The 57,671-nt window shown below is 44.2% G+C and carries 53 protein-coding genes and 2 other annotated features (2 of these 55 cut by a window edge); of the genes, 7 read left to right on the plus strand and 46 right to left on the minus strand.

The window, feature by feature from the left end; genetic code table 11:
- The 37 genes from pyrE to bshC all read right to left on the minus strand — a co-directional run.
- Positions 1-210, minus strand: partial view of an orotate phosphoribosyltransferase gene (pyrE, locus tag HNR44_RS06475; RefSeq protein WP_184403250.1) — the beginning only. It extends 441 nt beyond the left edge of the window; 210 of the gene's 651 nt are visible here — the first part of the coding sequence; its start codon is at positions 208-210; the stop codon falls past the left edge of the window.
- A gap of 13 nt (positions 211-223) precedes the next feature.
- Positions 224-937 carry an orotidine-5'-phosphate decarboxylase gene (pyrF, locus tag HNR44_RS06480; RefSeq protein WP_184403251.1) on the minus strand — a complete coding sequence of 238 codons (714 nt, stop codon included), beginning with the start codon at positions 935-937 and terminating at the stop codon, positions 224-226.
- Entirely contained in the window at positions 934-1,854 is a 921-nt protein-coding gene (locus HNR44_RS06485; protein ID WP_184403252.1) for a dihydroorotate dehydrogenase, read from the minus strand. The genes pyrF and HNR44_RS06485 overlap by 4 nt, the downstream gene beginning before the upstream one ends.
- Positions 1,851-2,630 (minus strand): dihydroorotate dehydrogenase electron transfer subunit, encoded by a 780-nt coding sequence (locus HNR44_RS06490; protein WP_184403253.1) that lies wholly within the window; start codon positions 2,628-2,630, stop codon positions 1,851-1,853. Before HNR44_RS06490 ends, HNR44_RS06485 begins: the two co-directional genes overlap by 4 nt.
- Positions 2,627-5,845, minus strand: coding sequence for a carbamoyl-phosphate synthase large subunit (gene carB, locus HNR44_RS06495; protein WP_184403254.1), 3,219 nt, complete (start codon positions 5,843-5,845; stop codon positions 2,627-2,629). Before carB ends, HNR44_RS06490 begins: the two co-directional genes overlap by 4 nt.
- Complete coding sequence (gene carA / locus HNR44_RS06500; protein ID WP_184403255.1) at positions 5,846-6,931, minus strand: glutamine-hydrolyzing carbamoyl-phosphate synthase small subunit; 1,086 nt, start codon at positions 6,929-6,931, stop codon at positions 5,846-5,848. It abuts the gene before it with no gap.
- Complete coding sequence (locus tag HNR44_RS06505; RefSeq protein ID WP_184403256.1) at positions 6,928-7,866, minus strand: aspartate carbamoyltransferase catalytic subunit; 939 nt, start codon at positions 7,864-7,866, stop codon at positions 6,928-6,930. Before HNR44_RS06505 ends, carA begins: the two co-directional genes overlap by 4 nt.
- Positions 7,832-9,202, minus strand: a complete 1,371-nt coding sequence (locus HNR44_RS06510; RefSeq protein ID WP_184403257.1) for a uracil-xanthine permease family protein — start codon at positions 9,200-9,202, stop codon at positions 7,832-7,834. The genes HNR44_RS06505 and HNR44_RS06510 overlap by 35 nt, the downstream gene beginning before the upstream one ends.
- Positions 9,203-9,352: 150 nt before the next feature.
- Positions 9,353-9,886, minus strand: coding sequence for a bifunctional pyr operon transcriptional regulator/uracil phosphoribosyltransferase PyrR (gene pyrR / locus HNR44_RS06515; protein ID WP_184403258.1), 534 nt, complete (start codon positions 9,884-9,886; stop codon positions 9,353-9,355).
- Positions 9,887-10,080: 194 nt separating this feature from the next.
- Positions 10,081-10,992, minus strand: coding sequence for an RluA family pseudouridine synthase (locus HNR44_RS06520; RefSeq protein WP_184403259.1), 912 nt, complete (start codon positions 10,990-10,992; stop codon positions 10,081-10,083).
- Positions 10,982-11,461: a signal peptidase II gene (gene lspA, locus HNR44_RS06525; protein ID WP_184403593.1), complete on the minus strand. Its 480-nt coding sequence runs from the start codon at positions 11,459-11,461 to the stop codon at positions 10,982-10,984. Before lspA ends, HNR44_RS06520 begins: the two co-directional genes overlap by 11 nt.
- 67 nt (positions 11,462-11,528) lie before the next feature.
- Positions 11,529-12,170 (minus strand): TraR/DksA C4-type zinc finger protein, encoded by a 642-nt coding sequence (locus HNR44_RS06530; protein WP_184403260.1) that lies wholly within the window; start codon positions 12,168-12,170, stop codon positions 11,529-11,531.
- Between the two features lie 78 nt (positions 12,171-12,248).
- Positions 12,249-15,014, minus strand: a complete 2,766-nt coding sequence (gene ileS, locus HNR44_RS06535) for an isoleucine--tRNA ligase (protein ID WP_184403594.1) — start codon at positions 15,012-15,014, stop codon at positions 12,249-12,251.
- A gap of 150 nt (positions 15,015-15,164) precedes the next feature.
- Positions 15,165-15,391, minus strand: a binding site (T-box leader).
- Positions 15,392-15,431: 40 nt separating this feature from the next.
- Positions 15,432-15,953, minus strand: coding sequence for a DivIVA domain-containing protein (locus tag HNR44_RS06540; RefSeq protein WP_184403261.1), 522 nt, complete (start codon positions 15,951-15,953; stop codon positions 15,432-15,434).
- A 305-nt stretch (positions 15,954-16,258) separates the two neighbouring features.
- Complete coding sequence (locus HNR44_RS06545; protein WP_184403262.1) at positions 16,259-17,035, minus strand: YlmH family RNA-binding protein; 777 nt, start codon at positions 17,033-17,035, stop codon at positions 16,259-16,261.
- Positions 17,036-17,040: 5 nt separating this feature from the next.
- Positions 17,041-17,301, minus strand: coding sequence for a YggT family protein (locus HNR44_RS06550; protein WP_184403595.1), 261 nt, complete (start codon positions 17,299-17,301; stop codon positions 17,041-17,043).
- Between the two features lie 52 nt (positions 17,302-17,353).
- Positions 17,354-17,770: a cell division protein SepF gene (locus HNR44_RS06555; protein ID WP_184403263.1), complete on the minus strand. Its 417-nt coding sequence runs from the start codon at positions 17,768-17,770 to the stop codon at positions 17,354-17,356.
- 15 nt (positions 17,771-17,785) lie between these two features.
- Entirely contained in the window at positions 17,786-18,475 is a 690-nt protein-coding gene (locus HNR44_RS06560; RefSeq protein ID WP_184403264.1) for a YggS family pyridoxal phosphate-dependent enzyme, read from the minus strand.
- Positions 18,453-19,316: a peptidoglycan editing factor PgeF gene (gene pgeF / locus HNR44_RS06565; protein ID WP_184403265.1), complete on the minus strand. Its 864-nt coding sequence runs from the start codon at positions 19,314-19,316 to the stop codon at positions 18,453-18,455. The genes HNR44_RS06560 and pgeF overlap by 23 nt, the downstream gene beginning before the upstream one ends.
- Positions 19,317-19,385: 69 nt before the next feature.
- On the minus strand, positions 19,386-19,646 hold the full coding sequence (locus HNR44_RS06570) for a YlmC/YmxH family sporulation protein (RefSeq protein ID WP_184403266.1): 261 nt from the start codon (positions 19,644-19,646) through the stop codon (positions 19,386-19,388).
- Positions 19,647-20,169: 523 nt separating this feature from the next.
- Entirely contained in the window at positions 20,170-20,952 is a 783-nt protein-coding gene (gene sigG / locus HNR44_RS06575) for an RNA polymerase sporulation sigma factor SigG (RefSeq protein ID WP_184403267.1), read from the minus strand.
- A gap of 160 nt (positions 20,953-21,112) precedes the next feature.
- Complete coding sequence (gene sigE, locus HNR44_RS06580) at positions 21,113-21,835, minus strand: RNA polymerase sporulation sigma factor SigE (protein ID WP_246407005.1); 723 nt, start codon at positions 21,833-21,835, stop codon at positions 21,113-21,115.
- A gap of 33 nt (positions 21,836-21,868) precedes the next feature.
- Entirely contained in the window at positions 21,869-22,795 is a 927-nt protein-coding gene (locus HNR44_RS06585; RefSeq protein WP_184403269.1) for a sigma-E processing peptidase SpoIIGA, read from the minus strand.
- 365 nt (positions 22,796-23,160) lie between these two features.
- Positions 23,161-24,318 carry a cell division protein FtsZ gene (gene ftsZ, locus HNR44_RS06590; RefSeq protein WP_184403270.1) on the minus strand — a complete coding sequence of 386 codons (1,158 nt, stop codon included), beginning with the start codon at positions 24,316-24,318 and terminating at the stop codon, positions 23,161-23,163.
- A 71-nt stretch (positions 24,319-24,389) separates the two neighbouring features.
- A complete protein-coding gene (ftsA, locus tag HNR44_RS06595) occupies positions 24,390-25,670 on the minus strand; it encodes a cell division protein FtsA (protein WP_184403271.1) in 1,281 nt (426 codons plus the stop codon).
- Positions 25,671-26,329: 659 nt separating this feature from the next.
- Complete coding sequence (locus HNR44_RS06600) at positions 26,330-27,121, minus strand: cell division protein FtsQ/DivIB (protein WP_184403272.1); 792 nt, start codon at positions 27,119-27,121, stop codon at positions 26,330-26,332.
- Between the two features lie 55 nt (positions 27,122-27,176).
- A complete protein-coding gene (gene murG, locus HNR44_RS06605; protein WP_184403273.1) occupies positions 27,177-28,271 on the minus strand; it encodes an undecaprenyldiphospho-muramoylpentapeptide beta-N-acetylglucosaminyltransferase in 1,095 nt (364 codons plus the stop codon).
- Between the two features lie 56 nt (positions 28,272-28,327).
- Entirely contained in the window at positions 28,328-29,431 is a 1,104-nt protein-coding gene (gene spoVE / locus HNR44_RS06610; RefSeq protein WP_184403274.1) for a stage V sporulation protein E, read from the minus strand.
- Between the two features lie 93 nt (positions 29,432-29,524).
- Positions 29,525-30,883 carry a UDP-N-acetylmuramoyl-L-alanine--D-glutamate ligase gene (gene murD / locus HNR44_RS06615; protein WP_184403275.1) on the minus strand — a complete coding sequence of 453 codons (1,359 nt, stop codon included), beginning with the start codon at positions 30,881-30,883 and terminating at the stop codon, positions 29,525-29,527.
- A complete protein-coding gene (gene mraY / locus HNR44_RS06620; protein ID WP_184403276.1) occupies positions 30,880-31,863 on the minus strand; it encodes a phospho-N-acetylmuramoyl-pentapeptide-transferase in 984 nt (327 codons plus the stop codon). The genes murD and mraY overlap by 4 nt, the downstream gene beginning before the upstream one ends.
- 51 nt (positions 31,864-31,914) lie before the next feature.
- Positions 31,915-33,387, minus strand: coding sequence for a UDP-N-acetylmuramoyl-L-alanyl-D-glutamate--2,6-diaminopimelate ligase (locus tag HNR44_RS06625; RefSeq protein ID WP_184403277.1), 1,473 nt, complete (start codon positions 33,385-33,387; stop codon positions 31,915-31,917).
- A gap of 110 nt (positions 33,388-33,497) precedes the next feature.
- The gene (locus HNR44_RS06630) at positions 33,498-35,435 is read right to left on the minus strand and encodes a stage V sporulation protein D (RefSeq protein ID WP_184403278.1); all 1,938 of its coding nucleotides are present in this window, start codon (positions 35,433-35,435) and stop codon (positions 33,498-33,500) included.
- Positions 35,436-35,511: 76 nt separating this feature from the next.
- Entirely contained in the window at positions 35,512-37,677 is a 2,166-nt protein-coding gene (locus HNR44_RS06635; RefSeq protein WP_184403279.1) for a penicillin-binding protein, read from the minus strand.
- Between the two features lie 49 nt (positions 37,678-37,726).
- A complete protein-coding gene (gene ftsL, locus HNR44_RS06640) occupies positions 37,727-38,074 on the minus strand; it encodes a cell division protein FtsL (protein ID WP_184403280.1) in 348 nt (115 codons plus the stop codon).
- Positions 38,067-39,026: a 16S rRNA (cytosine(1402)-N(4))-methyltransferase RsmH gene (gene rsmH, locus HNR44_RS06645; RefSeq protein WP_184403596.1), complete on the minus strand. Its 960-nt coding sequence runs from the start codon at positions 39,024-39,026 to the stop codon at positions 38,067-38,069. Before rsmH ends, ftsL begins: the two co-directional genes overlap by 8 nt.
- Positions 39,027-39,053: 27 nt before the next feature.
- Positions 39,054-39,485, minus strand: a complete 432-nt coding sequence (gene mraZ, locus HNR44_RS06650; RefSeq protein ID WP_184403281.1) for a division/cell wall cluster transcriptional repressor MraZ — start codon at positions 39,483-39,485, stop codon at positions 39,054-39,056.
- A 552-nt stretch (positions 39,486-40,037) separates the two neighbouring features.
- On the minus strand, positions 40,038-41,660 hold the full coding sequence (gene bshC / locus HNR44_RS06655) for a bacillithiol biosynthesis cysteine-adding enzyme BshC (protein ID WP_184403282.1): 1,623 nt from the start codon (positions 41,658-41,660) through the stop codon (positions 40,038-40,040).
- A gap of 357 nt (positions 41,661-42,017) precedes the next feature.
- Between bshC and HNR44_RS06660 the strand changes: the two genes are divergently transcribed.
- Positions 42,018-42,488: an N-acetyltransferase gene (locus HNR44_RS06660; protein ID WP_184403283.1), complete on the plus strand. Its 471-nt coding sequence runs from the start codon at positions 42,018-42,020 to the stop codon at positions 42,486-42,488.
- A 190-nt stretch (positions 42,489-42,678) separates the two neighbouring features.
- On the opposite strand, the gene HNR44_RS06665 is transcribed toward HNR44_RS06660, so the two are convergent.
- From HNR44_RS06665 to HNR44_RS06675, 3 genes are all read right to left on the minus strand, one after another.
- Positions 42,679-43,209 carry an RsfA family transcriptional regulator gene (locus tag HNR44_RS06665; protein ID WP_184403284.1) on the minus strand — a complete coding sequence of 177 codons (531 nt, stop codon included), beginning with the start codon at positions 43,207-43,209 and terminating at the stop codon, positions 42,679-42,681.
- Positions 43,210-43,449: 240 nt separating this feature from the next.
- Positions 43,450-43,626 (minus strand): 50S ribosomal protein L32, encoded by a 177-nt coding sequence (rpmF, locus tag HNR44_RS06670; RefSeq protein WP_184403285.1) that lies wholly within the window; start codon positions 43,624-43,626, stop codon positions 43,450-43,452.
- A gap of 29 nt (positions 43,627-43,655) precedes the next feature.
- Positions 43,656-44,189, minus strand: a complete 534-nt coding sequence (locus tag HNR44_RS06675; protein ID WP_184403286.1) for a YceD family protein — start codon at positions 44,187-44,189, stop codon at positions 43,656-43,658.
- Positions 44,190-44,361: 172 nt separating this feature from the next.
- Between HNR44_RS06675 and HNR44_RS06680 the strand changes: the two genes are divergently transcribed.
- Positions 44,362-45,612 (plus strand): nucleotidyltransferase, encoded by a 1,251-nt coding sequence (locus HNR44_RS06680; RefSeq protein WP_184403287.1) that lies wholly within the window; start codon positions 44,362-44,364, stop codon positions 45,610-45,612.
- A 221-nt stretch (positions 45,613-45,833) separates the two neighbouring features.
- On the opposite strand, the gene HNR44_RS06685 is transcribed toward HNR44_RS06680, so the two are convergent.
- Both HNR44_RS06685 and HNR44_RS06690 read right to left on the minus strand, forming a co-directional pair.
- Complete coding sequence (locus HNR44_RS06685) at positions 45,834-46,898, minus strand: YlbL family protein (protein WP_184403288.1); 1,065 nt, start codon at positions 46,896-46,898, stop codon at positions 45,834-45,836.
- The gene (locus HNR44_RS06690) at positions 46,891-47,688 is read right to left on the minus strand and encodes a patatin-like phospholipase family protein (RefSeq protein ID WP_246407008.1); all 798 of its coding nucleotides are present in this window, start codon (positions 47,686-47,688) and stop codon (positions 46,891-46,893) included. Before HNR44_RS06690 ends, HNR44_RS06685 begins: the two co-directional genes overlap by 8 nt.
- Before the next feature lie 179 nt (positions 47,689-47,867).
- Between HNR44_RS06690 and ylbJ the strand changes: the two genes are divergently transcribed.
- A complete protein-coding gene (ylbJ, locus tag HNR44_RS06695; protein ID WP_184403289.1) occupies positions 47,868-49,073 on the plus strand; it encodes a sporulation integral membrane protein YlbJ in 1,206 nt (401 codons plus the stop codon).
- On the opposite strand, the gene coaD is transcribed toward ylbJ, so the two are convergent.
- From coaD to HNR44_RS06710, 3 genes are all read right to left on the minus strand, one after another.
- On the minus strand, positions 49,066-49,554 hold the full coding sequence (gene coaD, locus HNR44_RS06700) for a pantetheine-phosphate adenylyltransferase (RefSeq protein ID WP_184403290.1): 489 nt from the start codon (positions 49,552-49,554) through the stop codon (positions 49,066-49,068). The genes ylbJ and coaD overlap by 8 nt on opposite strands.
- The gene (gene rsmD / locus HNR44_RS06705) at positions 49,551-50,159 is read right to left on the minus strand and encodes a 16S rRNA (guanine(966)-N(2))-methyltransferase RsmD (protein ID WP_184403291.1); all 609 of its coding nucleotides are present in this window, start codon (positions 50,157-50,159) and stop codon (positions 49,551-49,553) included. Before rsmD ends, coaD begins: the two co-directional genes overlap by 4 nt.
- A 306-nt stretch (positions 50,160-50,465) precedes the next feature.
- Positions 50,466-50,753, minus strand: a complete 288-nt coding sequence (locus tag HNR44_RS06710) for a YlbG family protein (RefSeq protein ID WP_184403292.1) — start codon at positions 50,751-50,753, stop codon at positions 50,466-50,468.
- Between the two features lie 469 nt (positions 50,754-51,222).
- Positions 51,223-51,439: a binding site (T-box leader), on the plus strand.
- Between the two features lie 219 nt (positions 51,440-51,658).
- On the opposite strand from HNR44_RS06710, the gene proB reads away from it, so the two are divergent.
- The 4 genes from proB to HNR44_RS06730 all read left to right on the plus strand — a co-directional run bounded on the left by proB (position 51,659) and on the right by HNR44_RS06730 (position 56,372).
- Positions 51,659-52,762, plus strand: a complete 1,104-nt coding sequence (proB, locus tag HNR44_RS06715; protein WP_184403293.1) for a glutamate 5-kinase — start codon at positions 51,659-51,661, stop codon at positions 52,760-52,762.
- Positions 52,755-54,011: a glutamate-5-semialdehyde dehydrogenase gene (locus HNR44_RS06720; RefSeq protein ID WP_184403294.1), complete on the plus strand. Its 1,257-nt coding sequence runs from the start codon at positions 52,755-52,757 to the stop codon at positions 54,009-54,011. Before proB ends, HNR44_RS06720 begins: the two co-directional genes overlap by 8 nt.
- Complete coding sequence (proC, locus tag HNR44_RS06725; RefSeq protein WP_184403295.1) at positions 54,012-54,842, plus strand: pyrroline-5-carboxylate reductase; 831 nt, start codon at positions 54,012-54,014, stop codon at positions 54,840-54,842. It abuts the gene before it with no gap.
- 714 nt (positions 54,843-55,556) lie between these two features.
- Positions 55,557-56,372: an ion transporter gene (locus HNR44_RS06730; RefSeq protein WP_184403296.1), complete on the plus strand. Its 816-nt coding sequence runs from the start codon at positions 55,557-55,559 to the stop codon at positions 56,370-56,372.
- A 41-nt stretch (positions 56,373-56,413) separates the two neighbouring features.
- Here HNR44_RS06730 and HNR44_RS06735 read toward each other — a convergent pair whose 3' ends face one another.
- On the minus strand, positions 56,414-57,671 hold the 3' portion of the coding sequence (locus HNR44_RS06735) for an aspartate kinase (protein WP_184403297.1). 107 nt of this gene lie beyond the right edge of the window; the window shows 1,258 of its 1,365 coding nt (coding positions 108-1,365); the start codon falls outside the window, past its right edge; its stop codon occupies positions 56,414-56,416.

Genomic DNA, 57,671 nt, shown 5'->3' on the forward strand with positions numbered 1-57,671 from the left:
AACCATGTCCGCCTGGGGGAACGTGGTACGTATTCTTTCGCTAAACGCTGCAGCGATCTTCGTTCGCAGCGCGGGGAATGAAAGCGTTAAGCGATTATCACAATAGATCGGCGCTTTCATTCCCGATGACCATGTAAACGGATCATTTGGTTTTAATGATACCGCTCCTATATTTAGAAGCTCTGCTGCAATATCTAATTTACACTTCATATCTAGTACCCCCTTATATTCCGGCACCCACCCATTCTTGATGAATCCTTTCATAAGCCTTAAGCGGGTCATTACTTGTTGTAATTGCGCGTCCAACAACGATCGCGTCGACACCAGCAGCACGCGCCTTTGCAGGTGTTGCTGCGCGTTTTTGATCATGATGGGAAGTACCTCTCGGCCGGATCCCTGGTGTAACAGTAAAAACATCTTCCTTAAATTCTTTTCGTAACTGTTCAACTTCTTGCACAGAGCAGACAACGCCGTCCAACCCTGACCGCAAGGACATGTCTGTAAAATGAAACACAGTATTTTCAAGCGGCCGTTCAATAAGCATTTCTTTCCCCAATTGTGCCTGTGTCGTGCTCGTTAACACTGTTACTGCCACACATTTCGGTGGAATGCTTCCGAGGGGGGTGCCTTTGTCCAACCCAGCTTTGGCCGCTTCCATCATTGTTTTTCCACCAGCAGCATGAAGGGTTACGAGGTCAACGTCAAAACTAGCAAGTTTGTGCATCGTCCGCTCCACCGTTTTTGGGATATCGTGACATTTAAGATCGAGAAATACGTCATGTCCCCTCGCTTTTAACTGCTGAATGATCGCAGGGCCAGACGAATAAAATAATTCCATCCCTACCTTTACAGATGGCCGGCGTTCGTTAAAACGGTTGAGAAATGCAAGGGCTTCTTCTTTGGTTTCCATATCTAGAGCGATAAATAGAGACTTCATACAGTTTCCCCTTGCTGGCGTATGTCACCAATGTGTTCAATATCTAAACGCTCCAACCATTTTGAAAGCTCCTGGATAATGCTTGGACAAGCAAAAGGATTGGAAAAATTGGCCGTTCCGACCGCAATCGCGTCAGCACCAGCAATCATGAACTCGATCACATCTTCAGCTGTTTGAATTCCCCCCATGCCAATGATCGGAAGGCGCGTTACTTGTCTGACATCATAAATCATGCGTAGAGCAACAGGCTTCACCGCAGGACCGGAGAGACCTCCCTTTTCATTCGCCAGTACGGGTTTTCCTGTTTGCCAATCCATGCGCATACCAAGAAGTGTATTAATTAAAGATAAACCGTCTGCCCCGGCTGATTCGACCGCGAGGGCGATTGCTGTAACATCCGTTACATTGGGAGACAATTTCACATATACCGGTTTTGACGTAATCCGCTTCACAGCAGCCGTCAATTCAGCAGCTGCCTCCGGGTCGGTCCCAAATTGAATGCCTCCTTCCTTAACGTTCGGACAAGAGATGTTTAGTTCAAAAGCACCGACGTTTTCCACATCTGTCAAGGTTCGTATGACTTCCTCGTATTCTTCAGGCGTAGAACCTGAAACATTCGCGAGAACGGGAACATCATAATTGGCCAAAAAAGGAAGTTCTGCATCCCGTACCGCTTCTGCTCCAGGATTTTGCAAGCCGATCGCGTTTAACATGCCAGAGGGTGTTTCCGCGACTCTTGGTGTAGCATTTCCCGAACGTAAACCGCTGGTGGTCCCTTTGATCGCCACCGCTCCGAGTTCGGATAAATCATAAAACTGCGCGTATTCACGCCCAAATGCAAAACAGCCAGATGCAGGCATCACTGGATTTTTCATTGTTAAGCCGGGTAATTTTACTTGCAATCGAGGATCAATCATAGAAGCACCTCCTTAAAAGCAAATACAGGTCCATCCTGGCAAATTTTCCGGTAAGAAGAACGGTCTGCGGTTTCGCATACACACGCCAGACAGGCTCCAACGCCGCAGCCCATCCGTTCCTCAAGCGAGACGTAACCTTTCGTACCCGGTTGTGCGCTGACAATTTCGAGCGCGCGTAACATCCCACGCGGGCCACAGGAAAAAAGCCAGGCAGGACGATCGGTACGTGTTTTTAACGCATCAATGACCGTTCCCTGACCTCCGTAACTGCCATCATCGGTCATGATTTGCACTTCACTTCCCGGTAAATAGCGAAACTGTTCTTCATAAAACACAGCGGCCTTTGTTTGAAAACCAAGAATGACCGTGAACGTCACCTTACGTTTTGCCAATTCGTATGCGGCGTAATAGAGCGGCGGGACACCAACACCTCCACCGATGAGTAAAACATGATCCTCTGCTTGTGGCGATTCTACTGGAAAACCCGTATTTCCCAGAGGACCGAGAACTGCAAGAAGATCCCCTGGGCGGCAACGGGCAAGGCGTTTGGTGCCTTCGCCCATTTCTTTATAGACGAGTGTGCAAGTACCCGCAACAGGATCGACTGACGCGATGCTGATCGGGCGGCGCAAGACAAGATCACCTCCGGGAACTTCGATATGAAGGAAAGTACCCGCCTTGCTAATATCATTGACGAGTGCACCGGATAACGTCAGTTCATACGTATTTGCAGCAATCTCTTGATTTTTGGCAACGGTCATCATTTCGTTTCTCATAACGTCACCTTCTCTTTTGTGCCCACACCGTTCAAAGCTGGTACAGGTTCGGTCGCAAACGACATCATTTCTAGCACGTGTAAAAGTGCGAACGCCGTATCCATCGAAGTTAAACAGACAATTTCATGTTCGACCGCTTCTCGTCGGATACGGAAACCATCACGAGCCGGTTGTTTACCTTTCGTTAAGGTGTTGATGACAAGTTGAGCTCCGCCTTCTCGAATCAGACTAGAAATGTCGGGAGAACCCTCCCCGATTTTATAAACAGTTTCTGCACGAATGCCTTGTTGACTTAGATATTCAGCCGTCCCTTTCGTCGCCATAATTTGAAAGCCAAGTCGTTCATAACGGGCAGCCAATCCCGCCGCTTCCTCTTTATCCTTATCGGCAATCGTAAATAGGACACGACCCTGACGTGGGATGCTCATTCCAGACGCTACAAGCCCCTTATACAAGGCTTTTTCCAACGAAAGATCACGTCCGAGAACTTCCCCCGTCGACTTCATTTCCGGGCCCAGATGGATATCGACACGCCGAAGTTTTGCGAACGAAAATACTGGTGCCTTTACTGCCACACGGTTAGGCTCAGGGTGATACAAATCTTGGTATCCCATTTCCGCCAGTGTTTTCCCTAGAATAACCTTTGTAGCGATTTGTGCCATCGGTACGCCTGTCATTTTGCTTAAAAAAGGAACAGTCCTGCTTGCCCGCGGGTTTACTTCAATGACGAACACTTCGTCTTCATATAGCACAAATTGGATATTAAATAAGCCGACGATGTTTAAACCCGTTGCCAGATTGGCCGTTTGTTCAATCACTTTCGCTTTTACCTGCTCCGATAGCGATTGAGGGGGGTAAACAGCAATGGAATCCCCCGAATGCACGCCCGCGCGTTCAATATGTTCCATCATCCCTGGTATATAGACATTTTCACCGTCGGATATGGCGTCAACTTCAATTTCTTTTCCGAAATAGTAACGATCGATGAGCACTGGGTGATCAGCATGGACGTGAACCGCTTCCTGCATGTAGCGCATTAAATCATCCTCATGATCGACAATTTCCATGGCTCTTCCCCCGAGAACATATGAAGGACGTACAAGTACTGGATAGCCAAGGATATTGGCGGCTGATACAGCCCCGTTTACAGACGTTGCTGTTTTCCCTGGCGGCTGGGGAACATCCAATTGTTTTAACGCTCGTTCGAACTTATCCCGATCTTCAGCCCTGTCCATAGCGTCAAGTGAAGTACCAAGAATTGGCACACCTGCTTCTTCTAGCTTTCTTGCAAGGTTAATCGCCGTTTGACCGCCAAATTGTACGACTACACCTTTGGGCTGTTCCAGATCAACGACATTCATGACTTCTTCAAACGTGAGTGGTTCAAAATATAATTTATCAGATATACTAAAATCGGTTGAAACCGTCTCCGGGTTATTATTAATGATGATAGATTCATAACCGGATTCCTGAATGGCCCATACCGTATGGACCGTGGCATAATCGAATTCAACTCCTTGCCCGATTCGGATTGGACCGGAACCAAGTACAAGAACCGAAGGTTTCTCGGTTTTATCCGATTCGTTTTCCTCTTCATACGTGCTGTAAAAATAAGGGGTTTCCGATTCAAATTCGGCAGAACACGTATCCACCATTTTAAAAACCGGTATGATTTCTTTCTCTTTCCGATATACACGCACATGATGTTCGGTCGTATTCCAGAGACGGGCGATTTGTCCATCCGAAAATCCGTGGATTTTCGCTGACTCTAAAATCTGTTCATTCCAAGGTGTAGTTTTTAGTACGTTATGAAGCTCCACGAGAGCTTCGATGTGTAAAAGAAAGAAACGGTCAATCGAGGTTCGTTTATGAATATCCTCTACACTGTAGCCACGGCGGAACCCTTCCGCTAGTGCGTATAGCCTTTCATCATCCGCATATTTCCATTGTTCGATCAATTCTTTATCACTTTTATCCCGGTAATTGTCCACGAGAAGGTGATTTTCTTTCGTGTCAAGAGAACGGATCCCTTTTAACAATGACTCGCCGAATGTACGCCCGATCGCCATTACTTCCCCGGTTGCTTTCATTTGCGTACCCAGTTCACGATGGGCAGAGGCAAACTTATCAAAGGGCCAGCGTGGGATTTTCGTAACGATATAATCGAGGGCGGGCTCAAAACTTGCATATGTTCGTTTCGTTACTGGGTTTTGAAGTTCTTGTAAATGATAGCCGATGGAAATTTTCGCCGCCAATTTGGCAATCGGATAACCTGTTGCTTTTGAGGCAAGAGCTGATGAACGACTGACACGCGGATTCACCTCAATGACGTAGTATTCATCACGGTCCGGATCATGAGCAAACTGCACGTTGCAGCCCCCTTCAATGCCAAGAGCACGGATAATCGTAAGGGCTGCGTTACGCAGACGTTGGTAATCGCGGTCACTCAATGTTTGGCTCGGGGCGACCACAATCGAGTCCCCGGTGTGGATGCCAACCGGATCGATATTTTCCATGTTACAAACGACAATGGCATCGTCATTGGCGTCACGCATCACTTCATATTCAACTTCTTTCATTCCGGCAATACTTTTTTCAACCAGACACTGATCCACCGGACTGTACGCTAATCCCGATTCCAATGTTTCCTTTAATTCTTGGGCCGTATGAACAAGACCGCCGCCAGTTCCGCCTAATGTATAGGCAGGACGTACGATGACTGGCAATCCGCTCTTTTCGGCAAATGTTTCCCCTTCTTCAACGGAGTGTACAATATCACTCGCAGGGACTGGCTGGTCAAGGGAATGCATTAACGTCCGAAAAGCATCTCGGTCTTCTGCTTCACGGATGGCATCTAGATCGGTTCCGAGGAGATCAACGTCATACAACTTGAGAACACTCTGCTCATGCAATTCCATGGCCAAATTCAATGCCGTTTGCCCACCCATAGTAGCCAGTAGACCGTCGGGTCGTTCCTGGCGAATGATACGACTGACAAATTCAAATGTGAGCGGTTCGATATAAACGGTATCAGCCATATTCGTGTCGGTCATAATCGTTGCAGGATTTGAATTAATGAGGATCGTTTCATAACCCTCTTCTTTTAATGCTTGACAAGCTTGTGTACCGGAATAATCAAATTCTGCGGCTTGGCCGATAATGATTGGCCCTGAACCAAGAACTAGAACTTTTTCAATATCATTTCGTTTTGGCATTTACTTTGCCTCCTCTAATGGTTCATGAATCCGAGCGATAAATTGATTAAATAGATCATTTGCATCAAAGGGTCCAGGTGCTGCTTCCGGATGATATTGAACGCTAAATGCAGGCGCCTCTCTATGCTCTACTCCTTCAACTGAGCCATCATTAACGGCCAGGTGGGTGATGGACAGTCCAGAATTCAAAAGTGAATCTTTAGAGATGGCATAACCATGGTTTTGCGCTGTTATTGTCACTTCTCCTGTTGGCAGATGACGAACCGGGTGGTTTGACCCTCGGTGGCCGAATTTCATCTTTTCCGCCTTTCCCCCACAAGCCATACAAAGCAGTTGGTGCCCTAAGCAAATCCCGAAAATCGTCGTTTTATTTAACAAGCCACGAATCGTTTCAATGGCCTCCGGTAAATCCCGGGGATCCCCGGGCCCATTGCTGAGCATCACGCCATCCGGGCGGAGTTCCAAAATTTCTTTTTCAGTAGCGTTGTATGGCACCACATGTACGTCACACCCTCTTTGTAAAAGCTCTCGTAAAATATTCTGCTTCGCTCCATAGTCAACAAGTACAATTTTAGGCCCATTTCCACCTGGCACATGATAAGCCACTTTCGTTGAGACGTTTGCTACTTGTGTGTTGAACGGCCTTTCTGATTGCAGCTGATTTACGATATCTTCCACGTTCACATCGTCATTACAGATTGCTGCACGCACCGTCCCTTTTGTACGGATCAATCGCGTCAGCTGACGGGTATCAACCCCCTCGATACCCGGTATATCAAAACGCCGAAGCAAGGAAGCAAACGATTGTTCACTTTTCCAATGACTTGGAAATGGACTCTGAGATTTAACAACCACCCCGTGAAGTGCAGGGACAAGGGACTCGAAATCCATACGGTTGACCCCATAGTTACCGATAAGCGGATACGTAAATGTGATGATCTGTCCACAGTAAGAAGGATCCGATAATATCTCTTGATAGCCGGTCATGCCCGTGTTAAAGACGATTTCTCCACTTTGTTCTCGTTCACTTCCGAACCCTTTACCCGAAAAATAATGTCCATCTTCTAAAATTAACTTGCGATTCATGACAAAGCCCCTTCCAATGCAAACTCTTTATCCCTCTGTTGCTCAAACACATATTTTAATATCGCCATTCGTGCATACACGCCGTTTTCCATTTGCCTAAAAATCCTTGAGTGATAGGAGCCCTCGATGAGGGAGGACGCAATCTCGACATCCCGATGAAACGGCCCGGGGTGCATAATAATTCCCCCTGGCTTCATCATCTTCTCCCTTTCCATCGTTAGTCCATATTGCGCGTGGTAATCGTTTTTCTTTTTTTGTTCCATTATTTCGTTGTGACGCTCATGCTGAACACGCAGAAGCATGACCACATCGGCCCCGGCCACGGCTGTATCTACAGATACCTGTGGGCAATCAAGTCCTGAAATGTCCAACCAATGATCAGGTCCTGCAAACATAACGTTTGCGCCCAACCGTTTGAGAACCTTCACATTTGATCGAGCAACGCGGCTGTGATAGACATCGCCAATCACAGCAACATTCAAGTTTCTGAAGCATTTGAATTCCTCTACAATTGTTAATAAATCCAGCAAACATTGTGAAGGGTGCTCGCCATTTCCGTCGCCAGCATTAATAATGGGAATCGAGATATTCCTTAAATTCTCATAAAAATGGTTATCAGGATGCCTGACCACGACGGCGGATGCACCAACCGCTTGCAGTGTTCGCACGGTGTCGTATAAAGACTCCCCTTTCTGAACACTCGAGTTATCCGTGTCAACATCAAGTATCTGTAACCCGAGACGCCTTTGGGCAACTTCAAATGACATTTTCGTACGTGTACTCGGTTCATAAAAAAGGTTAGCTATGAAAGGGTGCTGAGGGGAGGGCTCCCAAAAGCTCCCCTCTTTAAACTTTTCAGCTTCCTTCAACAATGAATGAATCGTTCCCTCAGATAACTCATCAACTGTTGTAAAATGAAGTGCCTGCTGATCCATCTTCATCTACCTCCGTTGTATTCGTTTCTTTATCAAGGCTTATAAACAACTGCCCGTTTCCATAGCCAACATTTTTTGCCGGTAGTATCGCGTGTAAGATCATACCAATGATTGTCGCAAGTGCCATGGCAGGGATTTCAAGGAACTCTGTCACCTCTATGAAAGCCCCGCCAATCCCAATGACAAGAATCGTTGAAGCAATCACCAGGTTTCGTTTATGCCCCATATCGAGTTCATTCTCGATCATTAAGCGTATACCAGCGGAAGCAATGATCCCAAAGAGCAGGATGGAAACTCCACCGATCACCGCATTCGGAATGCTTGCAATGAGCGCTTCAATCTTTCCTGAAAATCCAAAGAGAATAGCGAGTAAAGCAGCTCCCCCGATCACATAAACGCTGAACACTCTCGTAATGGCAAGGACACCGATGTTTTCCCCGTATGTCGTGTTGGGCGGCCCTCCCACAAATGATGCCATTACGGATGCTACGCCATCACCAAGAAGTGAACGGTGCAATCCCGGTCGACGAATAAAGTTCTTTCCCACAATTTTGCTCAATACCATTTGATCACCAATGTGCTCAGCCATTGTCACAAGGGCAATGGGCGCCATAATGACAATGACGGTCCATGACCATTCGGGTGTGACGGTTACAAAGGGGATGGCAAAATCAGGGACATGAAACCAGGGAGCGGCAACAACAGCAGATAAGTCAACGATGCCTGCCATGTATGCGATCACGTATCCTGCTACTAGACCGATAAGAACAGGGATCACACTGAGAAAACCCTTGAAGAAAATGGAGGCCAGAATTGTAATCGCTAGCGTTGCGAGCGCAACGCTAAAATGGCGCATGCTGTCCACATACTCGTTCAGATCCTCATCGAAATTCATGGCCATATCAATGGCTGTCGAGGCGAGACCAAGACCGATAACCATTATGACAGGACCGACAACAATTGGAGGCAAGAGCTTCATGAGCCAACCTACACCAAATGCTTTAATCAGAATCGAGGTGACACCGTAAACCACGCCAGCCGTAAATGTTCCTAACATCACTGCAGCAGCCCCGCCAAAAGATATGGCTGCAATGAGCGGAAAAATAAATGCAAAGGAAGATCCAATATAGGCTGGGATCTGCCCGCGGGTGACGAGCAAGTAAGAAAGCGTTCCTAGCCCGCTTGCAATTAACGCAATGGAAGGCTGCAACCCAGTCAGGAGCGGAACAAGAATCGTTGCTCCAAACATCGCAAATAAGTGTTGTAAACTAAGGAAAATCCATTGATTCCAGGCGGGTCGATCATGCACATCTAATACTGCTTCTCTTGTTGACATCGGGGAGTGTCCTCCTAATTGGGTATAAAAAAACTCTTTGCCCATGACAAAGAGGAGAACAACATCAAGACACCTGACGTGTGCATGATGGCTTCCTCTTATCAGCCTCACGGGACCGTTTTAAAGAGGTTCGTTAATATTGTATATTGGTTATTGTATAATGCTTACCTTATCCACCCCGTCGTTATCCGTTAGATTCACACGAATGAGCTCGGAACGAGAAGTGGGTACATTTTTTCCTACATAATCAGCACGAATCGGTAATTCCCGATGACCTCGGTCCACGAGAACCGCTAGTTGAATTTGACTCGGTCTTCCTCGATCCATCAACACGTCCATGGCTGCGCGCACGGTGCGGCCGGTGTAGAGCACATCATCCACAAGAATGATTTTTTTGCCTTCAATGGTTTCCGGTAAGTCGAGTTCATGAATTTCGGGTTCTTCCTGTTTTTTCTCAAGATCATCCCGGTATAACGTGATATCGATGCTTCCTACGGGCAAATCAATACCTTCAATTCGCTTAATATTTGCTGATAATCGCTCAGCTAAAGGGTGACCCCGCGTTTGAATTCCAAGTAAAATGCAATTGGACATCCCTTTGTTCTTTTCAATCATTTCATGCGAGATACGTGTAAGCGTCCGCCGAATCGCATCTTCGTCGAGTAGAGTCTGATCTTTTTCCACTGATCCGTCCTCCTTTTTACCATAAAAAAACCCCTCACATCCACGTGGGATTAAGAGGGGTTTCGGTTTCTGCTATCCATACGCACACGAGTGCATATATTGATAGAACTCAATCGAATCCTTCTCAGCCTCACGGGACTGTGTTAAAGGCAAATATTTAGTTATTGTTATTATTACAGAGAAAAAAGAAAGTGTCAACGAGATTTTCGTATTTTGTCTATCAATATTTCTAGATCCTCAGGTAAAGGCGCAGTTATGGTCAGTGGCTCACTTGTACGTGGATGAATCAGGGATATCTGCTGCGCATGCAAGGCTTGACCTGCAAAACGCAGCGTTTTTTTCTTTCCATATTTCGGATCAGCTACGAGGGGGTGGCCAATGTAAGCCATGTGTACACGAATCTGATGTGTGCGGCCCGTTTCAAGGCGGCATTGAACCATCGTATAGTCAGAGAAGCGTTCCATAACCGTAAAATGCGTAATGGCTTCTTTCGCGTTTATATCGGTAACCGCCATTTTTTGCCGGTCGCTCTGATCCCTCCCTATAGGAGCATTAATGGTCCCTTCATCATGGAAAACATCTCCATGTACAAACGCTGCGTATATTCGGGTTAATGTGCGTGTTTGTAATTGCTCTCTCAGGTTAAGATGGGCTTGGTTCGTTTTTGCCACGACCATCAGCCCGCTCGTATCTTTATCAAGTCGGTGAACGATACCTGGTCTTACTTCCCCATTAATATCGGACAAAGAATGACTATCATTCAAAAGCGCGTTGACAAGTGTCCCAGAAGAATGACCTGGAGCAGGATGAACAACCATACCCCTTGGTTTATTCACGATAAGTAAATCATTATCCTCATAGCGTATATCTAACGGAATATTTTCAGGGTGGGGTTTCGTCTCTGGAGTTGGCGGGAAAGTGACCCTGATTGCATCCCCTTCTTGCAGCTTATAATTGCTTTTTATCTGCCTTTCGTTCACGTGTATATAGCCGTTATTAATCCATTGTTGTATGGTTGTTCTTGATTCCCCGATCGCTTTTACCAGGCTCTTATCGATCCTCTCATTCGTTTCATTTTCCTCCACAAACCAGCGCCTAGAATTCATTTGTCTGCTCCTTTTTCTCTTTACGCTCATCCATGAACATCTTGACAATTAAAATAATAATACCGACCGTTAACGCCGAATCCGCAATATTAAAGATAGGAAAACTGTAAGTACCAATGTATACATCAATAAAGTCGATCACTTCACCTTGCAAAAGTCGATCGATAAAGTTTCCAATCGTTCCACCAAGTAAAATACCGAGCGGAATTCCATACCATAGGCTTGATTTCCCTAATGTGTGAATAAAATAGAGAACTGCTACCACGGCGACGGCCGTTACAATGAAAAACAGCCACATTTGCCCTTGCAGCATGCCAAAGGCTGCCCCAGCATTGCGATGGGATGTAATATGTAGAACATCTTCAATCACCGGGATAGACTCCCCAAGCTCCATCCCTGTAGCCACTAGCCACTTTGTGAATTGGTCGATAATAATGATCACTAGCGCCAATAAATAATAAATGGCAATCAAGTTCTTCTCCCCTTTTATGTTGATTTTTGGCGGACGAGACAGTCATAAAAGAAAAGGCGGTATATTACCGCCAGTTCTCTTCCTCATCCATATGCATGCGGTAGTCCTCATTGCGGGCAAAATCCACATGTTCAATTCCTCTATAGCCGTCAACATCCGTCGTTAGAAAGCGCTCTATATCTTCTGTGAACCCTGGTGGCTGCTCCACCCAAAAATCGGTCGTTGCCGTCTCTCGATATCCATCATCCTCTTCGGTTGTGTTCATAACCGCTTCCCACATATCGATTCCATCAAGTGCTCCATCACCATTTACATGCAACGCCTGGTTTACTTCCGGACTAGCATTTCCTGGAGGCGGGGCTACAAGAGGATGAGACCCCCGCTGCTCTACTGGAACGGTTCGAGCAATCGGATGGGCACGTAGACGTTCACCGGGGATTTCCTTACCCGTTTCTTCACAAATCCCATACGTGCCCTGCTCGACCTTCTCCAGAGCATGAAGAATTTCCTCATATTCGTGACTACGGTGATAACGTAAAGCCTGATCTTTGCTCGCCTCATAGAAAATATCAGACGAGTCTGCCGGATGATTGTCGTATACCGACAACTCATTATCCCTTCCACTATCATTGACGATGGCTTCATGATTTTCCAACTCATGCTTTCGATCATAAAGCATTTGAATCGCCACTTCTTTATCCGTCACCACAAGCACTCCCTTCTTTCCTCGCCCACACGATTAGCTTTTCGTGAAAAGAGGGAGTTTACCCGGATGAAACGCTGGCTAAACTTCCAGATCCTCCAAGCTGTATGAGGCTACAACATTTGCACAGCGTCCGCACAAGTCTGGAAATTCGTTATCTACCCCAATGTCATCTGCTACATGCCAACAACGTGCACACGTATCACCTGTTGCTGCTTCAACTTCTACAACAGCGATTTCTCCATTAGGAGCCTCAGCTTCACTTTTTTGAACAGCGACTTCGGAAACGATAAACAGTTTTTCTGGCTGCCTAAGCTGGATGAGCCAATCATAAGCAGGTTCAGGTACGGTAACGATAATTTTCGCTTCCAATGACTTTCCGATAACTTTATTTTCTCGTGCTTCTTCCAAAGCCTTTAAGACATCATTACGCACTGCAAGTAACGTTTCCCAACGTTCTTTAACTTCTTCACGATTTTCTACCCTTACTGGTTCTGGCATGTCAGTAAGTTGCACGAAATTGGTTTTCGTTCCCGGAATATAGTCCCACGTTTCTTCGGCTGTATGTGGCGTAATCGGTGTAATCAGTTGTGTAAGCGCGACAATTGCATCATACATTACTGTCTGTAACGAGCGTCGACGTGGGTCATCTGCTTGATCACAATACAACAGATCTTTGGCTACATCCATATAAAATGCGCTTAGTTCAATCGAGCAAAAGTGATGAATCGCTTGATAAGCTGTACTGAAATCATACTGACGGTATCCCTCTTGTACCCGCTTTATCAAGTCGTTTAGCCTTTCACGCATATAGAGATCCATATCTTGTAAATCTTGAGTCTCGACCCGATCGGTGGCTGGATGAAAATCATGTAAATTTCCAAGCATAAAGCGGAGTGTATTCCGGACTTTTCGATAGCTTTCCGAGACCTGTTTTAAAATCTCATCTGAAATTTTTACATCTGCTTGAAAATCAACGGAGGCCACCCAAAGTCGTAAGATATCGGCTCCAAGTTGTTTGGTAACTTTTACAGGATCGATCACGTTCCCCAATGACTTCGACATTTTCTGCCCATTACCATCTAACGTAAATCCATGGCTTAATATCATTTTGTATGGAGCCTCACCTGTGACAGCCACGCCAGTAATGAGTGAAGAGTTAAACCAACCGCGATATTGGTCCGAGCCCTCAAGATAAAGATCGGCCGGGCGCTGGACATCATCACGTTCTGCAAGCACTCCCTCGTGGGTAGAACCAGAATCAAACCAGACATCCATAATATCCATCTCACGGGTGAATGTACCACCAGGGCTATGACTTGAAGTGAAGTTTTCTGGCAGCAAGTCTTTTGTCTCCCATTCAAACCAGATGTTGGACCCGTGTTTTCTAAATAAATGGGCTACATGATCGATCGTTTCATCGTTTATAATTGCTGTTCCATCTTCAGCATAAAAGACTGGAATGGGTACTCCCCATGAACGTTGCCTTGAGATACACCAATCCCCGCGATCACGAACCATATTGTAAAGCCGAGTTTCTCCCCATTTCGGCTGCCATTTCACGCGTCCAATGGCTTCCAGTAAGTCATCTCTCATATTATCGACAGATACAAACCATTGCTCCGTTGCACGATAAATGACAGGCTTCTTTGTACGCCAATCATGCGGGTAGGAGTGGGTAATAAACTGAAGCTTTAAAAGCGCTTTGTTTTCCTCAAGCGTTTCCGTAATCGTCTTATTCGCTTTATCATAAAATTCCCCTTCAAATCCCGGAGCCTCATCTGTAAATACACCTTTATGATCCACAGGACAAAGTGCTTCAAGCCCGTAATCTTTTCCAATAAGGAAGTCTTCTTCACCGTGTCCAGGTGCTGTGTGAACAGCGCCTGTACCGGCATCCAACGTTACGTGATCCCCAATCATCACAACGGAATCACGCTCGTAAAAGGGGTGCTTTGTTACGACATGCTCAAGATCCTGTCCTTTCACTGTCGTAACGATTTCTGCTTCCTTCCACTCCAATTCTTCCACTACCGTTTCATACAACTTGCTAGCGACAACATATCGTTTTCCTTCATAACGAAAAATACTGTATTCATATTCAGGATGAACGGAAATTCCTAAGTTACCAGGGAGCGTCCAAGGCGTTGTCGTCCATATAACGATATTGTCTCCTTCTTCTAATATATTCTGTCCATCGGTGACCGAAAAGGATACATAAATCGATGGAGAGCGTTTGTCATGGTACTCAATCTCCGCCTCAGCAAGAGCAGACTCTGATGATGGAGACCAATATACCGGTCGTTTTCCTTGATACACGTGTCCTGCCCTTGCCATTTCACCAAAAACTCGAATTTGATTCGCTTCAAAATCAGACGTTAACGTAACATATGGATGTTCCCAATCACCAATGAGCCCTAGGCGCTTGAACTGATTCCGCTGGATATCCAGTTGTTCCCAAGCGTAATCTTCACAAGCTTGGCGAAATTCGGCAACGGTCATTTTTTTACGATCAATTTTTTTCTTTTTCGTGAGAGCCGTTTCAATTGGCAGCCCGTGAGCATCCCAACCTGGAACATATGGGGCGTTATAGCCATCCATGGAGCGTTGTCTTACGATGATGTCCTTTAGAATTCGGTTCATTGCATGCCCGACATGGATATCACCATTTGCATAAATCGGCCCATCATGCAATACGTATAGGGGCTTATCAGCATTCTTTTCTGCCAAATTCTGATATAAGTTTTCCTCTTCCCAAATCGCTTGTTGTTCCGGCTCTTTCGTCGGTAATTTTCCTCTCATGGGAAAATCGGTTTTAGGCATTAACAGTGTCTTCTTGTAGTTCATCATAATCCTCCATTTCCAGTTTCAGTTGATATAAAAAAGCGCAAGTCCATCCTTGCCGCCGAAGCGGATCCGCTTTATGCTAATGTGACTCGAGCCGGTGGCGCCTGCTGCCTTATCCTTTAGCTAAAGCATTAAAAAGCCCCGTCCCTAACAAGGGACGAGGCTTACCCGCGGTACCACCCTAATAAGCTTGCTAAATGCAAGCCGCTCGGATCAAATAACGTTTGATTAACGCCGATGCCTACACTGTCATTTATGACATTTCAGATCGGTGCTCAAGGGTGATTTTCATTAAAGAAGGTTGATCAGGCTTCCACCATCCCTGATTCGCTTAGGCACACCTATGTCCTAACTACTTTCCCTGTCGATGCATTTCTCTTTTTAAAAATTATATGGGAGATTTTGCTTCACGTCAAGCTAACGGGATTCCGTTTCATCGTAAGCGCCATAGGGTAACTGATCCAACGCTTCTTCTGTCGAATCTTCAAGGCTGTCCCAATCTTCGTCTTGCAGCATCTCCAACTGGGACTCAATTAACATTTTAAAGCGCATCCTGTAGACGGAAGCTTGCTTTTTGAGCTCTTCGATTTCAAGAGCAACTTTCCTTGATTTTGCAAGTGCATCATTGATGATTCGATCCGCATTTTTTTCCGCTTCTTTAATGATCAGCTGGGATTCTTTCTGCGCGCTTCGTTTCACGTCTTCCGCCGATTCTTGTGCAACATATATGGATTTATTTAATGTTTCCTCTATGTTTGAAAAATGGTCAAGTTTTTCTTCCAGTTCATTCACTTTTCCAAATAGCTCGTCCTTTTCTCTGATCGTTGTCTCATAATCCTTAATTACTTGATCGAGAAATTCATTTACTTCATCTTCATCATATCCGCGAAACGTTTTAGAAAATTGCTTGTTATGGATATCCGTAGGGGTTAATGCCAAAACCGACACCTCCACATATAATAAATTCGAATTTATAGTGCGTATTCAAAAAGGAGGACAAAAAGAGTCGAGAAGTTTTAGAAAATGTTTAGCTTATCGTCAATAGGGCGAGCCTAGAGTTTCTCATGCTCTGAAGTGAAAGAAAGCCGTTTCGAGAATCCTGCTTGCACCACGAAAGCATTCACTCCTCACAAAGGAAAAGGGGTTTTCTTTCGTTACTGCAAGTGACAACACTGGCCTTCTCCACCTCACAAGATGACGCAGAAATTCGAAAGCTATTTTTCCCAAACTTTTTAAATATCCTCTTATAACGTTTTCCTTCCATAGGTAATTCGCAGCCGTCCTTTACGAGAACGGTTTTCCAAAGCCATGAGTTTGCTCCTCCCTTTTTTGCTAAAAGAGATAACATCATCCACTTTCACTAATGTAGATGGATCATCTACAATTCTCCAATTCAGTTTAACACGTTCACGCTCTATGTATTGTTTCGTTTTAGAACGGGGAAGACGGTAAATGGTTGCAATTACCACGTCTAAGCGCAGAGATGAAACAAAACCTGTTTCTTCCCGCCATTCTTCCTTCGAACGGACGGATTTTGAAAGTGGCTGATGAATGAGTTGTACCGGTGTATTTCCAGCTTTTGTAAAGTTTAGGCGCACAAAATCCGCAACCTCTTTCGCTGCAAAAAATTGCAGCACTTCTTCCGATACCGTGATGTCACCGAAAAGGTCACGTTTTACCCCAAGTGAGGTGAGTGCCCCTAGAACATCTCGATGGTTGATCGTCGCGAATTTACGTGCATAGTCAACTTCAAATAATTCAATTTGAAAACGCCGTTCTTCAGCTTGTTCGTAAAATGGATATAAAAGTGCCCGCTGTCGTTCCGCAAAGGGCACTCCTCCAAAAAATTCAAATTTAACCGTCTCATCCTGCCCCACAACCGATGCAACAATTTGCTGTTCCCGTGGGTCTAAAAAACCAGTTAATTTTTCTTCATAAATGGTGTTTACTTGTCTTTTCCAATCTTCGACCTGCTGGATAAAAGGGAGTTCCTCTTTTCGAAAATGTTGATAGATATCCAATCGTTTTATCCTCCAAAAATCGCTAAAACACCTCTGCTTGCAAATTGTAAAGCAATAAGCGCTACGATCGGGGAGATATCAATCATCCCGCCGATAGGAGGAATAATCTTACGGAAAGGCTCTAGATAGGGTTCCACGATCTTGCCGAGCGTTTGCCCAAAATTCGATTCCCGTAAATTTGGGATCCAGCTGGATAACACGTAAATAAACACAGCAATTGTATAAACGTTAATCGCCATGAGCAAAATTTGTCCAATAAATTGCATAGGATGCTTCACCTCATAACCCCTGCCACCTTATGTTGATTCATTCTCAGTGTTACCACTCGACATTTTCATGCTGCAGTAACTCTGAAACCTCACCGCTTACATCAACATTTTCCGGTGTACAGAGAAAAATATTTAAACCGATCTTTTGGATGTCTCCTTCGATGGCATATACCGTTCCACTTAGAAAATCAACAACTTTTTTTCCTTGCTCGCCTGGAATTTGCTGCAAATTAATTATAACTGAGCGGCGGTTTTTTAAATGATCAGCCACATCCTGTGCCTCATCATAGGATTGCGGTTCAATTATAATCATCTTTGCAGACTGTTGAATGCTTTGCAAGCTTACGACATTTTTTCCTTGTTTGGTTGATTGTTCCCGATCAACATCATCGGGAACCTCTACATCTTCTTCAATATAATCATCTTCAAAGTCAAAAAATTGCTTGAAGCGAGATTTAATCCCCATGTCCTCCCCTCCTTTTCAATCAACCATTTCACTGCCGACAATGCTTGTCCCCAATCGAATGATGGTCGCTCCTTCTTCAACCGCTTGTACATAATCATTGGACATCCCCATCGATAAATGATGACACGGAGCATGTGACAAGTTTAACGTCTGAATCTTATCACGCAGTGCACGCATTTTTTTAAAATAGGGCCTGACTTCTTCCGGGTCATCTACATGCGGCGCCATGGTCATGAGTCCGGAAACTTGAATATGCTCGTACGATTGCAAAGAGCGAACAAATTCCTCGAGTTCCTCAGGTGAAACACCAGCTTTCGTTTCTTCGCCAGAAACATTCACCTGAACCATACAAGACATCGGCTTTTCCCGTTGGTAACGCTTATTGATTTCCTTGGCTAATGACAAGCGATCGAGAGAATGAATGACATCACAGTTATGAACGACCTCTTTGACTTTTCGGCTTTGAAGACGTCCGATAAAATGCCAATAAACAGGCGTTTGTATAGCTTCTCGTTTCGCTAATAACCCTTCACTCCGACTTTCACCAAAATGCTCGACCCCAGCTTCAATTGCTTTGTCGACGCGCTCCGGGGAAACGTATTTCGTAACGGTCATAATCGTGACTTCATCTAACTCCCGCTCTGACCGCTCGCAAGCTGCGGCAACTTTTTCTATAATTTCATCAACGTTTTCCTTGATGTTCATGATCTTTATGGTCACTCCTTGCATTAAGCCCAATATATGCAATCATTCTTCCTGTACGACTTCCTTGCGCACGACGATGGGAGAAAAATAAAGTCTCATTGGTGTATGTGCACTCACTGCTCTTCTGAATACGCGAAGGGTGGACTCCCGCTTTTTCGAGCAGCAGACGATTGGTTTCCTTTAAATCTACGTGATATCGTCCGTTACGTTGCAATCTCCACGGTGGTTGTTCTATTGCAGGCACCACCTGGCTCAATGCCGAAATCACTTGCCCATCCACTTCGTATGCCGACAGACCAATCGCCGGACCAATGACCACCTCAATCGTATCAATGGGCACATGTTCCTTCTCCAGCCAAAGCCGGATCATTTCTCCCCCGATATTAGCAGCTGTTCCTTTCCAGCCTGCATGCGCAATTCCAACAATCGTTTGGTTTCGATCAAAAAAATACAGAGGAACACAATCCGCATATAAGCTCATCAACCAGAGGTTATTTGTTCTCGTATAAAGACCATCAGCATCAGGGATCGTCGTTTCAAGGGAATATGCACCACGGCTAACATCATTTCCCCCTACTTTCCGGACGTTTCCTCCATGTACTTGTTCAGCGAAAACAGTCCGTGAAAGTGGGATGCCCAGGTTATGGGCCAAGCGTTCTCGGTTAGCGATTACATCTTCTTGATGATCTCCAACGTGAAGTCCATAATTCGCTTCTTCATAAGGAATATGACTGTCTCCACCAATACGTGTTGTAAAGCCAGCCTCTATGTCAGAAGGACAATGCCGTAACTCTAGCCATTGGCGATGACGATGAAGGAGAAATGGTTCACTTTTTTTCATAAATTAAATAGCCTGCCTCTAATGTTATCTTATCCATTATTTTAGCATATTTTTTCATACATGTGATAGTTATCGATAAAAACTCGACTCTTCTGTCCCGTAAACATAGACAAGGATCACATCTGTTCCGATTTTGGCTATCTGATTCCAAGGAATAATCATCTCGTCGTCCCGTCCAAACATTCCTAATAAACGACCTGAACCTGTAACGATCAGGGATTCAATTGTTCCTGTCGTCAAGTTAATATCTACGTCTCCCAAGGAACCCAGTCGCTTGCCCGTTTGTACATTGACCACTTCTTTGGACTGCAGGTCGGTGATTTTTAACATATTAGGTGCCTCCCTAAAAATCCAGATCATCTCTTTATAGTGCGTGTTCAAAAAGGAGGACAAAAAGAGCCGAGAAGTTTTAGAAAATCTTAGCTTATCGCCAAACCTTATGCTCTGGAGTGCAAGGAAGCCCATTTCGAGTACCGGAGCGCCGGATGGCTACTTCATAAGCGTTCCTTCGCACGACGAAAAAGTGGTTTTCTTTTTCGAGGATACGTTTTTGGTACGTGCGATGCAGCCGGAGGCGCTAGTGCCAGCTTGTCACTGAAAGTGACAGGGCTGGGCTCCTTCACTCCGCAAATTGACGCAGAAATTCGACGGCTCTCGAATTCTCTTCCTCGTATGATCCTCGCACGAAGAAAAAGTGATTTTCTTCGCGCGAGAGGTTTGCTCGGACTTTTTGAACACCCTCCTCTTATAGCATTTATATGACAAGAGACAAACGTTTATCTCCATTGAAACAGAAAAACTTGGCTGATCCTTGGGACGCACCTATACATTAAAAAACTCCGGAATTCCGGAGTTATTGTGTATGTTTATTCATTTGTTGAATCGCCACTTTTTCGAGACGAGAGACTTGTGCTTGAGAAATTCCGATTTCATCAGCGACTTCCATTTGTGTTTTCCCCTGGAAGAAACGCATGTCCAATATCTTTTTTTCCCGCTCATTTAGGCGGACCATCGCTTCCTGAAGAGCGATATGCTCTACCCAGGTCGTGTCCTTTTCCTTATCATCACTCACCTGATCCATGACATAAATCGGATCACCGCCATCATTATAGATCGGCTCAAATAATGAAACAGGATCCTGAATAGCATCGAGGGCAAAGACAATATCTTCTTTCGGCATATCCAGCTCTTTTGCAATTTCTTGCACTGTAGGCTCTGTAGCCCTGTTTTTTTCCCCCATCAGGCGATCACGAACTTGCAAGGCTTTATAAGCAGTATCACGGAGCGAACGGGAAACTCGGATGGGATTATTATCCCGTAAGTAACGGCGAATTTCACCAATAATCATAGGTACAGCATAAGTAGAAAACTTAACGTTATGGCTGAGATCAAAATTATCAATGCTTTTCATTAAACCTATACAACCGACTTGGAACAGATCATCCACCAACTCCCCTCGATTGTTAAAACGTTGAATAACACTAAGGACTAGACGTAAGTTTCCATTGACTAACGTTTCCCTTGCCATTTCATCACCAGATTGTAGCCGCTTAAACAAAACGCGCATTTCATCATTTTTCAACACGGGCAGTTTCGATGTATCCACACCGCAGATCTCTACCTTGTTGCGTGTCATGTCGTTCCCTCCCACGGTGGCTTACGGAGAACTACGCGTTCCTCCTACTTACACGTTCAGTATGTCCGTGCGCAGAAAAAATATGCGTCCCATTCATCCGTTTGACATGTGGGAGAGAACCTTATAAGGGAAAAATCCCAGACAAATTCCCCTTTTTGATTCACACCATTTTATTAAATTCTTTTTTTAACCGGCGGATAATACGTTTTTCCAAACGAGAGATATATGATTGTGATATCCCTAACATATCCGCAACATCTTTCTGTGTCTTCTCTTTGTTACCAGCAAGCCCAAACCGGAGTTCCATGATTTGTTTTTCCCGGGGGTTAAGAGTGGTCAATGCTCGACGAAGAAGGGATTTATCAACTTTATCTTCAATCCCACGGGTAATGATATCTTCGTCGGTCCCCATCACATCAGACAGCAATAATTCATTTCCGTCCCAATCCACATTGAGAGGCTCATCAAAAGAAATTTCAAAACGGGTTTTATTGTTTCTTCTTAGATACATTAATATTTCGTTTTCAATACAGCGCGATGCGTATGTGGCCAACTTGATCTTTTTTTCCGGGTTAAATGTATTTACCGCTTTAATAAGACCAATGGTGCCAATGCTGATCAAATCTTCAATGTTAATCCCTGTATTTTCAAATTTCCGTGCAATATAGACGACTAGTCGTAAGTTTCGTTCGATCAAAACCTCGCGCACTTTTGGGTCACCATCGGACAATTTCGCGAGTAACTCTGCTTCCTCTTCTTTCGAAAGAGGCGGTGGAAGTGCTTCACTCCCTCCAATATAATAGACTTCATCGGATTTAACTCCTATAAATACGAGCAGTTTATACCAACGCCGTAGCCATATCAACTTTATTTTTTTCCACAAAATGTACATCCCCCTTTTACCGTAGCTATTACCTCACGAGGCGGATTCTACCTCTGGACTAGCCGGTAGAAAATCTGTCGGTACGATACATCTAAATCGTCCTTCAGTAGATAATTGCCTATTTTCAAAACCAATTAATACATTTCTGTTCCTTTTTTGACTTCCTTGCTGCTTAATCAATACTTCAGCTGCGTGAACCGCAAACAGAAAACCATGATCCCGGCCAACTGTACGATAAGGAATTAATTTAAGGCGCTCCTCCCATTTCATTGCACCTTTACTCCCTTGTGAATCTAACCATTCTACCATTGCCCTCCATTCCTCAGAGGTAAGGTGAGGTTTAAATAATGACACTTCAGCAAGCAAGACTGGGGCTCTTGAGATCGGATCACGTAGTTGATTCCCCGTATCAACGAGACCCGTCGCATGAATTTCTTCACTCTTCGCATCCATCTTGATCGTTATAAGCGCTAACCCAGCGGCCGTTTTCTTTTCCTGCTTAATAATGCGTTTACTTACTTCTGCAAATACGATGACAACAGGTAGTGTGGATAGTACAAGCAAACCGTGCATATCATCAAAGAGAACCCAGCGAGCCGAAGAACTCCATCTCTCCAAAAGAGCAGACGTTTGCCAAAACATTGTCATCGCCATCACAGCACCACCTGCAAGCCAGGAAACAAAATAAAAAAGCAAAACAGCCTTAGAAAAACGGGTGAACGTTTGGAACCCAAACGCTAACGAAATCGTTAAAATACAAACGAGCGCCTGGATCAATGGGTGTAATAACCACTCCCCGTATGGGGTCATCCATATAAATAACGGAAGGCTTGATAGTGCGGCTGCCATCGCTATTCGCGTTTTTTTAAACTTATATCCAAGCCATTTAGCGGTCATATAAAGTAAACAGGCGGTAACGACTGTATTTAATGCATAGATCACGTCTATGTACAGTGTCAAAGCACTCTTGCAACCTCCTTTCTTGCTGTCTTTTATCAAGTGGAAACCCAATCTTTCTATCAGTATAATCGTGATCAAATTAGAAGTATGTCACTTTATCAGTGGTCGTCCGACTCTGATTTTCAACAATTTGATAAAAAACTGTCGATCCCCCCTTATGAAAACCATATGGCTATTCCCAAAATTTTATTCTGCCTCTCTTATATTTTCATAACTTTCTTATCCTCATGTAGTAGGACGCGAATAAAAAAGCAGCCAGAAATGGCTGCTCAGACAGGAGACGATCTAAATGTTGTTTTCTGTCGTTTATCAATTAAACAAAACGCCAAATGGAGACCATTTGGCTCCATTTGGCGTTTGTTCGTTTATCTGCGACGACGACGATTACGCAAGAAGGCAGGAATATCAAGAGAATCCTGTTCTTCTTCTTGCATTGAACTTTCTTGTGATCTGTCCTCTTCATAAGAAGATTGGTACTGTGTTTGTGACGATGTCGGCTGTGATGGTTGTTGAGTACTTGTCCGTCGTTGATTGCCTTGGCGTTGACTGACACGGGCACGTTTGTCGGCTCCGTCCTCAAAGCCTGTCGCAATCACTGTTACTAGAATTTCATCTTTCAAATTTTCATTGATTACAGACCCAAAGATCATATTTACTTCGGGGTCAGCTGCATCTGATACAATTTCTGCAGCTTCGTGTACTTCAAATAGGCTTAAGTTAGAACCACCGGTAATGTTCATTAATACCCCTTGAGCACCATCTACGGAGGTTTCAAGCAGTGGGCTGGAAACTGCTTTTTTCGCAGCTTCAGCTGCTCGATTTTCACCGGTAGCAATTCCAATACCCATAAGGGCAGAACCTTTCTCACTCATCACCGTCTTCACATCGGCAAAATCCAGGTTAATAAGTCCTGGAGTGGCGATTAAATCAGATATCCCCTGGACACCCTGCCTAAGAACATTATCCGCCTCACGAAAAGCTTCCAACATCGGAGTGCTTTTATCCACGATCTCCAACAATCGATCATTCGGAATTACGATCAGCGTGTCCACTTTTTCCTTTAGACCTTCAATTCCAGCCGTTGCATGACTAGAGCGTTTTCTTCCTTCGAAAGTAAAGGGACGTGTAACGACTCCCACGGTCAATGCACCAACCTCTTTGGCCACCTCAGCAATGACCGGCGCTGCACCCGTTCCAGTACCGCCACCCATTCCCGCAGTTATAAAGACCATATCTGCGCCGGTAAGCGATTCTTCAATTTGTTCTTTACTTTCTTCTGCCGCTTTTTTTCCTATATCAGGGTTGGCTCCAGCCCCTAATCCACGTGTTAGTTTCCCGCCAAGTTGAAGCTTCGTATCCGCTTGGGAGAGCGAAAGGGCTTGGGCATCTGTATTCACTGCAATGAATTCAACACCCTGGAGGCCATTTTCGATCATTCGATTGACCGCATTGGAACCTCCTCCTCCGACCCCAATGACTTTTATTTGGGCGAGTTGATCCATGTCCATTTCAAACTCTAACATCTCGGGTCCCCCTCATCAGTCAATAGTCCGTAATGTAAACGTGATTCTCAAATTCATTTGTTTAATCAATGTTATTCAAAAAACACTTTGAAAAAATTTCTTACCTTTTTTTTCACACCTGGTGAATCTTGCTCATGATCTTCTTGATGATCCGTGTGTTTTCTAGTTTTACGTGACGGTTGCTCTACGTCATCTTCAGCCGAAGCAACCACCATCTCCTTACTATGCATTTTAACATTTTGATGGGCAAATTCAATAAGTCCTACGCCATTGGTATAACGCGGCTCTCTTACCCCGATATAATCCGGAATTGCCATTCTAATATTCCGGCCAAGGATTTCTCTTGCAAGTTCAAGCGCCCCCGGCATCATAACTGCACCTCCGGTTAAAACAACCCCGCCCGGTATATCTCCTATACTGGCCAACTCTTCATCCACAATATCAAAAATTTCCTCCATTCTCGGTTCGATGACATGTGCCAAATCTCTTTGGGAATACTCTTCCTGTTCGTGGCTTCCAAGCGGTTGCAAAGTGGTTGTCACTTCATCGGAAGTATCATCGATATAAGCATGTCCATGTTCAATTTTTACACGTTCAGCCTCTTCGATGGTTGTACGTAAGCCTACAGATAAATCATTCGTAATATGCGCCCCTCCAATGGGGACTACATTCAAAGATGCTAGCATACCATTCTGAAACGTAGAGATGGTCGTTTGACCGCCGCCTATATCGACAAGCGCAACACCAAGTGTCCGCTCATCTTTGGAAACCGATACTTCGCCTGCGGCTAACGTCTGCAAATAAATATCAGAGATTTCTAGATTCGCTCTCTCCACACAACGCAATAGGTTATGTAAAACCGTTTTTGAGCCGGTAACTAGTAACCCTTCCATTTCCAGTCGAACGCCGATCATTCCAGTTGGATCTGTGATTTCATCGTAGCCATCTACAATAAACTGATTCGGTACGACATCCACAATCTCTCGATCAGGTGGAATTGAAACCACTTGCGCGGCGTCCATCACTCTGTCAATATCTTCTTCATTAATTTCTTTGTCTGTACTGGATACGGCGACAATACCGTGACAAGGTTGCAATTCAATATGATTGCCATTAATGCCCACGACCACCTGGTGAATGGAAACACCAACCATTCTTTCTGCCTTATCGACAGCCTGTCGAATAGATTTAACAGTTGCATCAATGTCAACGACAGCACCCTTTTTTATTCCGGTTGAAGGAGCACTTCCAACCCCAATAATATTGAGCATTCCTGTAGACATTTCACCAATCATTACTCTCACTTCAGTTGTACCAATATCCAGGCTGACATAAATTTCCTTATTGTCCACGAATGGCACCTCCTACTACAATAATGTTCTACCCATTAGAACCCGGGCTTTTGATACGTTGAGCGCGTCCGTGGGGACGGGAGGTAACCGCAGCATAGCGGGTCATCACCATTCTTTCAAGCCGCGACTACATCAGCAAACTTCTTCTCCCGGTGGGAACATCGGGGCCAAGCCCCATATTTAACCCTTCGTATAGATAACGTAGTTTCGCTTTATAGTTACACAACTTTACAATTTTCAAGGAATGATGCTGACAGGTCATCGAAATGTTAAAAGATATGCTATGTACAAGTCTACACCATGATCAGTAAGGAAGGAAAGCTAAAATAGCGCTAATCATACTGTTTAGGTCAAAATAAGGAGATGATTCTTTTATAAAGCCTGTAAGAGGTGGTTTATAAAGTTGGGAAAATAGGTTTCTAAAGGGCTTCTGCTCATCCGTAACATGTCGGATTTTCTGATTTTTTATTTCAACATAATCCTAAAGAAATTTATAAAGTTTGGATGATTAACTTACGAAAAGATCCCAAAACGGTAATGAACTAATTTTTCCCACTCTCATCTTCATGATGGAGTACTTACAATATGAACAACCCATCCAATGCAGGGGCAATACCTTTACACTATACTTTCGATTACCAATAGAAGATGTTAAACACTTAAGCTTCTGTATTTTCTTCCTCTTCCCCGTTTTCCTCTTCTTCCTCTGGATTAGCAAATGTTTCGAAATAAGGACTCATCTTCATGTGCAAAATTCCAGGTTCACTCGAATTAAGCTCTTCTGCGACGAGCGAGTAAGTAGACATGTATTCCGCAAAATTATTAATATATGTCTCTACCTCAATCCCGTCATTCATATATAGCCTTAATACATCATTATCCCTATTCACCGGGTGCACTTCAGAAATGTGATTTGCAACTCCATCTTCAAGCTCTTCCAATTCTGAAAGAAACATATCCAGCTGAGATTTATCTTCCCAACCATATAAAATAGGGGCATCGCCCGGCAGTTGATCCAGGCTTTGATCAGGCATTGATTCTCCATTCGCATATACTGGGACGAAACTTCCATTCTCCTCTAAGTATGCCACCCTCTCCCGCTCTTGAACATCAATATGCAGAGTGGTTGGAAAAGAACGGGAGATCGAGGCACTCATCACATACGGGAGTTCTTCAACTCCTGATTCTGCTGAATTTAAGTCTGCAGCCCATATGCTTTCCCCTGTTGTCAAACCGCTCTTTACAGTAACTTCTCCTTCCTCGCCTGTAACCACTCCATCTACTTCAATGGAGCGAATATGGCTTAACGGAGATTGAAAATAGACGACAATTCCAATCAGTAAGAAAAAGGTCGATATGGTTAAGATGACCCGTCGATTGGCTCGTTTTTTTCTTTGTTCTCTTAAAGCTGGAATTCGATCATGAACCGATACAACTTTTCGATCTCCCATATCCAAACCCTCCTCTGTTTAGCTTGTCCACTCCCCTAAAAACGAGCAATCCCCTTTATTTGAGTGCTGTCGATTTCATTAATTCATATAAACGCTCTGCAGCGTCCGGTACCGCCATCGAATGAGCAGCCTTTTTCATCTCGGACTCTTTACCATTCTGAAAGATGTTTTCAATATCAGCTTGAAGTTTGGCTCCTGACCATTCCGACTCTTTATGAACAACTGCAGCTCCTACTTTCTCTAATGTCCTTGCATTCATTTCTTGATGATTTTTAGTGACATAGGGGCTCGGAATCAAGATGGAAGGGATTCCGAGTGCAGTTATTTCGGCTAGTGTTGTAGCACCTGCACGACTGACAATCGCATCAATGCTCGCAAGTACATTTGGCATATTGTGAATAAATGGGCGAACAACGACATGATCATGAGGCACTCCAACCTCCGAAATCCTCTCTTTTACCTTATCATAATGAACACTTCCTGTAATATATAAGTATTGACATTGTTTGTCGGATAATTGGGGTAAAGCTTCCAAGAACGCATCATGAATCGGCTTGGCCCCACGGCTCCCCCCGACGATCATAACGACAGGAAGGTGATCTTGAAAACCAAACTCTTTCTTAACGTTTATTTTCTCAGCATGAACGACTTCAGAAGCCCGGGGGTTGCCCGTAAACACCGATTTTCCTTTGGGGAAATACGCCTTTGCCTCTTCAAAGGAGACAGCGACATGTTTGGCATAACGACTTAAAAATTTATTCGTTAATCCCGGAATGCTATTTTGCTCGTGGATGATCGACGGCACCCCTGATTTAGCCGCTGCGTAGATAACGGGGCCAGCAACATATCCACCTGTGCCCAGGGCTACATCTGGCTGAAAATCTCTGATCATCTTTTTTGCATCAGCAGTCCCTTTTAAAAAACGCTGTACCGTTTTGACATTTTCAAATGACAACTTCCTTTTAAAACCACTAATTTCAATCGTTTTAAAAGGAATATCGTGTTTTGGAACGATGGTATTTTCCAACCCGTTCTCTGTCCCCACATATAAGAAAGAGGCAGAGGGATCCTGCTCACGAATGGCCTGGATGAGGGCAATCGCAGGATAAATATGACCCCCTGTGCCGCCTCCTGTCACCAATACTTTCATTTTTTCACCTCATTCAAGTAGGTCAATCAGTCCCCGTGAATCGACAGGGGAACAATTCAGGTAATCCGCGTATGAGCACTAATATTTAACAACAAACCGAGAGCAATGAGCATCAACGTCAGTGATGAACCTCCGTAACTGAGTAACGGAAGGGTGATGCCTGTCACCGGAAACAGACCAATGACCACCCCGATGTTAATCAGTACCTGAACGAAGAACATTCCTACTATGCCAATCGCCAGTAGAGTGCCGAATAAGTCAGGTGAAAGTAGTGCAGTACGAATGCCTCTCCACATAATGATACCGAACAGGAGAATCACAACAATACCTGCAATAAAGCCACCCTCTTCTGCAATTACAGCGAAAATAAAGTCAGTTTGCGGTTCAGGCAAGTAAAAATACTTTTGTCTGCTTTCTCCAAATCCCATCCCGAATAATCCACCAGGCCCGATCGCATAAAGCGATTGGATAATTTGAAAACCGCTTCCGAGCGGGTCACTCCAAGGGTCGAAAAAAGACATGATACGATCCATTCGATAAGGGGCTGAGGCAATTAAACCAACGAAGCCTGCCGCCCCTACTGCTCCTAATAAAGCAAAGTGACTCTTTCTGGCCCCGGCGATAAACAGCATGATAAAGGACGTTACGACCATCACCGCTCCCGTGCCAAGATCAGGTTGCAACATGATTAAAGCAAATGCGGCGAAAATGATCGCCAAAAGTGGGAGCATTCCCGTACGAAAGCTTGCAACCTGCTGTTGGCGGGAGGCCAACCAGTGAGCCAAAAATAAAATCATCCCAAGTTTCATAAATTCGGAAGGTTGAATGGAGAATGCACCGATGCCAATCCAGCTCTGAGCACCCCCGCGAATAAGCCCCACTCCTGGAATCAGCACGACAATCAACAAAGTAAAACAGACGATCAGACTTGTAATAACATAGTGTCGCCATGTCCAATAACCAATGCGCATCATAAACACCATGCCAAGACAGCCGACACCTGCAAAAAGCAACTGCCGTTTGGCAAAGTAAAAGGGATCCGAAAACCGGTATTCCCCCCAAGCCGCGCTTGCACTATAGACCATTATGACCCCTATAATCAACAATGCACAAATGGAAAATAGTAAGATTCCATCAATCGTTTGCTTATTTTCCCTCACATCTTCACCCCGCCAGCCGCAATTAACGCCCGTCAATATAGACAGGTTATAATTTATGCTTATGACGGTTTGTCCTTGAACATGTGTGCTCTCTTATTTCAATTGCTCAATCGCAGAGACGAAACTCGACCCTCGCTCTTCAAACGTCTTAAATTGATCCCAGCTGGCACAAGCAGGTGAAAGCAGCAAAACATCTTCTTTGTCCGTCAATGGATAGGCTTCTTGAACCGCTTCCTCCAAGCTGCTTGTACTTTTAATTGTGGGAACTCCCGCACATTCACCAGCTTCTTTAAGCTTCTCGCTCGTCTCCCCATAGGTAACCATTGCTTTCACATTTTTGAGGCTACCCGTTAATTCGAAAAAGTCATTTCCGCGATCCAGCCCGCCCGCAATCAGAACAATAGGTTGCTGAAAAGCGGCTAATGCTCGAGACGTTGCTAATATATTTGTCGCTTTCGAATCATTATACACTTTACGTCCGTTGAGTTCTTTCACAAATTCAAGCCGATGTTCTACACCCGTAAATGTCCCTAGTACTTTTTTGATCGCATTTGAGGATGTATTGGATTGCTTAACAGTTGCCACTGCTGCTAATACATTTTCTAGATTATGAACTCCTGGAAGAGCAATATCTAGAGTTCGAAGCAGCGGTTCGTTGTTCCAATATACAATTCCTCCTTCATGGGATGCTCCCGTTGGTAATCTTCTTTTCACTGAAAAAGGAATTTTTTGAGCTTCACTTTCCGCTGCCACTAGAGCTACGGTTTCATCTTCAATATTATAGACGAAATAATCGTCACTTCTCAGATTATGGGAAATTCGTGCTTTTGATTGAACATAATCCTCACGCGTTCCGTGGTAATCGAGGTGAGCGTCAAAGATATTCAGGAGAACAGCGATGCGCGGACGGAATTGTACCGTACCTTTCAATTGAAAACTAGACACTTCGGTAATCATGTACTCATTTTTAGCAACGGTTTCAGCAACTTCACAAGCCGGGAGGCCGATATTCCCTGCAAGTTTCGCCTCTTTTTGATCAGCAGACAACATATCGTATATCAGCTTTGTTGTCGTTGTTTTGCCATTCGAACCTGTGATAGCAATCATTGTACCTTCAACAATCCAGGACGCAAGTTCAACTTCTGTCACTACTGGGATTTTACGGTTTAAGGCTTCTTCTACAATGGGATTATCATAACGTATCCCGGGATTTTTAACGATCATGCAGGGAGATTCAGTAAATAAGCTTATGGGATGGCCTCCTGTTACAAAATGCACCCCAAGTGCTTCGAGTTCTTCCGTGCTTTTTAACGCCGCTTTAGGCTTTGTATCATTAACAATGACCCTGGCTCCATATTTTATCAACAAACGGGCAGCAGCCTCACCGCTTTGGGCAAAACCAAGAACGAGTACGGTTTGATTTTTGATTTTTGTTCGTAATGGTTCTGTCATAACGACCACACCTCAATGTAAACGCCAATTACTGCAAAAACGATGCCGCAAAGCCAAAAGACGACAACCACTTTCCATTCAGACCAGCCTGAGAGTTCATAATGGTGGTGTAAGGGGCTCATTTTGAATACTCTTTTTCTCGTCAGTTTGTAGGCAATGACCTGGATAATGACCGATAACGTCTCAATGACAAAAACCCCGCCGATAATGACGAGCAAGATCTCCATTTCCGTAATGATGGCTACCGCTGCTATCGCTCCACCGAGAGCAAGCGATCCTGTATCCCCCATAAATACTTTTGCAGGGTGGGCATTAAAGACAAGAAACCCGAGCACTGCACCTACGACAGCCGCGCAAAATACAGCGACTTCCGGAAAACCCGCATAAAAAGCAAGAACCGCATAGGCTCCAAATGCAATCGCTGAAGTGCCCGCTAAAAGCCCATCAAGCCCATCGGTAAGATTAACGGCATTCGAAGCGCCGACAAGCATGAAAGCAACAAGCACTAAATAAAGGACACCAATATCAATACTCCAACCGATGCCCGGAATGTCGACAGCGGTTGAAAACTCATATTGTTGAATAACGAAATAAAATACAGCGGCAACGACTAATTGCGCAAGTAATTTCTGTTTCGAGTTTAATCCTAGATTCCTTTTTAAGACAACTTTAATAAAGTCATCTAAATAACCAACAATCCCAAAAGCGACCGTGACGAACAATAATAACCAGACGTGAACGTTCATCTCCAAATTCGTGAAGAAGGGAATCACACCTATAACCGTCAATACGATCGAGAGCAATACGACGATTCCCCCCATCGTCGGTGTCCCACTCTTCTGTTGATGGCTGGCGGGACCTTCTTCTCGTATGCTTTGCCCAAATTTCAACCTATGTAACATCGGGATGAACAACGGGGAAAGGAGTACGCATAGAACAAATGATGCTACAATGGCTATTAAAATCGATGGTTCACTCAAAATGCTCACTCCTTTCTCATCCTTGCACTAACATAATTTTATTTCAGTTATTCATCTCGCAAGATCAGACCGGGCCTCTATAGCTTTTTTTGCTTCAACTCGATCATCAAAATCATAAAAATTTCCTTCAACCTCCTGATACGGTTCATGCCCTTTTCCGGCAATAACGACCACATCTTTGCTATCAGCTTTGTCAATCACATAACGAATCGCTTCTTTTCGATTTACAATCGTACGATACTTCCCTTCGGTTGCCCCCGCTTCCATATCACGTAAGATTTTCACAGGATCTTCACTACGCGGATTGTCAGAGGTGAAAATGGCTTCATCCGCATACTCAACTGCAATCCTTGCCATCTCCGGCCGTTTGCTCCGGTCACGGTCACCACCACAACCGATCACAACATATACGTTGTGATCCGTTAAATCCCTCACCGTCTGCAATATATTATCCAGGCTGTCTGGTGTATGGGCATAATCGACGACAACAGCAAAATTTTGCCCTTCTTCAACGGGTTCAAAACGACCAGGAATTGGAGTCGCTGACTCCAGGCTTTTTTTTATTGTGGTGAGTGTTACACCTGATGCATACGCTGCTGCAGCCGCGGCAAGCGCATTATACACACTAAACCGGCCGATCATTTTCAAGTTTAAATCAACCGTCTGGTTGCCGATGACAAGTGTAAAGTATGTCCCCGTAGGGCCAGCGTATAAATGTTTTGCACGAACGTCCGCTCCTTCCTGAAGCCCGTACGTCAAGACTGGTGCTGCACAGACTTCAATCATGTAATTGGCGGACGCATCATCATAATTGATCACCGCTACCTTCCGTTCTCTATCATAAGTGTTTCCCAACTGCGAGAACAAGAGGCTCTTTGCCTGTTTATAGGCAGACATCGTCTCGTGATAATCCAAGTGGTCAGTACTCAAATTCGTAAAAACAGCGATATTAAAATCTGTTCCCCATACCCTGCCTAATGATAATGCATGTGACGAAACTTCCATCGTTACATCACTCACGCCTGCTGACTTCATATCGGAAAATGTACGTTGCAGTAATAGGGATTCCGGAGTCGTATTTTTGGCCTCGATGACTTGATCAGCAAATTTCGTATAGAGGGTGCCAATCAGGCCAGTTTTTCTCTCATCTGTTTTTAGGACATTATCTAATAGATGCGTGGTTGTCGTTTTTCCATTTGTCCCAGTGACCCCTATTATGTTTAGTCCATGAGTGGGACGTCCGTAAAACCGGTTCGATATTTGGGCAAGAACACGTTTTGTATCTGAGACGATAACGATTGGAACATTAACGTTAAGATATTCTTCAGCAACAATAGCTTTCGCCCCTCGTTTTACGGCATCATGGACAAAGTTATGTCCATCCACCGTGAATCCCCGTATTGCAACGAAAAGAGCTCCTGGCTCTACACAGCGAGAGTCCATTTCAATCGCTGTGATCTCCGGATTATCTGCTTTAGTTTTTTTATATGCGAGTACACCTGCCATACATTCATCTAAGTACATTTTATCCTCTCACTTTCATGACGCTCGGCACCAGGCGGATGTTAACATTTATAACGTAGCAGAACAGCCAAGGGTCTCCTTGGCTGATCACATGGCCGTACAAAACTATTTTAATCGGAAGCCGTTGATTTGTCACCCATATAAAGACGAATCGTTGATCCTTCCTCTACTCGTTCACCCGCTGCAGGCGACTGACGATAAATTTCTTCGCCCTCACCGGAGACTTCTATATTAAGCGGATAGTTAGCATCATGTAGTTCCCTCAATGTTAACCCTGTTACATCGGGTACATCTAAATATGGAACATCCGACCAGGTGAGTTCTTTTTCAACTTGATTGTCACGTTTGGGGACATCCATGGCCTGTAAGCTATCTTCGATAATCTCACCAACGATGGGAGCTGCCACAACTCCACCGAATTGCATTGTATCTTTTGGATTATCAACAGCTACATAGACGACGATCTCTGGATCATCTGCAGGTGCAAAACCAATAAAGGAGACAATGTGGTTATTTTCTAGGTAACGGCCCCCTTGCGCTTTTTGAGCTGTACCTGTTTTACCGCCTACACGATAGCCGTCCACAAACGCACCGCTTCCCGTTCCTTGAGCGACCACGTGTTCTAATGCACGTCTTACTTCAGCCGATGTGTCCTCAGAGATTATATCCCGCTTTTCAATCGGCGTCTGGCTGTCAACTACAAGTCCACTATCAGGGTCCAGCCAATCCTTTGCTACGTAAGGTTGATAGAGGGTGCCCCCGTTCACCGCGGCAGCCACCGCCGCCACTTGCTGGATAGGAGTAACGGATACACCTTGACCAAAAGCTGTCGTTGAACGTTCAAGCGGTCCCACATTTTCTTCATCAAATAAAATACCCGTCCCTTCCCCGTCCATGTCAATGCCGGTTTGCTCCCCAAATCCAAACTGATGAATATAGTCAAATAGCCGCTCTGTACCCAAACGTTCCCCCAGAGCTACAAACCCCGGGTTACAGGAATTTTGCACGACTTCCAAAAAAGTTTGATCACCGTGTCCCCCTTTTTTCCAACAACGCAAACGCTGGCCAGCTACCTCAATATATCCTGGGTCATGAAAGCGATCCTCATCGAGGTCCACTTCCTCCTCTTCCAAAGCCGAGGCTAGCGTAATAATTTTAAACGTTGAACCCGGTTCATACGTGGCCCAAATAGGACGATTTTGGTTATAGATCTCGGGAGACACAGCTTGATAATTATCGGGATTAAAGTGAGGTCGGCTTGACATCCCCAATATTTCTCCATTATCAGGATCCATGGCGATCGCAAGCGCACCATCCGGATTATACGAAGCTTCAGCAATATCCAACTCTCGTTCCATGATCGTTTGTACCTGATCATTGATGGTCAGCCTCACATCCATTCCATTTTGCGGAGCTTCATACTGATCTGCCATATCGGGCAAGCGCTGTCCCTGGGCATCAGAAAAAAAAGAGACGTACCCACTTTGACCCTGCAAGCGTTCATCGTAATATTTTTCCAGACCCGTGAGCCCTTGATTATCGATGCCGGCAAAACCTAGTACATGAGCTAGGTGTTCACCTTGAGGATAGTGGCGCTTATTATCTTCAACAATGTAAACACCGGGCAACCGTTGCGCACGCACTTTCGAGGCCCGTTCCTGTTCAATTTTTCTTCCAGCTGGATTAATCCTGACAATCGAACTCGACTCAGTGATTTGTTCATAAATTTCTTGTTCTTCAGCTTCTAATATTTCTGCAAGCTGCGCCGCCGATTCCGCAGGATTAACAATCTGCCGAGGTACAACAAGAACAGACGGAGCACTAACATTCGTCGCCAACACTTCACCGTTCCGGTCGAGGATTTCCCCTCGTTCAGCCTCAAAAGGTAAGTCTCGACTCCAGGAATCCTCTGCTTCTTCTGTTAACCAACCGCCAAGTGCAAATTGTACATAACCAAGTCTTATCATCAAAATAAAGGTTATCGTAATCCCTGCCAACAATAATAGGAGCAGTCTTCGACGCACAAGCGTTCTTGTGATTTTAGACATGAAAGGCCACCTCATCTACTACATGCTTTCCCTTTCAATCTATGCTTGTACGTCATCTTTTTAGAACAGGTGCGGACTATTCATTTTCCTCTCCCACTTGTTCTTCCACATTTTCCTCTCCATCAGCTTGATCTGGATGTGAAAATTTCACTGAGATCGATTCAGGAGCCCCCATTGGAGTCCCAGGGTCAACACTTTGACCGCTGACGTACCCACTTCCTTCATGCTCGACATTTACCCCAGTAGCAGCACTGAATTTCACGACATCTCTCGCTGACCATCCACTCATGTCTGGCATCTCCCACATATCACTACTTACCAGGAATATCTTTTCACCAGCGATCACCTCTTCACCCGCTAGTGGGTATTGGCTTTCAATATGACTCCCGTCACCAACTATAAATGGATCGACATTTTGAGACTCGAAGGTCTCAACCGCTTGATCTGTAGGCATTCCCGTACCATCTTCCAAGTAAATGTCATCCGTTCTAGCTGATTCAGATGGAAGTGATTCGTCAGAAGTTAAATTCAAATACTGCATACTCTGTTGCATAACTGTATTAAAAATAGTGGAAACAGGTTGCATTCCCGGTTCATCATCAGGCGTATTCGGCCGGTCAACGGCCACGTACATGACAATTTCTGGATCGTCTGCAGGAGCCATGCCCAAGAAGGAAAAAATGTTTTGATTTCTCCCGGACAAATACCCTTCATCAGAAGGGATTTGTGCAGTACCCGTCTTTCCTGCGATTTCAACACCATCTACTTGAAAATTTTGTCCTGTCCCATTCTCACCGTAAACGACATCGGTGAGCTGCCCAAGCACTTCTTCAGCAGTATCTTCGGAAATGGGTTCACCGACGACTTCAGGCTCACCAGAGTATGTGGTTTCATCCACATTCGGATTTACCGAGCGATCGATCAAGTAAGGTTTCATCATTTTGCCGTCATTTGCGATCGCCGTGGCCGCCTGCACTTGTTGGATGGGTGTCACTGCTGAGGTTTGTCCAAAACCTGAATAAATGGCATCGAGTTTACTGTTTGCGATCATCCCTTGGGCTTCATTTGGGAGTTCAATTCCCGTTTGTGTTCCAAACCCAAAATGGCCCAAGTATTCATAGAGCGATTCAGCACCAAGTTTTTCATTCACTAATTTTGCAAAGCCAGTATTCGCAGAGCGTTCCATTGCTTCATCATAAGTAATTTCTCCCCAGCCTTCACCTTGATTATGATCGTTGACTACAGTATCGTAACCAGTATCATAACTGCCGGACTCGAATACTTCGTCTCCATCGTAAGCGCCTTCTTCAATCGCTCCGGCCATCGTGAACATTTTCATCGTGGATCCAGGTTCAAAATGATCGGAAACCGCAAAATTTGTATAGTTGGTGATGTTTTCATAATCATTCGGGTTAAATGAAGGACGGTTGCTCATGCCAAGAATCTCGCCCGTATTCGCATTGGCAATGATTCCAATCATACGCTCGGGCTCATACTCTTCCTCCACCGTACTTAACGATTGTTCAAGGGCAAGTTGTATATTTGAATTGATGGTGAGATGAATATCATTCCCGTTATAAGCTTCCTGAAGCTCTTCGTGCTCTCCGGGGAGCGGAACCCCATTTCTGGCTGTCTGGAAACTTAATGACCCTTCATTTCCTGAAAGTTCTTGTTCAAAAGCAGCTTCCAACCCCATAACCGCCTCATTAGAACCACGATCTACATACCCAAGAAGATGGGAAGCAAATACTTGTTTTGGGTAAAAACGTTTCGGCTCATGACGGAAATGGACTCCATCTAAGTCAAGTGCTTCAATCTCTTCCATTTCTTCAAAACTTAATTGACGTGCCCCTGACCCCAACTCCACTTGAAAAAGGTCACTGTTCAAAAGTTCTGTTAATCGGTTTTGCTCCATATCTATATAGGGGGCTAGTTCATTAGCTGTTCTTTCCGGATCTTCAACATAATCCCCATAGCTTTCATCGAGAATGGCATAAGCAGTATAGCTCGTCACTTCTTCTGCCACCGGATCTCCATTGCTGGCATATATGGTCCCGCGTTCACCATGAAGGGGCTCTTCATTTGACCACCTTTCATTGGCAAGTGCTTCGAGATCTACGCCGTTGACCTCCTTGGAGAGTTGGACGTAGAGGAACCGTCCACCTAATACGGCAATAATTATCGCCGCAATCGCAAAGAGAAACATAGCTCGATAAATGATGGAAGTTCGCTTTACTTTCATCAACAGACCCACCGCCCAAATATGTAGGTTTTCATTCTCTTCGCCACCTTTATGGTTGGAGGACCCTCACATTTTCTTCATTAAGCTCCATTCCATTCTCCTTAGCGATACTAAGGATACGCTCTGGATCACTGAGTTCAGAGACTTGATGTTCCAACCCTTCATTATATTGCTGCTGATGGTTGATCTCCGTTTGCAATTGGGAGATTTCTCTATCTTGGCTGTACATATTGGCATAGTTTGTAACCATCATCACTGCTGTCAAAACGACAGCACTCACAATTAGCGCTAACAAACATTTTTCGCCTAGGGTCAATTTCTTTTTAATACGATGACGGACGGTTTGTACTTGTGGCTGTTCCTCTCTTGGGAACTGCTTTTCTGCTAAGTTATTCATTTATGCCCTCCTTCTGCCTCATTTTTTCGGCAATCCGTAATCGTGCCGATCTCGCTCTTCGATTACCTTCGATTTCTTCTGGTGACGGTTCGATCGGTTTTTTGTTAATCCACTTTAATGTCGGTTTCATATCTTCAGGAATGACAGGCAAGCCAGGTGGAAGCTCTGGATACTTACAAAAAGTATCGAGGGTCTTTTTAGCAATTTTATCTTCTAAAGAATGGAAACTGATAACTGCAATTCTTCCTCCCAATGGGTTTAACATCGGCACGAATGCTGAAAGTGCCTCTTGGAACGATTGCAACTCATCATTTACAGCAATCCGAATCGCTTGAAACGTTCGTTTTGCCGGGTGCCCTCCTGTTCGGCGAGCAGCTGCAGGTATTGCAGACTTAATGATTTCAGACAATTGTGCTGTCGTTTCAATTCTATGTTTCTCTCGTGTGGATTCAATTGCCCGTGCGATTGGCTTGGCAAATTTCTCTTCCCCATATTGAGAAATGATTCGCACAAGCGCTTCATAGGACCAGTCATGAACGACTGCGTTTGCAGTTAAAGACTGTCGTTGATCCATTCGCATGTCCAGGGGCTCATCTCCTCGGTAACTAAAGCCGCGGGATTTATCGTCTAGCTGAGGTGATGAGACCCCAAGGTCGAAGAGTACTCCATCAACTTGATCTACACCGTACGCCTGTAGCTCCGAGACAGCTTCCCGAAAATTTACGTGAGTAAGCGTTACATTTGATTCTTGCCCTTTGAACCGTTCACGCCCAGCATTAATGGCCGCTCTGTCTGAATCAAAAGCGTAAAGATGGCCATTCCTGCCTATTTGTTTTGCAATTTCGGCTGAATGGCCCCCACGTCCAAATGTACAATCCACATAAATGCCATCCTCGCAGATGTTAAGTCCATCAAGAGCTTCATTTAAAAGCACAGTCTCATGATTATAAATGGATATAAGCCCCCTTTCTATCCACTTCTAAAAGTCTAGATTTTCCATTGACTCCGCAATATCGCTAAAAGATGCTTCTGATTCCGCGAAGTATTCTTCCCAAATCGATTGATTCCAAATCTCCACGCGTCTGGATACCCCAATGACAACACAGTCTCTTTCTAATAGTGCATATTCGCGCAGGGAGGAAGGGATATTAACTCGCCCCTGTTTATCAAAAGCGGCCTCCGAAGCGCCAGAAAAGAAAAAACGGGTAAATGCGCGAGCATCTTTCTTTGTAAAAGGAAGTGTCTTCAGCTTTTGTTCTAACTGTTCCCACTCTGTTCTTGGGTATACAAAAACACACTGATCCATACCTCTTGTGATGACAAATTGTTCTCCCAATTCATCACGAAACTTCGAAGGAATAATCAGTCTACCTTTTTCATCGATGGCGTGCTTATATTCTCCCATGAACATGGCTCGCCGTTCCCTTCCACTTGATACCCCTAATTTACCACAATCCCCCACTTTACACCACGGTATTTTTTGGATTTTTTTGCGCTTAAATAAGGTAGAATCGTGTAAGGTGCGAAAAATGGCGATTTTTGCGATCCGCGTTCATAATTTTTTTTACTTTTTTTCGAACTTCTCCCTTCTCAATTTAAAAAAAGGGGCCTTCCGGTGTTTTTTGAACGAAGCGGACGACCTTTTCCATTGATCTAGTCCTGAAACTCTTTATTTATTTATGCCTACATGAAATTTATCCCTTTGCTCGCAAATAAAAGGTTTATTCCTCTTATTCAAGGTACTAATGGGGGAAATATTTGTGGCGTTCCCTTGAGTCCTATATATTTCTTTGTCGAGAGTTAGATTCGTTCTGCTGTTACTCATGAAGAGACATGTCTGAGAAACCCGACAACTGCCTAGCTAATCGACGTTAATAACAATCATCAGACATAAGTTCTTTCATAATCTTTTCGGAGTTACAAAAAAAGCCCCCACTTAAACGTGGGGGAGAGTGGGGGGGAACTATAGATAAAGAAATTGGTGACGAAACTCCTGCCACTCCATTGTGTCAAACAACGTGAGCACACGGTCTTCTCCGTATTCATTCAAGAGTTGAAAAATGTTCAACACCCTCTCTTGTGGCTTCCCGTTCGGATACAACCGCTGTTCCAGCTGTTGAAGCTTCTTAACTCGAGGCGCAATTCTCTCAAATTGTTTTTTTTCAATCCGTAACTGCAGATCCTTTAACACCTCCTGCAGGCGCTGGAAATTTTTATCTGTAAACCTTTCTTCACTTGGTGCCAAAGTGTATAAAGCTTTCGCCATCACTTGATGGCCTTCAGCGGCAAGAGCTTGACTTTGTTCCAATAATTCATCGGTATTCAATTGCTGATTTCTTTGCCTTAACCTGTTAATATAGTCTGATGTTCCCTCATTTGCTACATTCAAAGCCGACAAAGATTCCGAATGCAACGTTTTTTCGCTTGTACGATCCACGTATGTTTGCTGTAAACGCGGGGCTACGGGTGGAACCCGTCTGCCAAAATGATGAAACAGCGGTCCGACCATCGACCAATAGGCCGCTTCTCCAGGTCCAGCGATAAATGTTAATACAGGTAACAACTTTTCTTGTACAAAAGGACGCGTGTATACATTTGCACTGAATTTCTCCGGATGCAGCTGCGTTTCGCGCGACCAATCTGAACGAGACATTTTGTATTGACCATTCCCAAGGGATAGCTCCCCGTCATGGTGCATCACTAATTTTTCACGACGGCCATTGGCACTATAAAACAGGTGAGTATGCTCGTCAGCCACTTCAATAAATGCCTCGCCATCATGGACATCCTCAATTTTTTTCTTTCCATCTGTAAATGCTTGTCGCACCGCTTGATTTTCTTCTATTAAAGACGTCCATGTATCAGCCATTAAATGACGAAAAAGCGGCTCTTGAGGATCAAGCATCACAAGCCCTTGCGACCGAAAAAGCCAAAGCATTACCTCGGCAAAAAAATCAGAAACCGTCGCTGATTTTTCCGCAAAATGCTGTATTTTTTCGTAAAGTTTACGTGAATACGGCGTCTCTCTGCAGTTGAGAAAAACCTTCTCTAACCACTGTTGTATGGCAGAAGCATCGATAGGTTGTTCAGAGACTGGAGCTCCTTTATTCGTCCGCCCCTCGTATTTTACTTTTCTTACTTTACCATCATGACTGTGAACATGAATATGATTAACCTCTTCCCAATCGTGATCTTCACCAGCGATCCAAAAAACGGGAATAACCGGAACGTTTAATTTCTTTTCTTCCTCTTTTGCTTTTAATAAAACGGTAACTGCTTTTGCAATCGTATAAATCGGTCCCGTGAGCAAACCTGCTTGTTGGCCGCCGACGACAACGACACTTCGCTCATCTTGAAGTTTATCAATTTGCGCCATCGCTTTTTCGCGATGTTCATATCTCTGTTGATATTCGTGCAGAGCTTTTCGTAATGATTCACGTTTAAATTCATAACGCTCTAGCTCGCGTAAACGCTCGGCTTCATTCCCAAAAGGAGGATAATCATATAACGCTCGCACCGCTTCTTCCCCTTGTACGTAGCGTTGGATCCATCCTTGCAGTTCTACGGGAAATGATTCTATCGTCATGTTTACCGACCTTTCTTGTACTATGAGGATGTTGGTATAAAAAGGAATCTACTGTGCGTACCGAAAATGAGCAAGCTGTAGATATGTAAAACAGCACCAAAGGCTGCATCGATTTTTGAATCAAGAATGATCATAGCAAAAAAAGTACAGCAGGAAAAGTAATACGCACGGATGACCTTAACAGAACAGGAGCCTCCCGCTTGTTTAGTGTAGCATATGCCTCCCAAGTATGCTTACGTTTCGTTGCCCAAAAAAAGGGTTACACCGTCAAATCAATAGAATTTTTCGTTTAGAAAACAAAAAGGGAATCATTTGTAGTAAAATAATGAGTGATTGGTTACAAAAGGAGGCACCAACATGGAAGCGGCAGTACAACAATTGAGAATTAATTACAAAACGCTTGAAGACTTTCAGGCCTTTCGGGAAGTAGGTATTCAAGAGCTGTCCATGAAAGAAGAACTAGAAGCGGACATGATTGAAAATAATAGTAAATCTCCGTTCTATGGTATTTATATCGGAGATCGACTTATAGCTCGAATGTGTCTATACGAGCTTGGGACCAACCAAGATTTCTATTTTGATCCTCCTCAGCCATTCCTGGAACTCTGGAAGCTGGAAGTTCTCCAGCCATATCGCGGAAGGGGATACGGAGAAGTGCTCGTACAGCACGCAAAAACATTTGGTCAGCCTGTCAAAACTAATGCCAGGCAAGGATCTGATGATTTTTGGATCAAAATGGGGTTTTCTCCCGTGTACTACGATGCTGAACGGGATCGGGGCGAAAATCCGTACGTATGGTACCCAGAAAATGTAGAACCACAGAATTAAAGTTTGCATACAAAATCCCGTTTCACTTTTTTCGTGTTACGGGATTTTTATTTCAGTTAAGAACAATCATAAACTCCTCGAAGCAAAAGGGGTCTTTTCCGAGAGGCGAAACGTATGGTTTTATACGTGAGGAGCACAGAAGCAAGACGATGAACCCGGAATTTTTGAACATCCTCTTTAACAAAATATCCTAGGATCCTTTTTCCCATTGCCAACTCCTCGCCTTATCCAGCAATGAGAGAAAAGATTGGTAATCGTGTTGAAGATTTTCAAGTTCTTTTTGCAATTGTTGCACCCGAGAGATCAATTCATTTTTTTCTTCACGCTCTTTTGCTAGTGCCTCTTTCATTTCCCTCACGTCTGTTTCCGACTTTTCCAACCCTTTTAAGTAAACAATGACATCTGATAATCGAAGGTCCTGTTCACGAATGGGTTGTAAAGCGAATGAAGACGAAGGTTTCGCTGCTATCTCATTCCCATCTTCTTCAACATCAATATTTTCCTTTTTCTGTTGCTTAGCCAGTTTTACAGCATCATCGTACTTTTTCCGGATGGTTGCATTCCAACGGAATCCACATGCTGCAGATGTGCGTTCCAATTTGTTACCTACTTCTTCGAACGCTTTTAATTGGGTTTTTCCCTCTCGAATATTTTTGAGAACAATTTCTGCTAACATTAAATCTTCTTCTTCTGTCCACGCATCCTGCCTGCCTGCGTTCATGACTTCCCCTCCATTTCTTGTATAGGTTGATTAGACTTATTTCATAGAATTCACTGACAGTTTTAACTCTCATTATGTACTTTTATGCAGATTTCTATCCTTCTATGATTGGAATTTCGAATATTTAAAGGGGAAATAGAGCGTCTATCAACAGGAGCAAACGCAAGATCATTATAAACTTTTAACGTTTTATAACACAAAAATACCCTTGCCTGTGATAGGCAAGGGATGGCTCCTTCATTATGAAGGATCTACTACTTCTTCACCTTTATATGTTCCGCATGATTTGCATACGCGGTGTGAACGTTTTAATTCTCCGCATTCTGGGCATCTAACCATGCCCGGAACATTTAGCTTAAAATGTGTGCGGCGTTGTCTTTTTGCTTTTTTGGACGTACGTCTTTTTGGTACAGCCATTTCTTGCCACCTCCTTAAAACGATCCCGGTTACTTCTCATCTTTAAAATAATAAGCCAAATCTGCAAGGCGCGGATCAACCTTTGGTTCAGCCTCCGTCTGTTCCTCATGCTCTTCGGCTGTTACAACACTCCAATCTGTACCAGACTGGGGAGCCGGTCCTTCATTCGGAGCCTTATCATTTCTCACCCTCATCGGTATTGCTAACAAAATGTCTTCCTTTATATAGGGAAGGATGTCAACATACCCGTTTTCCGGTAGATGAAGTGTTTCATCATCAGCTGGAACCTCTTGACCATCAAGGCGAAAGCGCTCGGTCATTACAATATCAAAAGGAACTTCAGTATCTGCCAGGGTATTCGAATCTGGCAACGTCATCGTCCCTTGAACAGACAAATGAAATCGCGCGTATGGGTAATCCACCTCAATACGTCCGCGTACGTGAGCCTTTGAAATGTCTATCATTTCCTTATCACGTTCTACAAGGTCGCTCACATCAATGTGATGGTCAATCTCTACATTGTCTGATCGTATAGCTAACAGCTGCTGTATCGTCCAGCGCAAGTGTCATCACCTCAAGGCAACAAGAGTAATTATAGCGGTCATTCGCAAGATTTGTCAACATAATTTCTTTACATTATACTAAGGACAAGCTGACAATTTAGGACATATATATATTCTAACATACTCCAGCAGTCAGTGAAAAATAGGCATCAGAATAGGTGGGAATTCACATATGAAAGCCATTGGTCTTATCGTCGAATATAACCCCTTACATAACGGACATGCTTATCACATCCAAGCTTCTAAACATGCCGCTGATGCAGACGTCGTTATTTGCGTCATGAGTGGTTATTTTTTACAACGTGGTGAACCCGCTATCCTTCCCCGTCGAACACGAGCTGAAATGGCATTACGTTCAGGAGCTGATCTCATCATTGAATTACCATATGCTTACTCCAGTCAACATGCCCACTGGTTTGCAAGGGGTGCAGTTTCCATCCTTGATGACTTAGGTGCTGAAGCCTTTTATTTCGGAAGTGAGTCCGGGAACACTGAGCATTTTCTCCAACTGGTAGAATTTATGGAAAACCACGCAGCTCAACTGCAAAAAGAATTGCGTTGCGCAATCACTAAAGGTATCTCCTATCCTGCTGCCCAGGCCGAGGCATTTCTAAGCCTCAATCCCCCAGAACACCTCCCAGACCTTTCAAAGCCAAACAATATCCTCGGCTATCACTATGTTAAAGCTACACGCCTTTTGGAAACCAATATTTTACCTAAGACGATTACACGTGTAGGCGCAGGATTCCATGATCATGTTTTTCAAGAGGACACATCGATTGCAAGTGCAACTGCGATCCGAAAAATGTTGGTAGAGAATGCAAACATCTCTACTGTACGTCCGTTTTTGCCTGCACACGTTTATGATACGATCGAGCAATTCCAAAAAGACGAATCCCCATTCTATCAATGGGAGGCCTATTATCCGTATTTACAATGGTTATTAAGCACCCGTTCTGCTGAATCGTTAGCACATATCTATGAAGCCGAGGAAGGTCTAGAGAATCGTTTCATTCAAGCTGCACTTAAAGCCCCCACATTTCAGGCGTTTATGCAGGCAGTAAAAACGAAACGATACACTTGGACACGACTTCAACGTTTGGCTGTGCACCTTTTGACTGGCACAACAAAAGCCGAGATTGCCGAAGCCTTTGGGGAATCCGCACGGCCTCAGTGCGCCCGTATCCTCGGGTTTACTCAATCCGGCCGCGGCTATTTAAACATCGTGAAAAAACACACGCCTCTCTCGTTATATGACCGCCCGCCCAAAAACAAAAATACGCAGCAATGGCTAGATGAGCGAGCAGCACGGGCTTATTATTCGATCTTAAGTGGAGCTGGACGGGTAGCGAAGTGGAAAGAAGAATATACACAGCCGCCACTTTATCTAAAAGAGGAAGTTCCAAAAGCCCGAAAGATATAGCACGGCTTTTTTAGGAAAGCGGATAAAGTCGCCACATCTAATGGGCACCAGCGCTAGCGTTTAACTGTGCGTCGTACGTATGAAAGCTGCTTACATAGCGATACGCCCTTCGCTTGGCTTCTCGAAAAAACTCCTGTCCCTAGAGAGGGTTAACTTATAAGGGAACAAGTATGCTTAGATTTGGTTTTATCGAACACTCGGCCCTTTTTAACCCTCTTTATTTAAACTTCATTCTCTAAATAATCTATGGCATCCTGGAGTTCGGATACAGGTACGATTATCATTGAGGTGCCAATATCTTCTGCACTTTCGAGCGCAATTTCATAATTTGTAGGGCCCGGAAAACGATTATCATTTGGAGCAAAGAATATATCAATGTCTGCACTATCTGCAGCCACAACCTTCTGTCCAATCCCGCCGATACGCCCTACGTCTCCCTCTTCATCGATCGCCCCGGTACCAGCGATATCTAACCCTCTAGTTAAATCTTCATCTTGAAGTTGATTATAAATTTCCAAGGAAAACATAAGGCCTGCAGAGGGGCCACCAATATCGCTAGCTTCAATCGTCACTTCAGGATCAAATGCCACATCACGTTGATCTATAGGGCCTAAAATGCCGAGTCCTACCGCATTTACTTCTTCGTTCCCTGTCTCTTCGTCATCCCATTCAGGAAAAGTCATCAGCTCTACATCCAATTCCAATACATCCCCTTCACGGTTGACGGTCAGGGAAGTAATATCACCTTCTCCTTTGTGAGCAAGGGATTCATTGAGTTCAGTTGTATTTCCAATTTCCTCCCCATCAACAGCCGTGATTACGTCCCCTGATTCCAATACATCAATGGCTCCCATGTCATCTACAAATTGCGTAACGAGCACGCCGTTTTCGTTGATCGTAACATTTGCGCCCGCCGCCCTATAAGCTGCAATTTTAGAGGCATCTTGGGATAGCCGCATTGAGGCCGCTTGCCGGTGCTGATATTCTTCATCGGTTTCCCCTTCAGCAAGCACCGCATCTACAGGAGTCAATACTCGATATGAACTTAAAAACGACCATGTGTAGAGAATGAGGTTGGCACGACTTTGTCGTATCGTTGTTAAATAAAACTCCCCTTCTTCGCCCGTCCCCTCTTCGACCGTAATGAAATCATTCAGCCCCGTCGCGTCCCCGGGTTGCGAATAATAATATGGCATAGGGATTTGATAGACCAATAACAAGACGATCACGAGTCCAACAGTCATCCATGTTTTCGAAAATCGCCACCGGTTTTTTTCTTCACTCATGATCTCGCCCCTTCCATCCCTCCATCTTTTCGTGGATACGCGGGAGTGCTCGTAATGCTTCCTCGCGGCCTTGCTCAATTAATGATTGAATATCATCAAAAACAACAGCACTGCGTTGATTTATGATGGGCTGCATAAGTATATCTGCATTAATCTTCTTTGCTCTCACAAGCTCACGCCCCATAATTTCCATGCTTTGCATAATTACATCATAAATCGTAGCATTCGCGGGGTTTTTAGGAAAGTAAGAAACATCGACAGCAATAACTATATCAGCCCCCATATCACGGACAACACTTGCTGGTACACGATCGATGACTCCTCCGTCAACGAGCAAACGCCCTTCGTGACTTACGGGGACAAAAATTCCGGGTATTGAAATACTCGCACGTACAGCCTTCGCAATTGATCCGCTCGTAAATAACACCCTTTCACCGTTATTAAGATCCGTTGTCACCACTGTTACCGGTGTTCTCAACCGATCCAGATCTTCCCCTTGCGACAACATCAAAATAAGTTCCTGCAGCCGTTTGCCGTTAATCAGCCCCATTTTAGGTGGGATGGTAAAATCTAAATAATATTTGCGTCGGAAAAGATTCGCCATTCTTGTTAGATCAGTAGCGCTATGGCCGTACGCGAACAAGGAACCGACGAGCGCCCCCATGCTACTTCCTGCGACAAAATCAACGGGAATCCGATAGTCTTCCAACACTTCCAACACACCGATATGTGCGATTCCACGTGCTCCTCCTGAGCCAAGGGCAAGACCAATGAGCGGCCGATTTTTCAAGGTGAATCCTCTCCTTGCTAGTTCAATGAAATTTCCTTTTTGAAATAGCTCCCCCCAAAAACCAATTGTGATTCTCATTAAGGAAAACTGGTCTAAGTCTACAATTTCAAGCGTATTATTATTAATAATGAACCTGTCCAATGGGTTCTATTTTTGTTGGTCCTGGAAGGAGAAAGCACATGACACGATCGAAATGGCACTCCCTTTTACTCGGTGCCGGCGCTACCATTTTGGCAGCTTCACTTATGATATATCCTCAGACCTCTTTTGATGCATCCTTACGGGGGTTATCCATCTGGTGGGAGGTTGTTTTTCCTTCATTACTTCCTTTTATTATCCTATCAGAATTACTTATTGCCTTCGGGGTCGTCAGTTTTTTAGGTGCATTTATGGAACCATTTATGCGTCCTCTATTTAAAGTTCCGGGTACGGGCGGATTTGTATGGGCAATGGGAATCGCGAGCGGTTACCCCGCCGGGGCAAAATTGACGACACGGTTATGGAGTGAAAAACGTATTACTACCATTGAAGCCGAGCGCCTCGTTTCTTTTACAAATTCTTCGAATCCCTTGTTTCTATTCGGAGCGATTGCAGTAGGCTTTTTTCATGACCCGGCACTCGGTATTGTACTTGCATTTGCACATTACGCATCGAACTTTGTGGTCGGGATTATGATGCGGTTTCATGGCAAGGAGGAAGATTCCCCTTCCGTCGTCAAAGACACTCGTTCTTTGCCATCGGTGAGGGCTGCATTTCAAATGCTTCATGAGGAGCGTCTGCGAGATAACAGACCCATTGGCCAAAAACTTGGAGATGCCGTGCAGTCATCCGTACAAACCCTTCTTATGATCGGTGGTTTCATTATCCTTTTTTCCGTATTGAATGAAGTGTTGTCTCTTCTAAATGTAACAGAGGCCCTTGCTATGCTCGTAGGTGTTTTTCTGTATATATTCCAATTTTCATCCGAACTCAGCGTTCCAATGGTCTCCGGCATTTTTGAGATGACTCTCGGAAGTCAACTTGCCAGCCTCACCAATGCACCGCTTAAGCAACAAGTCATCGTGGCAAGTTTCATGATTGCTTTTGCCGGTTTCTCTGCACAGGCACAAGCAGGTAGTATTCTGGCAGCAACCGACATACGTTTTAAACCGTTTTTCATTGCCCGATGTTTACAAGGGTGTTTTGCCGCTATATTCACATACCTATGCTGGGATTGGTTGTATCAACCTGATGGAATCACCGTATTCACACCTTGGAGTGAGCAATCGAATGGACAAAAAATATGGGAGACGTTTCTTTCATTGTCCCCCTTTTTTACTTTGGTCATGTTAATACTATCCATTGTTATTTTTCATAAAAGAGCACTACGAAAAGTTCCTAAGTAATATGATTATATTGGTTTATTACAGCCTCTTCTACATGGGGAGGCACTAGTCCGCTTACATCGCCTTTATTCTTTGCCACTTCTTTAACGATACTTGAGCTTAAATACGAATACTGATGATTGGTCATCATAAAGAATGTTTCAATTTTATCGTCCATTTTTCGGTTGATGGAGGCAGATTGCATTTCATATTCAAAATCTGATACCGCTCGCAGTCCACGCACGATAACATTCGCGTTTTTCGAACGGACATAATGAATTAAAAGCCCATTAAATGAATCCACTTCAACATTTGGGAAATGTTCCAATGATTTACGTAACAAATCTAACCGCTCGTCAACACTAAAGAGCGGGGTTTTGTTGCGATTATGGAGCACAGCCACGATGACCCGATCAAACACTTTTGTACTTCGTTCAATGATATCTAAATGTCCGTTTGTTACCGGATCAAAACTACCCGGAGCTACTGCAATATTTGTCATTCTTGTTCGTTCCTTTCCGTATTCTCGTACTTATTATTTATCTTAAATAAACTGAGCTGTGTATCCCTGTATTTCTTTGATTGCCAAAGTGAAACATTTCCTATTTCTTTAGGCAGTACCAATGCTGTTGAATGTTCAGCTACAAGGATGGTGTTATCTTCTATGAGTTGAAAATCCTGGATTAACGAGAAATCTCGAACAAGTTGCTGCTGTTCATACGGGGGATCTAGTAAAACGAGTGATAGCCTCTCCTTCTTTTGTTGAAGGATTTCTAACATTTGAACAGCATCTTGTTTATAAATGTGAGCTTGGCTCTCGAAATGACAGCTTATAACATTTTCCTTTATGACTTTTATGGCAGAACCCGATTTGTCGGAAAAGTACATCTCTTCCATCCCACGGCTGAGTGCTTCAATGCCAAGTGCTCCGCTCCCCGCATAGAGATCAAGCCCTATGCCTCCTGAAAAATATGGACCAATTTTTTGAAAGAGGGCTTCCTTTACTTTATCAGAAGTTGGGCGTGTTTTTGATCCTGGAACGGCCTTTAAGCGCGTTCCTTTTCTCTTACCAGTAATTACACGCAATGGACTTTCCGCCTTTCTCATTTATGCGCTTCCATCCTACCATATCTTCCTGCCCCATGTCCTTTAATCAAATACATAATCTCGAAAAACAACATTTTTGTTTTCCTTTTTCATACGTGTGTATATTCACAGGTTTCGCTGGATAGAATAGAGACTAGCAACATGATCCCCATGTTGCAGATAACCGCGGAGAACGCTTACATTTCCCCATAAGCGCTTCCTCCGGTTTCTCCTCTCCCATTGCCTGTAATGTTTGTTACAGCAGGCACCGCGTACCAATTTGGTACGCGGTTTTTTGTTTTATTTTATATCTGAAACGAAAAACACCTACTCAAAAGCAGGTGCTTTATATATGAATTTGCTCTGTTTTTTTCTCTCAGATTCTTCTTCATGAAAGTTCAAATCTAGTTGTGTACGTTTTGACCACTCAACATGAGTGACAAACGGAAGACGCTCGATACTTTCACTCAATTCTTCAGCTTCACTGTTGTTACAATAAAGCATCGCATATTTTAGTTTTTTGGATACATATTGAACATGTCCGTATTTACGGAGTTGCCGTACCTGCTTTAGAGATTGGAACCAAATGACCAATCCTTGACGTTGCTCATACATGGCACCCTCTCCTCATAGATGAATGGTTTATCAGTAGTTTATCACGGGAAAGGAAAAAGAACAATGAACGCGTATAGACTGGAGGTGTAAGCACTGAGCTTAGATCTAATTTGGGCGAAGTTTTTACGCGATTTACGAGAGGAATTTCCTGAGGTTGAATACCGTAATTCTATCGGTCAGCCATTTATAACAATTACATCGTATAGTCCAAAGGAGCAACTGAACGATCAAGTTATTGATATTGCCGGGAAAGCGATGCGAGGGAAAATCGTTTCTGCAGACGTTCGTTTTGTACGTATGGCGGGGTGCTTTTCATACGTATATGCCATACGCTTTCTTGTCCCGCTCCGAAAACGTTTTTGTTGCGGCAATGGATGTGTGGATTGTATTCGGCTCCAACCTTAATTTGCAATTCCTCCCTCTTGCGAAGAAGTATAGAACATGATATATTAACAACACTTTATTAAATATGTCAGCGAAGATAGGAAATAGTAATGTATCGTCACGCTTCAGAGAGCGAATGATATGCTGAAACATTCGTGCCACTGACGACTTGAACCCATCCTAGAGCTGTCGGGGAACCCTTAACCTGACCGTTTTGCTTTGCGATAAAAAGCATCGAGTGGAGATTTCTTGGCGAGGTCTCAACAAAGGTGGTACCGCGGAGCCTCTTTTCCGTCCTTTTTACCGAGGATGGAAAAGGGGTTTTTTATTTTTTACGAGCAGCTCAAGAGGCTCGGGAAACTTGTTTTTCTCATCCTGAGGGGGTCATTCCAGAAAACCGGTTTCAACGAAGTTTCGGTGGCTAAAGGGCCTCTCTCGAGCTAACCGAACCTCCTTTTGTCTACCTTTTTGAGCATGCAAGATCATAAGATTTTCTAATCGATTGTAAGAGGGTGTCAGTTGTGAAAAGAAAACGGATTGTAGTCAAGATCGGAAGTAGTTTGCTGGCTAATCGTGATGGAGGCATTGCGATCGATCGCCTCGAGCAATTTTCCAGTGCGATTGCAAACTTGCAAAAAGAGGGGCTTGAACTTGTGTTTATCACATCTGGAGCTGTAGCTGCAGGTTTTCAACGCGTCGGATATGCAACTCGACCCGTGACAACCGAAAAAAAACAGGCATCTGCAGCTGTCGGTCAAGGGTTATTGATGGAAGCCTACCAACATGCGTTTATGCAGGAGGGAATTGGCGTAGCACAACTATTGCTGACACGAGAAAGTTTTCAACAAGAACATCAGTACAACAATGCTTATGCGACCTTACAGGAATTGCTCAAACGCCGGATCATCCCCATTATTAATGAAAATGACTCGATCGCGGTTGAAGAATTAACCTTCGGGGACAATGATTGGCTCGCAAGTTTGGTTGCTGGTCTCATCAAAGCCGATACTCTAATATTGCTTACTGACGTTAACGGAGTTTATGACCGTGCTCCAAAACACCCTAACGCCCACAAAATGGAACGCATTGAAAACGTCTCTTCCGAATTACTATCTCAAGCGGGAAGTCAGCAATCTACGTTTGGAACCGGCGGCATGCGTTCCAAACTGGAAGCGGCACGCAACGCGCAATCATTTGGTATTGAAACATTCATCGGTAAAGGTGATGACTTAATAGCGTTAAAAGCAATCATTCGAGGTGAAGGCGACGGCACATACATACCTGCCGCAACCCATCAAGGTTGGCCAAAAGAAAAACAATGGGTAGGTATTTACTCCCCTGTTGAAGGTGAACTTTACATTGATGATGGAGCCAGGGAGGCCTTGCTATACGGCGGTAACAGTTTACTTTCAGTGGGGATTAGAGACGTTCAAGGATCATTTGACAAGGGAGCTGTCGTAGCCGTCTTCGATGAATCCCACCAACCTGTCGGAAAAGGACGTGCAGCCAAATCCTCAGAAGAAATGCGCCATCTCCTTAACGACCATAAAAATCAGTCAGCAGGCATTTGCATTCATAGAAACCATTGGGTAAGTACCAAGAAAGGAAGTGTCCCTAGTGAGTGAATGTTATCAGCAGGCACTTAAAAGTAAAGAAGCGAGCAGACAGATTGCTTTACTAACAACTGAAGAGAAAAATGAAGCCCTGCGAGCAATAGCGAATGAAATAATGAACCGTGAGAAAGATATCCAGGAAGCCAATAACAAAGATCTAGAATATGGACGTAACCAAGGGTTGTCAAACGATTTGCTGGACCGTTTACGTTTAACCCATGAACGTTTGTTATCTATGGCGACGGGGTTACAAACTCTCATCGACCTTCCTGATCCAACATCTGCTCAACCGGAAAAGTGGACACGTGAAGACGGGCTTCAAATTGAAAACCACCGCGTCCCTCTCGGGGTTGTAGCAATGATTTACGAAGCTAGACCGAACGTAACCGTTGATGCGGCCGGACTATGTTTAAAAGCAGGAAATGCTGTTCTGCTTCGTGGCAGTTCATCGGCTGTCCACTCCAACAAAGCTCTCGTCTCCGCCATGCGTTCCGGACTCAAATCTTGTGGTTTACCTGAAACGGCCTTGCAGCTCGTTAATCCTGAAAGCCGCGATACCGTCAAAGAGCTGGGCCAAATGCGCGGGCTCGTAGACGTGATTATTCCTCGTGGTGGCGCTCATCTTATTCAAACCGTGATTGCGCAATCAACTGTCCCCGTTATCGAAACAGGTGTAGGTAATTGCCACCTTTATATAGAGGAAACAGCTCAAAAAGATATGGCGATAGATATTGCTGTAGACGCTAAAACCGATCGCCCCTCTGTCTGTAACGCAGTGGAAACCATTCTCGTAGAGAAAAAGTGGGCAGAAATTTACGGCGAAGAGCTGATCGAGGCGTTATTATCGGCAGGTGTAACGATTAAAGGGGACGAGTGGATACAAAGGCTTAATCCAACGGTTGAGCCAGCCACAGAAGAGGATTGGGGCACCGAATACCTTTCACCAGTAGTCGCAGTCAGATCCGTTTCTGATACAGAATCGGCCATAGCCCATATTCGCACATATGGAACCGCGCATTCCGAAGCGATTGTGACAGAAAACGATGAAGCGGTTCAATCTTTTCAAGATCAAATCGACGCCGCCAGTGTCTATCACAATGCTTCCACCCGTTTTACCGATGGCGCAGAGCTTGGCTACGGAGCAGAAATAGGGATTAGCACACAAAAGTTACACGCACGCGGCCCATTAGGACTTGGGGCTCTTACAACGAATAAATACGTCATTAAAGGAAATGGGCACATGAAAGGCGGGAGATCTTAAGTGCTTGCAAATCAACGCATAACATTTATTGGAGCCGGCGCAATGACTGAATCGATTATAGCAGGTTTACTTACGAACAACTATGCTGATCGTTCGCAAATCACAGTCATAAATAAAAGTAAAGAAGATCGACTCGGACAATTGGAAAAGGAATATGGTGTAAAAGTAACCGAAGACAAAAGAAAAGCCGTGGAAGAAAGCGACCTGTTGATTCTTTCTATGAAACCCAAAGATGTTGAAGAAGCGCTTGGTGCCATCCAACCATTTATGCATAAGCAACAAGTTATTTTCTCCGTACTTGCCGGCACAACCACTAGCTATATTTCTCATCTGATCGGTTTGGATTGCCCAGTAGTACGTGTCATGCCCAATACATCCGCGAAAGTAGCCGCTTCCGCTAGCGCCATCAGCGCCGGTCAACATGCTACATCAAGTGAAGTGGAGCTGGCTTCACAATTATTTTCTGCCATTGGCTCCGTAACGATTGTCTCTGAAGAACAGATGGATAGTGTTACAGGAATATCAGGAAGTGGCCCTGCCTATTTTTACTATATATTGGAAGGCTTACAATTAGCCGCTGTTGAATCCGGATTATCCGAAGATGATGCCAAGGACTTACTAGTACAAACGATGCTTGGTGCTGCTAAACGCTGGGCGCAAACATCAACCTCGCTCCATTCTCTATACAATGAAGTCATGAGCCCTGGAGGAACGACAGAGGCCGCTTTTTCCATATTAAATGAGAATCACGTTCAGGAACACCTGATGACAGGGGCAAAAGCGGCCATTGACCGGTCCCATGCCCTTGGCCAACCGAAAAAGGAAGTATAGCCAGGCAGCTTTTTAGTACTTGTGTTTTTATACCTCTAAGAAATTTACACAGCTATTGCTCTTTAACTTTTCATAATCAAACAAACCGTACGATCGAGCTCAACGGACTGATAAGCAGGATTAGGTTCTCTCATTTTCGCAATGGGGCTGTCTCAAAAGGGTAATCAGGGTGAACGTTATCCCAAAAATAACTCCGTATCACTGCCAAAGTGGTACGGACTTAAATATTAATAAGAGGTTTTAATACTTAAAGAGGGGATTGGAAGTTTAGAAAATGACCTTTGGGACAGCCCCTTATTATTACCCTTTGTTTTGCACGTCAACGTTCACATAATCATGCCAGAGCCCTGGATTGTATCATCCACGATTAAGCGTCGACGGTGTTTCATGATATTTTAAATACTCTTTCCCTTGGATAATATCTTAAGAACAATCTGCTGTTTCTCTGTTACTTTCCCAGTTGTCACACCCACCCTTTTCATTAACTCCAATCTTACTATTCGACAATCTTTCGCATATGTGGTCTTCCTCTACCTATCTTATGAACAATACTTCACGGTTTGCATCTTCACGATAGACGAGAAGGCATTGAATTTTTTCTCATATGTTTCCTCTATGTAAATGAATGGTACCTTTTTTTAAAACCTGATATAATGACGTGGATTGTCTTTATGGAAGAATCTGCAGGCTAAGATTTTGGGGGTTGAGGAACGCATGACCGAGCAAAAGCGAAGAGACTGGCGACAACAGCTGGCCTCTATTACTGAACATCGAAATTTTACGATCATCATCATGATTTTGATCTTTATCAACGCCGTCGTTGTCGGATTAGAAACCTATCCAGAACTCTATGTGCCTTATTATGAATGGTTTCACTTTATGGATAGAGTTCTGCTATGGATATTTACTATAGAGATAACTCTAAAAATCATAGCAACCAAACCTATGTATCGGTTTTTCAGTAATGGTTGGAATTGGTTTGACTTTCTTATTATTGCTGCAGGACACTTATTTGCCGGTGCACATTTTGTCACCGTTTTAAGGGTATTACGTGTTCTGCGTGTACTCCGAGCCGTCACCATCATTCCCTCGTTACGCCGACTTGTTGATGCTTTGATGCGTACGATCCCTTCACTGTTTAATATCATGTTCTTAATGGGGCTTGTCTTTTACATTTTCGCAGTCATCGGAACGATGTTATATGCGCAGGCTTTCCCAGAATACTTTGGTAACTTGCAACGGACTTTATTAACTCTTTTTCAAATTGTTACACTAGAGTCCTGGACTGAAGCAGTTTTACGTCCGCTTTTAGAAGTAAGGCCGTACAGTTGGATTTATTTTATTTCTTTTGTGCTCATCGGGACTTTCATCATTTTTAATCTCTTTATCGGTGTCATTGTCAATAATGTGGAACGGGCAAACGAAGACGATAACGACAGCGCTGATGTCCATAGAAAGGACATTGAATCGTTACAAAAGGAAATCAAGGAACTTAAACAGTTGATACAAGAAAAGAATACTTCCGATTAAAAAATGCGGCATGCACTGGAAGCAAGGCATGCCGCATTTTTTCATTGTGTAGTCTTCGTATAAAACTCATTATAAATAGCTTTGATGACTTCATCGGTTACGCGCTCTTTGACAGCGAATGAAAGGGAAACCTCTGAAGATCCCTGATTGATCATTTCAATGTTGATTCCGGCTTTAGCGATAGCATCCGTTGCTCTTGCGGCTAACCCAACCGTCTCATCCATTCCTTCGCCAACGACCATAATCATAGAGAACCCATGTTCAATATACGTATCATCCACATCAAGCTCCGTTTGAATTCGCGTAAGCAAGCGATTTTCACTATCTAATGATAACTCCGAAGTTCTCAAAATTACTGAAATATCATCGATCCCAGACGGAGAATGTTCAAAAGAGATGCCCTCTTCTTCAACCATCTCTAATAAGCGTCGGCCAAAGCCAACTTCCCGATTCATTAAATACTTCCGTACATAAACGATACTAAAGCCTTTATCAGCAGCAATACCGGTGATCGGATAGGAATTCCCTTTCGAGCGATCTGCAGTGATCAACGTACCTTCGCCTTCAGGATTATTCGTGTTTTTTACACTGACAGGAATTCCATGTCTAAAAGCAGGTACCAATGCAACGTCATGGAATACGGTAAATCCAGCGTAGGAAAGCTCACGCATTTCGCGATACGTCATATGAGTAATCTCTTCCGGGTTGTCAACGACCTTAGGATTAGCGACACAAACGGAATCCACGTCGGTAAAATTCTCATAAAGCTCTGCATTGACCCCAGCGGCAACGATGGCGCCGGTGATGTCCGATCCCCCACGAGGAAACGTGACCAACTGTCCATCTCGTTTATAGCCAAAGAACCCAGGGAAAACGAGAATCTTATCTTCATCCTTTAATTTTGCAAGTTCCTCATACGCCTCTGATTGAACCTGGGCATTTCCAGCCTCACCATCTACGTAAAGACCTGCATCGAAAGGATTCATATAGCGAGCATCAAAACCGCTCTGATTAAGGTGTGCAGCGATGAGTTTCGCATTGTTGTCTTCTCCTGCTGCCTTCATTTGATCCATAAAGACACCCTCATCTTCAGTATTGAAGGCAACGCGCGCCTCAAGGTCAGCTTCAATGTCCGCCATGACCTTTTCTTCAATGCCAAGCTCAGCACAAATGGAACGATAACGCTCGATCACGTGCACAAGAGCATCATTTGTCGATTGATTCTTTATTCTCTTCTCCCCTAATGCAATGAGCATATCTGTCACTTTTACATCATCATCGGTACGCTTGCCCGGAGCA

This window comes from Geomicrobium halophilum, assembly GCF_014207655.1.
Classification (GTDB): Bacteria; Bacillota; Bacilli; order Bacillales; family Marinococcaceae; genus Geomicrobium; species Geomicrobium halophilum.

What these genes read in the sequence shown, in the direction of transcription:
- HNR44_RS06570 (WP_184403266.1), bottom strand. Translation starts at nt 19,646, where the DNA reads ATGTTAAAAATCACCGACCTGCAGTCCAAAGAAGTGGTCAATGTACAA.
- sigG (WP_184403267.1), bottom strand. Translation starts at nt 20,952, where the DNA reads ATGACACGCAACAAGGTAGAGATCTGCGGTGTGGATACATCGAAACTG.
- carA (WP_184403255.1), bottom strand. Translation starts at nt 6,931, where the DNA reads ATGAATCGCAAGTTAATTTTAGAAGATGGACATTATTTTTCGGGTAAA.
- ileS (WP_184403594.1), bottom strand. Translation starts at nt 15,014, where the DNA reads ATGAACTACAAGAAGACACTGTTAATGCCTAAAACCGATTTTCCCATG.
- HNR44_RS06555 (WP_184403263.1), bottom strand. Translation starts at nt 17,770, where the DNA reads ATGGGGATTAAATCTCGCTTCAAGCAATTTTTTGACTTTGAAGATGAT.
- murG (WP_184403273.1), bottom strand. Translation starts at nt 28,271, where the DNA reads ATGAAAGTATTGGTGACAGGAGGCGGCACAGGGGGTCATATTTATCCT.
- HNR44_RS06510 (WP_184403257.1), bottom strand. Translation starts at nt 9,202, where the DNA reads ATGTCAACAAGAGAAGCAGTATTAGATGTGCATGATCGACCCGCCTGG.
- carB (WP_184403254.1), bottom strand. Translation starts at nt 5,845, where the DNA reads ATGCCAAAACGAAATGATATTGAAAAAGTTCTAGTTCTTGGTTCAGGG.
- HNR44_RS06505 (WP_184403256.1), bottom strand. Translation starts at nt 7,866, where the DNA reads ATGGATCAGCAGGCACTTCATTTTACAACAGTTGATGAGTTATCTGAG.
- ftsL (WP_184403280.1), bottom strand. Translation starts at nt 38,074, where the DNA reads ATGAATAACTTAGCAGAAAAGCAGTTCCCAAGAGAGGAACAGCCACAA.
- HNR44_RS06635 (WP_184403279.1), bottom strand. Translation starts at nt 37,677, where the DNA reads ATGAAAGTAAAGCGAACTTCCATCATTTATCGAGCTATGTTTCTCTTT.
- HNR44_RS06630 (WP_184403278.1), bottom strand. Translation starts at nt 35,435, where the DNA reads ATGTCTAAAATCACAAGAACGCTTGTGCGTCGAAGACTGCTCCTATTA.
- HNR44_RS06680 (WP_184403287.1), top strand. Translation starts at nt 44,362, where the DNA reads ATGAAAGCCATTGGTCTTATCGTCGAATATAACCCCTTACATAACGGA.
- ylbJ (WP_184403289.1), top strand. Translation starts at nt 47,868, where the DNA reads ATGACACGATCGAAATGGCACTCCCTTTTACTCGGTGCCGGCGCTACC.
- HNR44_RS06485 (WP_184403252.1), bottom strand. Translation starts at nt 1,854, where the DNA reads ATGATTGATCCTCGATTGCAAGTAAAATTACCCGGCTTAACAATGAAA.
- rpmF (WP_184403285.1), bottom strand. Translation starts at nt 43,626, where the DNA reads ATGGCTGTACCAAAAAGACGTACGTCCAAAAAAGCAAAAAGACAACGC.
- murD (WP_184403275.1), bottom strand. Translation starts at nt 30,883, where the DNA reads ATGACAGAACCATTACGAACAAAAATCAAAAATCAAACCGTACTCGTT.
- HNR44_RS06550 (WP_184403595.1), bottom strand. Translation starts at nt 17,301, where the DNA reads ATGCAATTTATTGGACAAATTTTGCTCATGGCGATTAACGTTTATACA.
- HNR44_RS06710 (WP_184403292.1), bottom strand. Translation starts at nt 50,753, where the DNA reads ATGTATGAGCAACGTCAAGGATTGGTCATTTGGTTCCAATCTCTAAAG.
- HNR44_RS06685 (WP_184403288.1), bottom strand. Translation starts at nt 46,898, where the DNA reads ATGAGTGAAGAAAAAAACCGGTGGCGATTTTCGAAAACATGGATGACT.
- coaD (WP_184403290.1), bottom strand. Translation starts at nt 49,554, where the DNA reads ATGACAAATATTGCAGTAGCTCCGGGTAGTTTTGATCCGGTAACAAAC.
- pyrF (WP_184403251.1), bottom strand. Translation starts at nt 937, where the DNA reads ATGAAGTCTCTATTTATCGCTCTAGATATGGAAACCAAAGAAGAAGCC.
- HNR44_RS06560 (WP_184403264.1), bottom strand. Translation starts at nt 18,475, where the DNA reads ATGAACATCAAGGAAAACGTTGATGAAATTATAGAAAAAGTTGCCGCA.
- HNR44_RS06660 (WP_184403283.1), top strand. Translation starts at nt 42,018, where the DNA reads ATGGAAGCGGCAGTACAACAATTGAGAATTAATTACAAAACGCTTGAA.
- HNR44_RS06600 (WP_184403272.1), bottom strand. Translation starts at nt 27,121, where the DNA reads ATGGGAGATCGAAAAGTTGTATCGGTTCATGATCGAATTCCAGCTTTA.
- bshC (WP_184403282.1), bottom strand. Translation starts at nt 41,660, where the DNA reads ATGACGATAGAATCATTTCCCGTAGAACTGCAAGGATGGATCCAACGC.
- HNR44_RS06730 (WP_184403296.1), top strand. Translation starts at nt 55,557, where the DNA reads ATGACCGAGCAAAAGCGAAGAGACTGGCGACAACAGCTGGCCTCTATT.
- HNR44_RS06520 (WP_184403259.1), bottom strand. Translation starts at nt 10,992, where the DNA reads ATGAATTCTAGGCGCTGGTTTGTGGAGGAAAATGAAACGAATGAGAGG.
- mraZ (WP_184403281.1), bottom strand. Translation starts at nt 39,485, where the DNA reads ATGTTCATGGGAGAATATAAGCACGCCATCGATGAAAAAGGTAGACTG.
- HNR44_RS06625 (WP_184403277.1), bottom strand. Translation starts at nt 33,387, where the DNA reads ATGTACTTAGATGAATGTATGGCAGGTGTACTCGCATATAAAAAAACT.
- ftsZ (WP_184403270.1), bottom strand. Translation starts at nt 24,318, where the DNA reads ATGTTAGAGTTTGAAATGGACATGGATCAACTCGCCCAAATAAAAGTC.
- rsmD (WP_184403291.1), bottom strand. Translation starts at nt 50,159, where the DNA reads ATGAGAAAGGCGGAAAGTCCATTGCGTGTAATTACTGGTAAGAGAAAA.
- pgeF (WP_184403265.1), bottom strand. Translation starts at nt 19,316, where the DNA reads ATGAAAAAAAGTGAACCATTTCTCCTTCATCGTCATCGCCAATGGCTA.
- HNR44_RS06490 (WP_184403253.1), bottom strand. Translation starts at nt 2,630, where the DNA reads ATGAGAAACGAAATGATGACCGTTGCCAAAAATCAAGAGATTGCTGCA.
- HNR44_RS06665 (WP_184403284.1), bottom strand. Translation starts at nt 43,209, where the DNA reads ATGAACGCAGGCAGGCAGGATGCGTGGACAGAAGAAGAAGATTTAATG.